The organism is Spirosoma fluminis (genome assembly GCF_054778895.1).
On record NZ_BAAGZD010000006.1, the window covers coordinates 57,010 to 114,680 of the forward strand.

Below are 57,671 nucleotides of genomic sequence, written 5' to 3' on the forward strand. Positions count from 1 at the left end.
AATTTCCGGGTCAATGTCTGGAAAAACAGTCCGGGATCGGGTGCCGAAGACTTGGCTTATCGTATGGCTAATGCGGGCTATAAAGTGATTCTGACGGGCGTTACGCATCTGTATTTAGATCTGGCTTATACTCAGTCCTCGCAGGAGCCCGGTCAGTACTGGGGTGGCTACGTGGATATTGACAAGCCGTTTTACTTCATTCCCTACGATTACCTGCGGAACCTGAAAGATGATGCTACTGGAAAACGGATTAGTCCGTCGATGATTAAAAGCCGGGAAGCCATAACGGAAAAAGGCAAGGCAAATCTGGTGGGTATTGAAGCACCCCTCTGGGCGGAAACGAACCGAACACCGGAGCAGTTTGAGTACAAGTTGTTGCCAAAACTGTTAGCCGTTGCGGAACGGGCGTGGGCGAACGACCCTGCCTGGGCAACCGAGAAAAACGACACAAAGAGCGAGCAACTCTATAACCAAGCGTGGTCAACGTTTATCAATACTGTTGGCAAGCGCGAGTTGCCCCGCTTGGCTGTTTATGCGGGCGGATTCCTGTACCGTGTACCCGCGCCGGGCGTAAAAGTTATGGGCGGAAACGTAGCGGCCAATGTGCAGTTCCCCGGCATGACCATTCGGTACACGACTGATGGAACGGAGCCAACGGTGAAAAGCGCGGTTTATAGCAAACCCATTGCTGCGAATGGTACTCTTAAATTTAAAGCATTTACTGCCTCAGGCCGATCTGGTCAAACGGTGATAATCAGTGAGTAAGCAGATACGTAGCTTCTTGTCCCATCCGCTCTTTTCAAAAAAAGCGGATGGGACTTTTTATTTGCTGCTGCGGTATATTTTCAATGCTGACAGCTTCGTATTTATTGCCAGAAAAGCCGACACAGCAGTCCGCTGTAGCTGGGCGGTTCGTCAGCAATATCCTGTCTATCAATTCGGTAAGGTAGGCGCGGTTTACGGCCTCTCCACAAACTGAACACACAGACACTGCTACTTTTTTAAGACGGTACGTATCTGTTGGTCAATCGTATTGTACGTACGTCGCGCTTCGGTCATTGGTACGCCAGTAGCCATTTCGGGACGTTTATGCCCGGTAGCGGTAAGCCAGGCGTTTTTCATTACGTTCTGCCGCTGGTTAACCAGGCTCAGAATTTCGGCGCCCTGTGGTTTGTCGGCTAATGCTTCCTGAATCGACTCGGCAGTGTCGACCTTTTCGCCCAGATACAACAAAACCGGCTTGGCCATCAACCAATGACCCAGGTCACCCGGATGGACCCCGTCTTTTGCAAGTTTAAATGCTGGGTCGGTTTTGCGTTTATCGTCCAGGTAGCGGGTCATGGGGAAATGAATATCCGCCACTTCCCAGTTAAGCGAGTCTCGCTGAGCTAATAACCATTGGGCATAGGCATCCAACGTCCGGTTGTAGCCCTGGGTGCCCAGCTTCGGGTCGTCGTGCACGGGTTGCGTCAGGAAAACGATCTGCTTCGCGTTGGTTTTCTCCAGTTCGGCGTGCAGCCATTTCATTCCATTCTGGTAGGCGTTGAAGCGTTCATCATCCAGCGGCATATAAATGCCATCGTTCATGCCGTAGCAGGCAAACACTACGTCCGGATTGGTCTGCGCTAGTACCCGGTTGAGTCGTTCGTGCAGATCGGGTCGGGGAAATCGACCATCGGCGTGATTGGGTTCGCTCAACCCCGAAACCGTCTCGCTGGGCAGACCAACATTGATGAATTCGTACCGCTGCTTTGGATGGTGAGTAATCAGATAAGCCTCAATGTCGGACACATACGTACCGGCATAAGTTATGCTGTTGCCCAGAAACAGGACCCGTTTGGTCCGTTTGGGGAACGGGTTGGCCTGCACCCCGACCATAGCACAAAGCAGTACCAAAACAACGAGGGTTGTCTTTTTCATCACGATGGGATGGTTGTTGGTCGACGTGGTTAGCCCTGTTTCGGCTTATCGAAAAACTGCCGCATAAAGAGTAGCTGGTACGTAATGGCACTGTTCCAGTACGCCCAGTTGTGGCCACCCGGACGGGTAATGTAATCGTGGGCAATGTTACGTTCCAGCAGCTTGTCGTGGAGGTTGTTGTTAACCCGAAAGAAAAAATCCTCAGTGCCGCAGTCAATCAGCAACGACAACGCTCCCGGCGTGAGCAGGTGAAGCAGGTTGATCACCGTGTTCTGCTCCCAACGGTCAGGGTTTTGCGCGTAAGTGCCCAGGCGTTTAGCGATATCCCAGTTGTTGGGAAATGGCCGGATATCGACTCCACCGCTCATGCTGCCCGCTGCGCCAAACACGTCCTGATGCCGGAAGGCGAGGTACAATGCTCCATGCCCCCCCATGCTCAAGCCCGTAATGGCGCGCCCCTGCCGATTTTTGATGGTCTTGTAATGGCTATCCACCCACGACACCAGCTCATTGGCTACGTATGTCTCGTAACGGAACGAGGGATCGGCGGGGCTGTCGTAATACCAGCTGCCGAAGTTTCCGTCCGGGCAAACCACAATGACGTTGTTGGCATCAACGGTCTTGTTGAGGGCGGGGGCTTTCCTGACCCAGTCGGCATAGTTGCCGCTGTAACCGTGCAACAGGTAAACCACCGGAAACTCGCTGCCAGTGGTATAGGAGTCGGGCGTAACGACCACCGCTTTGATGGTCTTTTTCATCGACGCGCTGTACGTATCGACGGTATCCACTTTGGCCGCCTGAGCGCGGCCGATTACAAACAATATGCTAAAAAAAAGTAAGGCGCGTTTAAGCATCATTTCATCACAGGTTTGCTCGTCGGTAAAGTAAACGGATGGCTCTGTGTTTTTAAAACGACTGGCCCACAAAATTAAGACTATAGAGAAGCCGTTGGCGGGATTGGCTTCTTCATCGCCCACCGGATAGACTCAGGAGTGTTGAAAGCGCTTCCCCCAGAATTAACCCCTGCTTCTGATGAGTTTTGTCCCGGTTCGGTTGAATAGATTTCCGGCTGTGTCACAGGCTCAGACTGGTTCGATCGGCCTGTTTAACCGAAGGCTATGGGCTACCCATTTGAACAGCGTTTAAAATTAATTAAAGCGTTTTGGTTCTGAATGGGTTTTATACTAAAGACAAACTATATGGCTAACCAGGATAAGAAAAACAAAAATACCAAGAAAGCGGCTACTAAGCCCGCCAAGACTGCCGGTCAGCCTGTTCTGCCCAAATACGCCCGCAATGACTCGATGATGACTCCTCCGGATCTGTCCCCTCAGGCAAAGAAAAGCCGGAAGTAAAGAGCGGCTTGTCCATGTAAAAGCTAATTGATTAACCTATCTGTATGCCTACTAACACTCTGGTTATTGTCACGGGTTATCGGTCGATTTCCCCCAAGCCTACTCGAAAGGCTTACCTGAACCATACCGAGGAGGTGGCCCAAGAACGATTTTTACTCGACCACCCTGGCATTCGGGATATCAGAGTAGTGAGTGTTCTTTTTGAAGATGAATTAACGATCCGGGATAACGGGGACATCTCGGCCTATTAAGAGTTGTGGCCCGGGCATTTCCCTATTGATAGAGAGTCCTCAGGCGTCTGATCGGGCCGTAACTCTTTTCAGGATACCTTTCCATGATTAAGTAAGTGGTATGACTTGTTTGTTGGAAAGCCAACTCTTCGACAAAAATCCCGATTGGTGCGACTCGTCCGTTGGGAAAATTACAGGAGGTGTAGCTTTAGGCATTAGGTAGTTAATCAGAATTACTACTAACAAAGTACCAAGCACATAGCCTATCATTTTAAGTCACTTCTTCATACAAAACGAGCTGGTCAAGTATGCACTAAAAGAGCGAAGCATAAACCTCAGCAACTGTCTGACGCTAGGGTACACACTTTATGAATTCTTTTGCTGAGCCAGTGGATACCTTGGACCTTTAATCAGCTAGGCCCGTAATTACGTGAACACCTTTTTCGATGACCACGTTAAGGTTCTTGCCAAGCCACTGCCGCAGGTCAATACCGGCGGTTTCATTTACTGTCGGTATTATTCCCTTGCCCAACACAGGACCCTGTAAAATGCGGACCGGCACACGGCAGATGAAGCCCCCCGGAGTCTGGGTGAAGAGGTACTCAAAGATAATTGTCATCGTCGGTAGGGCTTATAAGGTGGCTTGGTATTGACGAAGCTGATTGTTTCGCTTATTTCCTTCTAACTTTTATTGAGTGGTGCTGGCGGCTGCATTCGAACCCGACTCACGTCAAACCTGAATTTGTCAATGACCATTGGTTTATTATGAACCAACCCATGAAAGTGGGCTTCAGCCTGCCAATTTAGGCCTGTGCTAACGGTCCGTTTTCATCGCAGCTTCACTAGGCAGCTGAACGTTCATTCCAACAGCTGCATCCTCTAGATGTGGCCTTATAACGATGGTCCGTACATAGGATTAGCGACTTCTGTAGGGCTGGTATCGGGGTCATGGTTATGCTCTTCGCTGATCACGTAGACCTCAATAAGCTGTGTATGGCCCGGCAATACCCGTGGTTGCTGTTTATGCATCGGATGATTAACAATCATATATGTTTTAGCGATGCTCCCGGCTCGGTCTTCAATAAGTAGTATCGTTTTTCCCTTTGTAAAACCAACCAGTGAACTCGTTTTCGTATCCGCTGACAGGTACTGGAAAGTCGTACATTCCGCCGTATCGTAAGCGTAAAATCGTATGGTATATATCTCGATCATGATCTTGTAATGATGATTGGACAGGCGTTATGCACCACCTTTGATAAGCTAGCAAGAACTACTTTCAAGAGGAGCCTTTCCGGCGCTTCCTGGGTAGCGAAGCCTGAATGATCGCCCAGGCGGCTAGCTTAAGCTGCTGGTGCAGGGCCTTGTCACGAGGTATGAAGGTTGTACTGCGCAAGGAGTCAGCCGTTGGCTTAACTTCCCAATACAAGAAATCTGAGGTATCCGGAATAGATGTATAAGGTGGATTAAGCATGGCAAAGAATGGTTTAACGAGTAATTTGATGACTACACAGCCTGCCTAATCATTGAGCGGGCGGGCCGGATATTCTCCTTGTTTCAAAGGGTGATGACAAACCATTCCCTTCAATAGGGGATGGGGCGTTCAGCTTGACTGGACTGCTCATGTTTAGGTATGTCAGTAGCGCTGTCTACTCTGGGACATACCATCTTCATGTTACTGCTTTTAAAAGGTGCCGATCGGTTATTAGCTAAACACTCACCAGCGTGAAACGCTTTATTTATTTTCTGCCTACAGCCGTTGGCCGGATAATAAAACAAGGCACTCAAGGTGTAAGCCATACGAGGTAACCGTCGAAGACCGACTTTTCCAGCATGCCCACACCCTGATTGACGGCCATACAGCGCGTGGCCGATGCTTGGCTTCCAAGGGGAAACCGGACTGCTGGAGCGACAGTAAATGACCACTAGATTTTCAGACATAGTCAGAGTAGGTTACCGATGTTCTCTCACCGCTCCAGCGGCCTGGCTCAAAGGTGCTCTTACTATCAGCTATGTCTTTTTTCTTGTACTCGCATTAAGCCATGTTCATGCAATTTAGATTCTTTAGTCGGCGGCTTTGTTTGGTAAGCGGAGTAAGGGAAGAAAAGGTAGCCAGCGCGCCAAGGCAGATGAATATCAAAGAGCGAAAAGCACCTGGTGCAATCTCTCATTTGCATATTGAGGCAATACCGTGCAGTTGACTTTGTTAAATTGGCTGGGCCAGACTAGCTGTTCGGCTCGGCGAAGTAAACTTCAATGATGCGGGGAGTTATCGACACGACCCGAATACCGCCGTAGCGGTTTTGTTTGGTCAGTTTGAAGAGGTAGATGTCTCCTTTCTGGTAGTTTTCGATATCCGTAGCGGTATCGACAGTATCCTCCCAGTAGATTTCAAAAAGATTGGGCCGTCCTTTCACCCATGTTTCGATGGTTGCGGCTGAAAATTTGCTTTTGTTGAACCGGACCGGTTCCAGCTTATCCGTGTTACCCACTACGTGAGAGAGTTCCTCCCACATGTTATAGACCGATGCTAGTTTATTAGCATGGTATAGATTAAACGTAGTCTTGTAGGTGTTTGCCGCTGCCGTATTGTTCAGAAAATTAAAGCTGTAGGGCGTCCCGGTAGCAATTGAAAACATCGTTGGAATTAGTTTAGGACTGGTGCCTGCCGGATAGGTTGGCCACGTAATCCGCCAGGCTCGGCAGCGGGTGTCGGCAAACCACTCATTAGCTGGAATATAAGTCTGCTCAATAATGGTCGGGGCGGGTAAAGATGGTCCGTTGATGATCGTGCCTCCCAGCACTGACTGTCTGGCATTGGCCGCGCTCGGATTAGTTGTCGTCGTGGGTTCCTGACGCATGATCGACTCGGGTTCGCAGCTGCAAAAGGTAATCAGAAGAAGAGAAAATGCGGTTAACTGTTTCATTGGTTTTATGTCTGTACTGATTAAAAAATTGTTTTGTTTGATGCCACAAAGGTGGCGGATGGAGCAGGGGTGAATCCATACAAACAAGTTTGTATTTCTAATAGAGGGCCGTCTTTGCACAGGCCAATTGATTAGCAGCAGGAGGAATGCAGATTGCCTTTGAATTTTCTTCTGCTACTGGGTATGGGTAAGTCCCTGTCAATCCGGTTCCGGCTGTATGTTGGGGTAGTTCTCTATTTTTATCCTGATGGGCTTGCTCCACAAAATCACTGCTTCCTGAACTCGGCGGGAAATGAGCCGTACGGGCAAAATAGTTGAGCCGTAGAAGAAACGGCTTCCTGTTTTGCCGGCTGATCTTTGTGTCATGAAAAACAGCACAAAAATTCAGTTGGGCCAAAACGGCCCACTCGTTTCGAAACTTGGTTTAGGCTGTATGCGCATGTCTTCGATCTGGGGCGGTTCTACACCCGACGAAACAGAAAGCATTGCTACAATCCACGAAGCTCTGGATCGGGGTATCAATTTTTTGAACACCGGAGACTTTTACGGAGCTGGCCATAATGAACTGCTGATCGGTAGAGCCATTAAAGGCAGGCGCGACGATGCCTTCATCAGCGTAAAGTTCGGCGCCATCTTTCACAATGGTCAGCCGATAGGAATGGATCTGCGCCCGATCGCCATCAAGAATTTTATTAACTACTCGCTGACGCGTCTGGGTATCGACACCATTGATCTCTACCAACCTTGCCGGATGGACAATAGCGTGCCGGTGGAAGATATCATCGGAACGGTCGCTGACCTGATTCAAGAGGGTAAAGTGCGTTACGTTGGCGTATCGGAAATTACGGCTGACCAGCTTCGCCAGGCCAACGACATTCACCCCATAAGCGCGTTAGAAATTGGCTATTCCCTGGCCGACCGTCAGATAGAAAGCGAACTGCTGCCAACAGCGAAGGAATTAGGCATTGCCATAGTGGCCTTCGCCAATACGGCCGAAGGTTTACTGACCGGTGAACTGAAAGCCCCACTCCCCCAGAACGATTACCGAAACCACTTTTTTCGTTTTCAGGGCGACAACTTACTGCATAACCTGGAAAAAGTCGACGTATTAAAGCAACTGGCCAGCCGCAAAGGCTGTACACCAACCCAGATGGCGATCGCCTGGGTGAAGGAGCAAGGCGATCAGATTATGCCGTTAGTTAGCATGAGTCGTCGGGCGCGTTTGCCAGAAAACTTAGCCGCGATGGATATTGTCTTTACAGAAGATGAAATGAATACGTTGAATGCTACGTTTGCAATTGGTGCTATACGTGGCGGCACTTACTTACAACGTTAAATGACCAGTCCAGCCGAAATTCTTCCGGGCGTGATTTTCTATTCCTACCTCTCCGCTGAGCGGAAGGAGAAAGTCTGTTTCTGGAACCACCACACCTTAATATTGCAGGCTTCGGGACAGTTCACCCTGGAAACCGCCGAACAGAAAATTTCGATGGCCGGGGGTGGAATGCTGCTGATTGGTAAAAACCAGCTGGGTACGCTCACGAAAACACCGCTGCCCGGCGGAAATTATGAAACCATCGTGATATCCCTGCAGGAAGACCTGCTGCGTAAGATCGTCTTGGAAGAGAAGCTCGAAGCAGACCAGAAATACATCGGGTCGCCCAATAGGCTGATTCCTTCCAACGAATTCCTGCAGGGATATTTTCAATCTATAGTTCCCTACGCCCGCAGCTCAGGAGCGACGATGACAGACGAAATGGGAATCCTGAAAGTGAAAGAAGGCGTTAAATTGTTACTGCTTGCCCTGCCGGAACTTCGCAACTTCTTATTCGACTTTTCGGAACCGCACAAGATCGACCTAGAAAGGTTTATGCTTATGAACTTTCACTTCAACGTTCCTATTGAGAAATTCGCGCAACTGACCGGCCGCAGCCTGGCAGGTTTCAAACGCGATTTTAGGAAAACATTCGGTGCTCCGCCCCGTCATTGGCTGCAGGACAAGCGGCTGACGCAAGCAAAGCACCTTATCGAAACCAAGCACCAAAAACCTTCGGCCATTTACCTCGACCTGGGGTTCGAAAGCCTGTCGCACTTCTCCTATTCATTCAAGAAAAAGTTTGGCGTGGCACCTACTGCCCTGGCGTACGCTCATTCGGCAAAGTGATCTGTCTGTTCTATGAAACAGCCTCTAAAGCGACGAGAGCTGATCGAACTGCGTAACTGCCAGATTGAGTCGAATTAGGTCGCAACTTTTATTCACTCCAGCGACCCCGTCACCAACCAACGTCTCAGCTTGGGACGGGATTGAGTAGGTAGACTTTGCAGAAGCTGATTATTTCTCGACCTCAAAGGCGAGCAAGACGTTGCCGGGTAGTTCGCCAAAGCTGCCGTAGCCCGAATTGACGAATAACATTCCGTCGGCTACTACGGGCGACGGTCCATCAATCGATCCGCCTTTTCCTGGGATGCCATTAACGGGTTTATATTCTTTCACCGTATCGTAATCCCAAAGGATAGTACCATCCGTTGTTGAATAGGCCCGGATATGGCCATCCAGCGCACCGGCAAACACAATGCCCGGAATAACGGTTGGGGCCGCTGAATTGGCTTCAATGCAGCTTTTCTTGTCGCCACACGAAGGTGCCGCCGATTTCCAGACAACTTTACCCGTTCCGACCTCTAGAGCAAACATACCCGGCGAAGGCTGCACGAGCGAATCAAGCCTGGGGTTAATACCGAATTTATTGTCGGCATTCGCAGCATAGACCAGCTTGCCGTCAGTGGCCATACCCCAGTGAATACCACCCAGCGCTCCCCCTTTACCAATTCGGGTTTGCCAGATAACATTTCCATGCTCAGGTGACAAGCCATAGACAATACCCGACTTCTGGCCTACCACCAGCAGATCATTGCCCGACGGCTGTTTGACCAGGATTGGAGCCATACCAAAATCGAAGTCCGGGCCTACCTTTTCGGGACAGTTGGGGCTATAGGGACAGGCCAGATTCCACGTATCGCCCTGAGTGGCCTGAAAGGACCAGACCAGCTTACCCGTTTTGAGGTCAAGCGCCTGAATAGCGTCGCTGGTGGTTGTGGCCGGTGCGGTGTAGTTCTCGCCTGTTCCGTAATATAGCAGTCCGCGTTTGGCATCGACCGTTGGGCTGCTCCACACAATAGCGCCCGATGGCCCATAGAATGGCTGCCCGGTTTTCTTTTTACCCGTGACCTTCGCTTCTTCCTGGATAACCCGGTGCCGCCATTCGATTTTACCGGAATGAGCATCCAGCGCGACGATTTCGCCCGACGACGAGCAGCAGGGATAGGAGGGGTCTAACACCGATGCAACTTCAATGGAGGTCAGTGGTACGTAAACCATATTGTTGTGCACCGCTACGGAACCCGTAACGCCGGACTGCGGGTGTTGCCCGGCTTTGCTTTCCCAGCGTAGTTTGCCCGTTCTGATGTCGAGGGCGTAGACGTTCGTGTTATTGTCGGCGAAGAACGCTTGCAGGATGTTCCCCTGCCTGACCACCGAAATTGCCCCGCGAATGGCCGCTTTCGCGCTAAACTGCCAGCCTATTTTGCCGGTGGTTTTATTCAGGCAGTACACATCGCCAAACTGGCTGCCCACAATCAGCCAGTCACCCACGATAGCCGGTTTGCTACGTACCTGATTGGCTTCGGGAAAAGCAAAGACCCACTTAAGTTTTAGCTTACCTACCGTACCTGCCGAAATGCCGGCCTGCTGCACTGTGCGATAGCCGGTTCCTTCCAGATTACCGCCCCAGCCGGAATGACGAACGAGGTCGCTTTTTCCGGCTGGCAGGCTAAATGAGCTATAGGCTTCTTTGGGCAATGTTGTTTCGGTTAGCTGCTTACCCGTCAGCCACCGGACGACGGCTTTCCGCTCCTCATCGGTCATGTCTTTGGCCTGTACCCGCATTTTGCCCGTTTCTAACGCGGATAAAATGGCTCGGGGAGGCATCTGGGCCAGCACCAGGTAGGCGGGCGCTCCGACACCTGCATCCGCTTTGTGGCAATTGTTGCAGGTCGACATATACAGTTTCTGTCCGTCTACTCGTTGGGCCAGGCTCAGCGGAGACGCCAGCAGCGACAACCAGGCGGCTACGTAGACGCGCTTTAACCATACATACGGGGAGGATGAACTGGGCAATGTCATTAGTTATATGTAGTTAAGTTAAGGAATAGGGTATTCAGCCGAGCAGCCGTGTCAGCCTGCATCGGTTGAATAAAGGTAGACTGCCCAGGGTAGAGGCCTCAAGACTTTATGACGAACAATGGATTGGCCGGAGTGAAATAAGGAATATCAAGGACAAGCGGAGGAATGAGCGGATTTAGCAGACTTGCTTTAAACTCGTTGCCTTAAGCTGATAGATAACACGTTAACCTGCCATCAGGCCACTGAGTTAACGGATTACGCAGGCTCGGGAACCTCTGGCAAGCGTATTCGTAAGGCGTTTTCTATGTTAAGTAAATATTACCAGACCTGACCCCTGCATTATGGATTTGTTAAGATTGGTCAAGCTAAAATTATCTTTCCATGACCTCTTTTAGCTTTGTACAACTAAAACAAAAAGGTTGCTGGTGTTTCCTGATCTCTCTGTCCCCAAAAAGCTTTTCTTCTGCCTGCTTATCAAGTTTTGCGTTGTAAATCCTGTACTTGCGCAGACATCCCTGACTTCTCCAACGCCCGAAGGATCGTGGCTGATCGGAACCGTAGTCTTACCGGGTGGATCAGACAGATGGGGTGGCTTTGCCGAAGTACAGGCACGGAGTAACTCGCTGTTTCGTGAGTATTTTTACAGAGAGCTAAAGGGTGGCATAAGCTACGACGTGGGTCGCAACTTCACCTTTACGCTGGCGGGTGGTCATTACGCTACGTATGATTACCAGGATTTACCGGCCGGACCGTTGAACACGGAGCGACGGCTATGGCAGCAACTGGTCATCAATCAGTATCTGTCCCGAATTAAATTCGAACACCGCTACCGCATTGAGCAGCGGTGGTTTACCTACCGCGATGGCTCGCATCCGTACCGGAACCGTATCCGTTACCGCCTGAACACGTTTCTGCCGATCAACAACCGGACCATTACCGAGAAGACCTTCTTCCTGTCGGCCTACGACGAACTGTTTCTCAATCCGAAAGGCCCTACGTTCGAGCGAAACCGGCTGTACGCTGGCGTTGGTTATCAACTCGACAAAAACTGGATATTGCAGGCTGGCTGGGTGAACCAGACCAACTACAATCCCGCTACATTCGAACGAGGGGTGTTTACTCCACAGTCGGCATCTGGTAAAAACAACGTAGTGCTGCAATTGACGTATCGAATTGGCCATCGGAACAACGCAGCTGCACCCGCCGAAAAATTACCGTCGCAGCCCGACTAAGCGAAGCCCTAAAACTGAGTTTTTAAGGCCAGGGTAGGGTAGACCTGAACGCGGTTTTCGGTCGTCAGGGTGTGGTAGTATACATTGATTCTTGACCCTACGGACAGCGTTTTCGAAACGTTGAGCCATACCTGCGGATCGCCGAAGAACGCAATTTTTTTGCCGCGCTGCCCAACTGTAAAATCTGTACCCTGATTCCGGTTTTCGCTCCATCCAACCAGACTTCCTGCTACCAGAAGCTTGTACTGAAAAAAGCCTTTTCCAAAGTAAAACGTAAATTGTGCGTCATGACTTGGCTTTGCGAAGGCATTGTACCGATACACAACGCTGGTACTAAACCAGGCCCCCTTCCACTGAAAGGGATAGGCTACGCCAGCGCCAAATGAATTGGAGAGGTAGTATCCGTACGAGGGTGGGGCAACGCCCAGGCCACCACTGTAGGTCAGCGACAGATAAACAGGCGGCCGCCAATAGCGTAGATTTTTAGAAACCTGCAAAAAGAGCTGGCCGATATTGCTATTTTCGCCACTGAAGTCGGTTTGCATTTTCAGCAAGAATGAGCCTGTAGAGTCGTTACTCCTGAAATATTCGTAGGTGAGTGAGGCAAAGTTCCGTTTGTTCAGACTCGGATCGATGAAATGCCTGAAATCGTAATGAAGCTGGAGTTGCTGGGCCTGAACAGACAAAGCGCCAACGAGTGAGCAAAGCAGTAATGCCGTTTTCATAAGATAAATTGCCGAAGCGACGAACGTTTCAGCAAAGCTTCATCTAGTAGTATTTAATGGGCGGAATTAGAGCAGAAACGTTGCGGAAATCACGTTTCCAGCTTGTAAGCTTATTCGGCTTGGCGCATAGATAGATGACATTTGCGATATGGACGAGTTAGACCGACGGGCGTTCGCCACTTTGTTTACCGCCGTAGTTGAGAAATGCTTCGGTCATCCGCTGGATAGTGCCCTCTCGGAAGCCGAAAGCAGACACCTCAGCAATGCGATTGACGAAAACACAGGGTTGATTATTGGTTGGCGAAGTATTAAGAACTACGCCATCTATCTGCTTAATCCGGATTCCGGACGACAGGAAAATCCTTCAATAGCTACCCTCGATACGTTGGCCCGTTACGTAGTCGGGGCTCCGGTTACGACAGAAGCAGAGCGGAAAAGGAATGAAGACCATTACCCGTACTGGTTCCGGTATCGCGAGCAGGCAACTCCGTCAGCCAGGCCGGAATTAGTTGGAACAAAAAGGCGGGATAAGGTGCCAATCGGTTGGCTCATTGGCCTGGTTGGGGTGGCCGTAGCTTGTCTTTTTATTGTATTCAAGAAACCAGAATTAGAACAATTTACCGACGATTTTCACGCAATCGACGAGTCCTCACTTCAAGAAAATGGCTGGTTTGTACACGCCAAAAACGAGGCTTTCTGGCGTAGGAGAGGGGAATCGCCAGAGCGGTTGACGCTGTTTACGCTCAAAGGAGATAACTGGCATAAAACGGGTGAAGCGCCCCAAATTCAGAACCTGTTGGTTCGGAGCATTCAAAACGACTGTTTCCGAACAGAAGTACACGTTACTGAGTTTGTGCCCAGCGCCAACTGGCAACAAGCGGGTATCGTGTTACTGGAGGACACAACCTTTACCGGAAAAAGTATTCGAATATCGCTTTCCTACAACGATTTCTTTGGGGGTTATGTCAAACCGGGCGAAATTCTGGTTCAGGCGGTCGCTTCGTATGGCAAGGGATATGCTAATCTGGAGGAAATCACTCATCAGCCTTTATTTTCGTTACATAATCCTGGCGACCGACGTCTGGCAGTGACTAACCTGAAACACTTCGCGTTACGGGTTGAAAAGCAGGGGCAAAAGTTTCGGTTTCTGTACTCAGCCAGCCCCGTTGAGGACTACTCATTCAAAGAAGTAGCCCGGTATGAATTTGGCATTACACCAAAATTCGTCGGCATTTTTGCCCTGAAAGGCTTCGTTGATACAACCGGCGTGTTGCCAGTGGCCGTAAAATTCTTCCGATTGGACGGTGTTAAATGCGAATAGGCGTTGCTTTAATGCTGACTGATCAGTCATTGTAATTGCTGACGCCTATCCCCATAACGACAAATACTTCAACCCCTTACAGAAAATAAGCGGGTGACCCCTTACTGAAACTGCCGGTTGATCTCGCTGAGCAGGTAGGTTTTCGGGTCGCTGAAGTATTCCCAGAACATTACACCCGCCAGGCCGTGTTTCTGTACGTAGCGACACTTGGCTTTCACGGATTCTTCGTCATCGTAGGAGACAAACCGCTTCAGGTCGGCATTGTAGAGATAGGGCGCTTTGGCACGTTTGTCCCAGTAGCGTTTGTACGAAGGATTCGTCAGCAGACTGTCTTTAATAAAACTGTATCCCCCGCCCCGTTCCACTTTCGCAATGGTGCGTGGCTGAGCTTTGGGGTCGTTGTTCTGTAATTGCCACGCCCGGCCGTAGAACGCGATGCCGAGTATAAGCTTTTCGGCAGGTACCCCGGCCTTCTTGTACAGCTTTACGGCACGATCACCTGATGACTCGTGATCGGCTTTACCTGATGGATAGAGGTTGGTATGATGACCGGCCAGCGGACCTCCCGTGTAATGGTCGTACGACATGACGTTGATGTAGTCGAGGTACTGCTGCGCCTGCCCCATGTCGGTATGGGTGAAGATTTCGTTGAAACCGGGCATAGCCGTTGTCACCAGGTAATCTTTGCCAGTCTGCTGTTTGAGTCCATTCAGCTGTTCGCGCATCGCTTTAAACATCAGCGTAAAATTCTCTTTGTCTTCGGGACGAAACACGTTGTCTTCGCCTTTCATGCCCGGGTACTCCCAGTCAATGTCGATGCCGTCTAACTGATACTGCCGGACAATATCGACCGCTGACGCCACAAAGGCTGTCCTTGACGTATCGCTCAAAACGGCGTCGGAGAAGTTTTCGCTCCAGGCCCAGCCGCCGATTGATATCAGAACTTTCAGATCCGGATTACGTAGTTTAAGATTGTTGAGCCGCCGGAAGTTGATGGAATCCGTGGCGAGGTTGTGCAGCCACGCCCGATTCTTTTTGATGTCGACGAAGGCGTAGTTGATATGTGTCAGTTTTTCGGCGGCAATCTGGTCGACGTCGACCAGGCCGCGATAACCGCCGACGTAAGCAAGCACAACAGGTTTAGGCTTTGGTTTGAAGCCAAAGCTAAGCAGGGCCGCAGCCGACAGAATGACAAGTAGACGTAACGATCGAAACATAGGATGGAGGTAAATTGATAGGTTTAGGTAGTATTTAGAGTAAGTACAGTAAAATTTATCAGGCGCACATCAGCCGCTTAAAAATGCATCACCAGCGTTTAAAAACGGCTGTTCATCTGCTTAAAAATTTCGTCGATCTCCTGCCGCGAAGCCATCCGGTTCCGTTCTGACGTACCGTAACCGATCTCTAACGCTCCGGCATCAAGCCCTTTCATCATGGCATCGGCAAAATCGCCTACCGGTACGCCAAAGGTATGCAAACCCGTGCCGCCCAGATCGGTGTTAACCGCGGGCGGTACCAACTCGATCACCTCAATGGAGGTCCCGGCTAATTGGTGCCGCAGCGATATAGTGAACGAATGCAGGGCTGCTTTGGTCGCACTGTAGATGGGGGCAAAGGCGCCGGGCACAAACGCCAGGCCAGACGTTACGTTAATGATTGCGGCTTTGGGTTGCTCAAGAAAATGCGGAATGAACAGGGTCGACAAATGCAGCGGAGCTTCCAGATTAATGGCAATTTCCTGCTGACTCTGGCTCCAGTCCGCCTGGTTTTCGGCGAGCTTCATTCTGCGCTGAATGCCGGCATTGTTGATCAGTACGTTAACCTGTGGACACTCACTACGTACCCAATCGAGCAACGCTGCCCGCTCGGAGGCTTGCCCTACGTCGCACTGATGAATTTTGAGTTGAGGGTACTGCTGCTGGGCTTCCTGCAATTTGTCGATCCGGCGTCCGCAGATTACTACGTCACTACCGGCCTGAAGAAATCGTTCGGCCAGTGCCCAGCCAATACCGGAGGCTCCGCCCGTAATCAAAACGCTGCTTGCTGTACTATCCATAAACGTAGCTACTATCCTTTAGTAGACTCTCAACCGTTTTACTTTGTTCGCTAAACCGGCAATATTGTTTTTATCGTTTGTTTTTGAACTGCGTTCGTCGGGCAGCTACCCGTTATTATACGTTCTCAGCATACTTTGTCAGGGCTTTTTAGCCCGAAAATTACCCGGCGTTTCTCCGCTAGAAACGCTGTCGCAAACCACCCGGTTATTGTCGCAATTATACGCCTACAGAGCCCTGAGGAGCTAGTATCTTTGCTAGGTAAACTTTAAACAACAACGCTCATGGCAACCAAAATTTTTGTTAATCTGCCCGTAAAGGACCTTAACCGTTCTGTTGACTTCTTCACCCAGCTTGGCTACTCGTTTAACGCGCAGTTTACCGACGAAAACGCTACGTGCATGGTTATCAGCGAAGACATATACGTGATGCTTCTGGTCGAGAAATTTTTCAAAACCTTTATCAAGAAGGAAATTGCCGATGCAACGAAAGTGACGGAGTCCATTATTTGCCTGTCAGCCGAAAACCGTGAGCAGGTCGACGAACTGGTTGATAAGGCCCTGGCCGCTGGCGCAACCCAGTCAAACGAAACGCAGGATCAGGGTTTTATGTACTACCGCAGTTTTCAGGATTTAGACGGCCACCTTTGGGAGATCATGTTTATGGACCCAAGTGCCGTTCAGCAACCTCAGGAAGAAGCGGAGGCTGCTGCCTGAATGCAGCCTGAAACGAGATGGTCAAAACGCCCGGCGTTCCGAGAGTATACGGAACGCCGGGCGTTTTTAATGCAAATAGAAACGCGTTACCTGTCGCTAAAGAACGAGCTAGCTACTGTTACTACGTTGTGCGTGGTTCCTAAAACAGACGGTAGTGAAGTAGATAAGGACTGATCTCCCTGTCTAAATTAGCTCAATCTTTGTCATTCCCAAAGCACGACCGGGCCGTTTTTTATGGCGTATCAATACCAACAGTGTGAGCATAAACTTGTAGATCAACTACGTCGCCTTTGAGTGAATCTGTTGCTCACCTCTTTAGTTTGATTGCTTGTCCTGAATTGAATCAGACGATTAACTGAAAATTGTTCAGTAGGGAAAGAGCCTCGTTACTTTTGGTATCTGTTACGCCTGAGCTTCTGAGCCTTCAAGGACCGATTTAAATTGACCAATTACTGTAGCCATGAAAATTCCTTTTTGGGCAGGTCTAGCTGCGCTGATCACCGGCGCAGGGATCGCATTAGGGTTGAATACTATCCTGCCGGCAGCCGCTGTCAGGCCCAATGTAGTGTTTATCCTGACTGACGACCAGGGCTGGGGTGACCTGAGTCTACACGGCAATCGGTTTGTCGAAACGCCCAACATAGACCGCCTGGCCCGCAATGGCGCCCAGTTCGACCGCTTTTTCGTCAGTCCGCTTTGCGCGCCTACCCGCGCCAGCCTGCTTACGGGTCGCTACCACCTCCGCACGGGCACGGTTTCGGTAACGCAGGGCTGGGAGCGCATGCGTAGCGCTGAACTCACCCTGGCCGAAGTGTTTCGCCAGAACGGCTATGCCACTGGCTGTTTTGGCAAATGGCACAACGGCGAACACGCGCCGGAAGACCCGAATGGACAAGGATTCGACGAGTTTCTGGGCTTTTGTGCAGGCCATTGGAATAACTACTTCGATACCGACTTGCAGCAGAACGACCGCATGGTACCCACGAAAGGATTTATCACCGACGTATTGACGGATGCCGCTTTGCACTTCATCAGTAAGCATAAAGCCCGGCCTTTCTTCTGTTACGTACCGTTCAACGCCCCCCATAGCCCCCACCAGGTGCCCGACCGGTATTTTGACAAGTATAAGGCCAAGGGGCTGGACAATGAGCAGGCCAGCATCTACGGCATGGTTGAAAACATAGACGATAACGTGGGGCGGTTGTTGGTAAGACTGGACCAACTGGGGTTAGCCCAAAACACGATTGTTGTGTTTGCGACCGACAACGGTCCCAACGGCCACCGGTTCAATGGCCAAATGAAGGGCATCAAAGGGTCTGTCGACGAAGGGGGTGTGCGCGTACCGTTATTCATGCGCTGGCCGGCAAGGATACGGCCTCAAACCCGAATTCGACCCAATACGGCCCATATCGATTTACTGCCGACGCTGGTCGACTTGTGTGGGCTGCGCTTTAGACCCACCAACCCGATCGATGGCCGAAGCCTGGCAGACCTGGTGTTGGGCAAGGTCGATACGCTGCCTGACCGCCTGCTGTTCACTCACGTGGCCGGGATGAGCGCGGGCCGACTGCCTGCCCAGCCAGGGGCAGTTCGTACGGCTCAGTACCGACTGGTGCGCCAAAAGGAACAGACTCAATTGTACGATATGCTGGGCGATCCGTCGCAATCAACTGATTTGGCGGCTATCCAGCCCCAGCGGGTGCAGATGCTGCAAGCGGCCTACGACCGCTGGTTCGGGGAAGTTTCCCAAACGATAAACTCTTCCCGGCCAGTGCCGGTGGCAGGCCGACGGGTGTTGTTGCAGGCACCGGAGGCTCATTTTTCGGGGAACATACGCTACAAACAGGGCAATGGTTGGGCCAATGACTGGCTGGTAAACTGGCGGTCACCCGCCGATTCAATTTGGTGGGACGTGGAAGTAGAGCGACCAGGGGTCTATCAACTGAGCCTGCAGTACACCGCTGGAGCTGCCGCTCTTGGAGCGCTATTAACTCTTACGGCCGGAAATCAGACGCTGCAACAAACCATCCAAACCAGTTTCGACCCACCCCTGAAGCCCAGCCCCGACCGGATTCCCCGGAAAGAAGTGTACGAAAAGCCCTGGGCCTGGCTGGCGTTGGGAAAACTTACCTTGTCCAGGGGGAATCACCGGATTCTGCTACAGGCGGGATCGGTCCCGAATGGGCAGGTAGCAGAATTGAAAGCACTATCGCTGGTCGGCTCAGAGTGATCCGCTTTCGGTTCGTTCATTTTCAGCTGTCTGCTATTCGTCGCTGAGGTTCAGGATTTCGTCGATCAGCCAGCGGTTGTTACGTCGTACAAGCCGGAACTCGTACGTAATAAAGAGCGTACAGGTTACCGTTGCCTGATTTTTTGCGATCGCTACGTCGTTAATGGTAAGCCGGTTCAGCGAGTCCATCTGCTCGTCGACATCCTGATTCAGCATTACCAGATCATAGTCGAATCCGGTAGGTGGGCCTTCGTTCTGACGCGCTAACCGGAATCCTGCGTCGCGTTCCTTGAAATACGTCCGCCAGTCGTTGAGGTAGCGCTCGGTTAGCCCGTTGCTCTTTTTCAGGTAAGCGAGATACTGCTCGCTATTTTTGAAATTCACGGAATAGCCCCTGACCTCATCCTGATTGACCAGATCAATTCGGCTCACCGCCCCAAGGTTCTTTTTGTACCACTGTAGAAACGCAACTACCGATTGGGCCGCCTGAGCCGAGTCACTTGCCGGTGTTAGTGCAGCGACTTGGTTTTCGCTGACATCGGCGGCTACTCTGCGTTCGCAGCGGGCGCTCGTCAAAACGATAGCGAGCAGCACGAACGTGTGCAGAAGATTTCTCATGACTAATTGCTACACCTCGAACGGTAATTCGTACTCTTTGGCGATGATCTTCGAACTGCGCGTTTTTACCTCTACTTTCACTTTAAGCGGTGAATCCAGCACCAGGTAATTTTTTACGAACTGATCGTCGTGTATCATCCAGGAATAATCTTCCAGCAGGTACTCACGAACGCCTTTTTTCGAGGCCTGATACGCCCAACGCTCGGTGATCAGGGGTTCGTAGTTGATGGTGTTGCCCATGTACAGCACCTGAATGCCAGGGAGCGATTGGTTGCCTAATTCAGTGCAGCCCAGGACTGTGATACGTAATGAAGAGCCATCTTCGAGATCTTTAACGGCCCATTCGTCGATCATCGTTTTTTCGTTTGCCATGGTGAACAGAAAAGATAAAGCGCTGGCAAACAGATTATTTTTTACCAGCGCTTCGTTAATGGATTAATAAAAGAGGAAGGATAGAAAAGCTTAAGCCACTGATTTAATAACATTAACCGTTGCTTCCGCTTTAGGATCGGGACCGTACTGGTTTGGGCCTTTGGTACCTTCGCTGATGGCCAAGATGAAGTTATAGATCGGGATCAGCGCATACCACCATTCTTTGTCGAGATCGTGCATGCGCCGTACGCAAACGGCAATGGCTGGTACCAGAATGGCTAAGGTGTATATTGTATTTGCGTAGGCGGCAGCCGTTTGAGAAAAGAGACCAATAGTGAAGCCGATGGCGAATGACACTCCCACGTTTACCAGTACGAAATACCAGTATTCGCTCCGGCGGGCGCGGCCTTTGAAGTCGGCGTATTTTTTCAGAACGGTCAGGTAGTGGGTAATCGGGTTAGGGGAGGTGGCCGGAGCCGATGCGGAATTTGGGAACGTGTTCATTGGTATTGTTTGGTTGTTTAAGGCCAGCTGCGTTTGTGAGCAGTGGCTGGGTTCTTTAATGAGTCAAAGTTGCAGTTGAGAAGGAGGGAGGTCAAAAAATAAAGTAGCGAATGGTGGTCAAAGCCGGATGAAAGGCCATGAATAGCGATACGAATCGTACAGGATCAGTCCGGCCGATTGACGGTGATCCAGTACGACGTAGTTAAACGGAAATAAGCCGGGAAAGCGGTAGCGGGAGCAGAGTAGTAATCCGACCTGCCGAATACTCAAAAGTCCGGAAGGAAGTTCTTAAAAAAAAGTACGTTTGGCGTCTCTAAAGCACCTGTATAACATTGGTGGACAGTTCAGTAGGCCAGTAATTGGCTAGCTTAATTTACCGTACTACGTATTGTTAGAATGGAATCGAAACGTGTACTTGGCGTGGCCTTAGTTGGCCTCTTTGCGTTTGTCGGCACGATCTTCATGGGTGTTGCTTACTACACCTGGCAGTCGACGCAGCAGATCATGAAAACCGGCGTTAAAACGCGGGGCGTGGTCGTTGACACCCGTTACAACAAGACCAGCTCCGGACGTACTACGTCGACCCAGGCTCCGGTCGTGCAGTTTACGACGGCTGCGGGAAAGTCCGTTACGTACTATTCGCAGACCTATACCTCGCCCCCAAGTTTTGAGATCGGAGAGACCGTAACGTTATGGTACCTGCCCAATGACCCGCAGACGGTCACGCTGGAGGGATTAGACGGGTTGATATTGCCGATGGTCTTTGGCTTTTTAGGCGGTATATTTTCGCTTATCGGGTATCCGTTGCTGATCAGCTCGGTCGTGAAAGGATTCAAAAGTTAACGGGCTTTGTAGGCTAATCGGCTCAATTGGTCGAGCACCGATAGACCATCGCCACCCCAAGCAGCATTGATTACCTGGTTACGAACGGCTTCCTGCTGGGCAAACAAAATGAATAAATAGGCCATGTCGGCGCGACCAATCTGGGTCGACAACGTAATAGGAAGGTCGTGGGGGAACAATTGAATCGGTTTGCGGCCTTCGGGCTGGTTGCGCAGCACCCCGGCTCGCACAATCGTGTAGGGTAAGCCGCTTTGCATGACGACCTTTTCGGCTTCGAGTCGCCAATGAATTACGTTGGTTTTTATCAGGTTGAGCAGGCTGATGAACCACGTCCGGTACTGAAGTCCAATCGTGCTCATGTACACAAAACGTCCCCGGAAACTTACCTTTCGGGCCGCATCCAGTGCCGCTACAAGCCCTCCATAATCAACCGCACATAGTTTAGCTTCACTGGCGAAACCGGGCGGAACGGCAGCCGTGAACAGAATGGTTTCGACACCCTGAAACGCCCGGTAGAAAGCCTCGTTGGGTGTGGTCAGGTCGCCGATAACGAGTTCAGCGCGGGGCTGGCCAAACAACTTCCGGGCTTTTTCCGGATTGCGGGCAATGATACGGATGGGTTGATTGGCGAACAGGAGCTTTTGCGCGGCTTCGTAGCCCGTTCCTGCCGTTGCACCGAGGAGTAAGGTTATACCAGTCATGAGCAATTCGTTGTCTGAACAAACTTACCTTCCTGGAGAACGGAAACGTAAGGTTACGCTAAGGTGAGCGGTTTCGATGCCCGATGAGAACGACGTTAGTAACCGTAGCTATAAGGACTGTGTTGCCGTCAGGATGATAAGATATGGACAACGCAATGCGATGAAAGACACGTATTCGATCCCATATTTAACTCTGGTTCAACTCCGCTAAGGATTGGCGCATGTAGATTGATTGGTGCCGAAGAGCGCTTTAAATTCGTTCTCCATTCGAGCGTCCGGCGCTACGTACTGCACCTTCGGTTTGATGTGATTCCATCAGCCGTAGGCCATCAGCTCAACCCTGGCAAACGCGAGTTGATTGGGGGAGTCAAATGTCTCTCTGAACTCCCTATTCAGTTGCTCCGGCAGGCCGCTTTGCTTTTTCTGCTCGTTGTGAAGTTGCTACCACGCGTATACAGAGCTGGATTGTAAGTGCTTTGGTAATCGCATAAGTCCGTTGCCCAGGTGAAGGTAGCCGAAGCTGCCTGATGCCTACCTGGATCTGGTACCGAATCGGCTTGTTTAACGCCGGAGCATTCCCACAAAACCAGCACAAGGAAAAGGCTGACTCTAATAAATACCCTGGACAACGTACTACGTACTGACCGCAACCGGTGGACAAGCGAAACCGTAATACCCAGAAACGAGACGTACCCGCTTCGATTTTTGAGTCGTTTGTTAGCGGTTAACGTATCGGGTTGACCATTCTTGACGGGCCCGGTTAACCAACCGGACAACGGTAGCCAACAAAGCAGTAAAATAAACGGGAGTGGTGCCAGAACGAGCATGGGTGTAAGAAAAGATCAGTAGGAGTTGCTTGGCGCAAACTTGATCTTACTGGCTCCTGCACCCAAAAATTTTGCGCCCAACGACGCAGCGCAAGCAACGAACCGGTTGAATCAGGAGTTCGATTGTTTGCGTGCCAACAGCGAAGAAATGACCGTTAATCCGTAGCGCTACAGCAGCCAGAACTCGGCAAGGTACACCAGCGCGCCCGCTATGTAGCCTATGAACGCGAGCCAGCTGATTCGGCGCAGATACCAGCCAAACTCCAGGCGCTCCATGCCCATTACGGCTACTCCAGCCGCAGAGCCAATGACCAGAATGCTGCCCCCCGTTCCGGCGCAGTACGCCAGAAACTCCCACAGCTTGGCGTCGGTAGGGTAGATTTGCAGATCGTACATCCCCATTGCCGCGGCTACAATCGGTACGTTATCGACTACCGCCGAGGCTAAGCCAATCAACAGAACGATGAGGTCCAGATTGCCGATGGAATCATTCAGCGACTGAGCCAGGCCACGTAACAGGCCCGTAGCTTCAAGCGCACCAACGGCCAGCAGTATCCCCAGAAAAAACAGGATGCTGGGCGTATCGATTTTGCTGAGCGCGTAAGCCGCTGAATAACGCTGCCGATCGGTTTCGTCTTTGTCCTTGTGAATCAACTCGGATACTACCCAGATAAAGCCCAGGGCCATCATCATACCCATGTAGGGCGGCAAATGCGTTACAGTCTTGAAAATAGGCACCCACAGCAGGCCACCTAGTCCGACGGCCAGCATCAGTTGTCGGTCGCGCCGGGCTTTGGGCGTTACGTAGGGGCGGCTGATGCCTTGCTTCGCCGTGGCAACCGAGGCTTCCGTTTGGGCTTTGTACATGAAGGTCAGAATCGCTAACGGGACCAGCAGCGACACTACGCTCGGAATAAACAGGGTTGTGATGATGTTGATCGTAGTTACCTGTCCTCCAATCCAAAGCATGGTCGTGGTTACGTCGCCGATGGGGGACCAGGCACCACCTGCATTGGCGGCAATGATCACCATGCCCGCCATCACTTTCCGCTGGTCAGGATCGCGCACCAGCTTGCGCAGCACGGACACCATCACGATGGAAGCCGTGAGGTTGTCCAGAATCGCTGACAAAAAGAAGGCTAAAAAACTGATAATCCAGAGCAGAACGCGCGTGTTGCGACTAGCAATTCGATCGGTAAATATAGTGAAGCCATCATGCGCATCGATCAATTCCACAATGGTCATTGCCCCGATCAGAAAGAACAGGATTTCGGAAATTTCCGCCAGGTGTTCCCCTAACTGTTGGCCGACTTCCTCAACATTCTGGTCCGTCAGGGCATACACTGTCCAGCAGATGGCCCCTGTTAACAAGGCCGTGGCCGCCTTATTGATGCCAATTGAATGTTCAACCGTGATGAGCAGGTAGCCCGCAATAAAGAAGAGAATTAAGGTCAGCGTCATGGCCTACAGAACTGGATCAGCCCTAATTTTGTCATACAAATGATGGCAAAGAACCGGTTTATTATCCAGATTTCCTCGCTTGGACCCGACGGCATGGCGCTGTTTCCGTTCATTCTGGTCCGTCAGCCGAACCCCTCGCCTACCTTGGTAAACCACGAACGGATTCACCTGCGGCAACAGGCTGAGCTGGGTATTCTGCCCTTTTATGTATGGTACGTCCTGGAGTATGTGGTTCGGCGGCTCCGGCACCGCGACCACTACACGGCCTACCGGAACATTGGTTTCGAGCGCGAAGCCTTCGCGAATGATAGCGATCTTACGTATCTGCAAAACCGGCGATTGTGGTCGTTCTGGCGGTATGTATAAGCCTGATTTTTAGTCTTCGGGCTCAGCTTTGTAGCCGACTACCCCGGCCATCACCAGCAGGGACGACAGCACAACAATCAACATCGGGATGCCCGCCCGAAACCCCAGCAGCCTCAGGTCTTCCGGAATATTCAGGTAGAGCAGAATTGTGGTCAGGCCGCGGGGCGCGATCCACAACAGCGGTCTCGACGGGCCGCGATACGTTGTTTGCAGGGTAACCCAGCGCCAGCCAATAATGATGGCGATAAAGATGCCGCTTACAATCAGGGCATCGACATCAATGAGTTCCTGAGGCACGGCCGCATACCCGAAAAGCAGGAAAAAGAACGTCCGGACAACGAAAGCCCCTTCGGCGGTCAGGTTCTTGAGCTGCTCCAGTTCTTTCTCGAACAGATCATTTTTAAGAATTTCGCTCAGTCGCCCCCGGATAAACAGTTCGGTATTGTTCAGAAATAAGCCGAAAATCAGGATCAGCAGCAGGGACGACAGGTGGTAAATCTCGGCCAGTGCGTAGACCAGAAACAGTACGGATATAATGGGCAGGAATTTAATCCGGTGATTGATTCGCCCGATTAGATACAGCAGCAGAAAGCAGCAGCCCAGCGAAATGAACGCCATCGCCACCGTATCGCGCGTAAATGACAGAACCGCCCCAAAGACCGAATCACGGCTTAGCAGCAGGAAATTGTAGGCCATTACGCCTAGAATGCTGGCAAACGCTGACTCGTAAACGACAAATTCGTACTGCCTGAACGACAGGTTTGATACGCTCGGAATGGCCACCGCACTGCTGATGATGGAAAACGGCAGCGCGGCAATTAAGCAATGGTAAAACGAATCATTCAGAAGTAAATACAGAACACCCGCCATTAACAAGGTGCCACCAATAATCGATAGCAGCGAGGCCAGCAACGTTCGACGCAGTACCCCGAGTTTCTCCGCGTGAAGTTCCAGATCCAGCCCCCCTTCCAGCACGATCAGAATAAGGCCCAGCGTTCCGAGCGTCGGCAATATGGCGTTGATATACGGGAGCTGGACATCAAAATAGTTCGTTGCCTGGCGCGTCAGCATACCCAGTACCAGCAGCAGCAGGACCGACGGTGTTTTGAAACGGCTACTGAATAAGTCGAACGCGTACGAAATCAGTACTGATAAGCTCAGTACAATGATTAAAATCGAGGAATCCATGCGGCAAGTTAAACATTATCGTCAGCACCCGACAGAAACGCAGAACGTAATCAACGTAGTGAATGGCGTAAACTTACTGTGTTGTACGTCGCACCCGATGCGTCCGGAACCGGAGTTACAACTAACGTCCCTACCTATTCGTCAGACTTAGCGGGCATCAGGCAAGAAGGCGTTTTACGCGACCTGGTTTACCGTTGAACACCTCATGGCATCGCTCATCCGCTTCAATGTCTGCTTTTTCTGACGAAGCGCTTATCTTGCCACTTTCGCTAATGCCTAGTTATGACTGCAACTTTGTTGACCAATACCAAAATTTCATGAGACATTCCACGCTCACTCTCTTTATGGCGTTGATCGTCGGTGCCGTACAGGCCCAGACGCTGTATATGCCACGTAACATCAAAAAGGCGTACCAGAAAGGAACCCGCTCGATGGATGGCCGGCCGGGGAAAAATTACTGGCAGAATACAGCCCGCTATGCCATCACCGTCACGGCGGCCCCGCCCAGCCGAACCGTTCAGGGTACCGAAGAAATTACGTATATCAACAACAGCCCTGATACTTTACAGGGGCTGGTATTCAAGCTGTTCCTGAACAGCCATAAACCGGGCGCTATCCGACAGAATATGTTCTCGGATAAATACCTAACCTCGGGCGTCCATATCGACAAGTATGCCGAAAATGGCGCTCAGAAAACCTGGCAGGACGCGGGCAATGCTACGGCAAAAGGCGTTCGGCTGACTAAACCCCTGCTTCCCCGCGATTCGGTTAAACTATCGTTCGACTGGCATTACGACGTATCGGTGGAGACAAACCGGGAAGGGGCGCTCGATTCAACGACTTTCTTCCTGGCATACTTCTATCCGCGGGTGGCCGTTTACGACGATTACTATGGCTGGGACCAGACGACCTTCACCGAAGCCCAGGAATTCTACAGCGACTTCAACGACTATACGGTGAACGTAAACGTACCGAAGAACTACATTGTCTGGAGCACCGGCGATTTGCAAAACGCGGATGAGGTGCTGCAGCCAACCTACGCCCAACGTCTGCGCGAGTCAATGCGCTCAGACTCCATACTGCACGTAGCAACCCTTCAGGAGGTAACGGCTGGTAACGTAACGCGGCAGCAGAACATGAACACCTGGCGCTGGAAGGCCAGCAACATTGCCGATATTGCCCTGTGCCTCAGTAATCACTACGTATGGGACGCGTCGAGTGTGGTGGTCGACAAAAAGACCGGTCGACGGGCGAGTGTTCAGGCTGCTTTCCTGGACGACGCCCAGGATTTTCACCAGATGGTCCGCTTCGGCCGGCACGCGCTGGACTGGTTCTCGACTAACTGGCCGGGTGTTCCGTACCCCTATTCGAAAACAACTCTGGTGCAGGGTTTCGCTGATATGGAGTATCCGATGATGGTTAACGACTCCCCAACCAATGACCTTAACTTCTCACGCTTTGTGGCCGAGCATGAGATTGCGCACACCTGGTTTCCGTTCTACATGGGCATCAACGAAACGCGGTACGGGTTCATGGACGAAGGCTGGGTGACGGCGCTTGAGTACCTGATTAGCCAAAACAACTTAGGTACCGAAACGGCCACGCGAAATTTCCAGCAGTTTCGGGTTGCCTACTGGAGTTCCGATCCGTCGGCCGAAGAGGATCTACCGATCATAACGCCGGCTAACGTATTGAGTGGAGCAGCCCTGGGTAACAATGAATATGGCAAAGCCGCTATCGGGTATCTAGCCCTAAAGGAGCTACTGGGCGACGCCCTGTTCAAAAAGGCCCTGCACGAGTTCATGAATCGCTGGAACGGCAAACACCCAACGCCCTGGGATATGTTTTACAGCTTTAACAATGCGTCGGGCAAAAACCTGAACTGGTTCTGGAATAACTGGTTTTTCAGCAACAATTACATTGATCTGGCCATTCAGCAGGTAACGACTTCGGCAACGCAGAGCACCATTATCATTCAGAACATCGGCGGTTACGTAGCGCCTGTCGATGTAGTTGTACAGTATGCCGATGGCGCGAAAGAAACCTTCCATCAGACACCCGCTATCTGGCAAAGCAATCAGAGTCAGGCGGTGGTGAAGGTGCCTACCAAAAAGAAGGTGCAGTCTGTTCGTTTGGAAGGCGGCATCTTCATGGATGCTGACACCGCGAACAACACTTGGAAAGCGAAGTAAAGAGACATTTCGTTTCAAAACATAAGCTCCCAGATGTGGTAGCCATGTCTGGGAGTTTATGTTTTGGATTGGTTTAACGAGCGTCAGCAAATAGTATAGGCGACCCGCATTAGCTCAGCACTATATTGGGGTCGTCTTCGTAGGCCGATCCGATGATACAGAGGTGGTTGAGGGTTTCGGCAAACAGGCTGTACACTAATTTCAATCGCTCCACATCCTTAATTACCCCAACGACCTGAAAGGTCAATAGATCAACGTTTTCGGGAAATGGCGTTGATAGCCAGCCGTTATCATCTTTTACCTCCAGGCCGATCTCGGGTTGGGCTTCGATTAACGCCCGTATTTTGGGGTTGGCAAACAACAGCCGAAGTTTGTCCTCATCGTTTCCCTGGATGATAAACTGTTCGTCAAATTCGGGATACCCCAACTCTACATCCTGCATACCCAGCCACTTGCCGATTCCGCTGAAGAAACCGTTCCGGTATATTTTGAACCAAAAGCCGTCCTTGTTGACATAGGGTGCCCGCATCCGCGTGTACGTAGTGGTCACTTTCCCGGTCGACACGGTATATGTATCCAGCGTAACCGTCCATTCGCCAACTGTTGCCTGTACTTTACTTCCTTTCCAGAAACCGCCATCCACAAAATCTGCGTGTATCTCGTCGGCGAGTTGGTTCCACACCTCATCCTTGTAGGGACCAAATAGTTTTTTCAGTATGCTCATAGCCGTAGGCGTTGCGAGGGAACCAGGGTTTAGGAGTCAAAGCTCAAGTATACGCAGCGCTCGTTGATTTCCGAAAAAGCTTATGGATTGAGTTGTCAAACTACGTCATTCACTGGATGAAAATTAACTTGTTAGAAACGTCCGTTAGAGGAAACGTAACGTTTTCGTAGCCTTACTGTAAGGTCAGGTTGTCTGTCTCGATCGTGATATATTTGTGTTAAGCGCGCATGGAAGACCAGTTGTGTCTCACGACTTAAAGATCACTGACAAGCTTGGTTTATACAGGGCGTTTGGCTCATTTATTTTAATTTTAATTACAGAATGCGCTCTCTTATTCAGGCCATTACGTATCTTTATCTGGCAGGTGCTTTGCAGGGGTTTTGCCTGGCTCTGCTGATTGGCTTCAAGAAAACCAACAATCGCGTATCGAATCGTCTGTTGGGCACTCTGGTATTTCTGTTCAGCTACAACACGCTGTATTATTTCTTATCCTACCATCAGCTTCTGCAATACTATCCGCATTTGTATAAAACGTCATCAGGTGTTTTCCTGCTGTTTGGGCCGCTGGTTTATCTATACGTCTGGTACTCGCTGCACGGCCAAACGCGGTTTCAGTGGAAGCATCTGGCTCACTTCATACCTTGGGTTGGCTTACTCTTCATTGTGTTGCCTGTCATCGTTCAGTCAGGAGCCGCTAAGCAGCAGATGGTCATTCAGGAGAGTCAACAGCATGGCCTGTTGCCCGCTAATCCGTATTTCCTGATTTCGGACGTTATCATGACGGGTTTGTTGATGTATTATGGGTATCGGATGTGGCAGTACGCCCAAAGCAGTACTCCTGATCAGGCGCGGATGTTACGTCGTATTCTCTTGTTTTTTGCGGTGTTTGCCATCAGCACGGTCATATATCGCGTCGAAGTAACTCTCGGCATGGGGTATTATAACCTGTTCGGGCATGTCACCCGTATACTGTTCACGGTGGCGGTCTATGCGCTGGCGTATACGGCCTTTCAATATCCCGATACGTTAATTCCGAAAGCGAAGCCAGCGAAATACCAGAAATCTCCGTTAACCGATTCGGCCAGCCAATCCTTAGCCGACAGGATCAATCAGTATACCCACGATCAGAAGCCTTATCTGCTGCCCGACGTTAGCCTCGACCAGTTCGCTACGGCACTGAATTTACCTCCTCAGTACGTTTCTCAGGTGATCAATGAACAGGTTGGGCAATCGTTCCCCGACTTTATCAATAGCCGTCGGATCGAAGAAGCGAAGCGGCTGTTGCTGGGCGATGAAAAGATTACGGCCATCGCTATTGACTGTGGTTTTAATAACCGCGTCACCTTCAACTCAGCCTTCAAGAAGTTTACGGGACAAACCCCGTCCGAATACCGGCTGCAACACGCAGAAACGGCGAAAAACGTGTAAAGTATTGCCAGTTTTTACATGAATACGCCGGTTACGGGCTTGCTTTGGGCAGACAAATGCTCTTGAACCGTATGTATATAGTTGACAAAGGTCGTTGGCAACGGCTGTCCTTATCCCTTCTCTTTTTTGTGCGGGTTTGTTGAATGTCGGCTTTGCCCAAAAGAAGCCACTCGACTGGTCGGCCTATGAGTTTTGGCAGAGCTTTACCGAGCGAAAAATAAGCGCGGATGGGAACTGGTTTTTGTATGGCGTCGGTCCACATGAAGGTGATGCAGAATTAGTCGTCCAATCATTTGATGGACGTAATAAGCAGATTTTTCCGCGAGCGTACCGGGCTACGTTCACGCCGGATGGTCGACACATTTTATTCCGTGTCAAAGCTCCCTTCCCGGCAAAGCCATTACCAGCTAGCGGTTCACAACCCGATACGGTTGGGGTACTGGCTTTGGCCACTTACAAGCTAATACTGCTGCCAGGGGTGAAAGACATTAAACATCCAGAAGCATCTGGTCGATGGATTGGCTACACCCAAAACCAGCCAACTCTGTTAGCGGCTGCCCAGCCATCCGTAACAACCCTAGCTCCACAGTCTACCACGAAAGGGTTGCCTCTCGTGCTGCTCGACACCCAAACCGGCCAGTCCCGAACCTACGAGGGTGTCAACGATTTTGTGTTTAGTAAACAGGGCGAAGCGCTCGTATTGAACGTAGTGTCAAAGCAAACGCCGACAAGCTCGGACATTGTCCTGATCAATCTGACAAAGAATACCAGGGACACCATTGCTCAAAATCTGACGCAGGTACAATCAATAACATTCGACTCAAAGGCAACCCAACTGGCGTTTATTGCTGCGACAAAAGATTCCGAAAAGGCGGTTGAACTTTGGCTTGCTAAGCTTGGGGGTGGCCGGGCTGAAGTTATAATTGATACGCATGCAACCGGTCTAAAATCCGGCTATATCCTCAGCGAGAGCGCAACGCTACGTTTCAGCAAAAGCGGGAATCGACTGTATGTCGGGGTAAAGCCACAACAAGCCATCCGTAAGCCCTTAGAGGGTCCACAGCCCAAGCTAACGCTTTGGCATTATCAGGAAGATTATTTGCAGCCGCAGCAGGCCAAGCAACTCGATCAGGAGTCGAAACGAACGTTCATGGCCGTTATGCACCTGGCAAACCGGCGGCTAGTTCAGTTAGCTGATGCAGATTTGGAAGATGTTCTGCTCGATAATGACGGCGATTCGGACTACGTTCTTGGCGTTACCACCAAGGGCGGACGCTTACAGGCACAGTGGCAGGAAAATCCCAGTCAAACCGCTTACCGCGTATCAACGAAAGACGGCTCCCGGACGCTGATTCAGGAGAAGGTAACGACCACGTTCGCCATTTCGCCCCAAGGTCAATACGCGCTGTGGTATGATCCGCAGGCGCGGCATTATTTCACTTGTCAATTAGCAACAGGGCACGTTAAAAATATCTCCAGCGCCGTATCGGAGCCGTTGTTCGATACGAGCTATGAAGCTCCCGGTGATCCGTCCCCTTTCGGCGTAGCGATCTGGGAAGAGGGTGACCGGTCTGTGCTGGTTCATTCCGAATTCGACATCTGGCAGCTTGACCCAAAAGGGCAGACAGTACCCGTTAACCTAACCCACGGCAGGGGGCGTAGCACGCATACCGTACTCCGATACGCCGACATCAACAGTGAAGAGAACTTTATTCGCTCAGGTGAAGAGCTGATATTACCCGCCTTCAATCGGAGAACCAAGTATGCGGGCTTTTACCGGTTACGATTCGGCAAGTTGGAGCCGCCTGCCGAGCTAACCATGGGTCCACATTCATACTCTTTTCCTGGCATGTCGAAAGCAAAAAACGCTAATCGCTACGTGGTTTCTCGGGGCGATGTCAACGAGTATAATCTCTACGCAACGACCGACATCCGAACGTTCCGCAAAGTCTCCGATCTTAATCCGAAGCAGCAGGAATACAACTGGCTAACCGGCTCGCTGGTGCAATGGACATTACCGAACGGCACGCCTTCCGAAGGCATTCTCCTGAAACCGGAAAATTTTGACCCGACGAAAAAATACCCGCTCCTTGTCTGGTTTTACGAAAAAGACTCCAATGGACTGTTCATGTACCGCACACCGTCACCCAGCGGGTCTATTCTGGACATGCCCATGTTCGTGAGCAACGGCTACCTGATTTTCATTCCTGACATTCATTATACAGACGGCGAACCAGGTGAGAGTGCTTATCGATCGGTTATGTCAGGGCTTGATCAGTTAGCGAAATTTTCGTGGGTCGACACGACACGGATGGGTATTCAGTCGCACAGTTGGGGAGGCTATCAGGTTAGTTATATCATCACGCGAACGAACCGCTTTAAAGCGGCTTCGGCGGGCGCTACAGTTAGCGACATGGTCAGCGCCTACGGTAGCTTACGACGCCGGTTGGGCAGCAGCCGCCAGTGGATATACGAGCGTTCGCAGAGTCGGTTAGGGGCTACATTATGGCAGAACCCCGATCTGTACATTAGGAACTCCCCAATTTTCCGGACCGACAACATTCAAACACCCCTGTTGCTCCTCCACAATGAAGGCGACGGACAGGTGCCGGTCGAACAAAGTATCGAACTTTTCATGGCTCTCCGCCGGCTCCAGAAACCAGTCTGGCTGCTGCAATACGAAGGTGAAGATCATATGATGCGGAATCTGACGAATCGAAAGGATTTGTCCCGCCGTTTTCAGGAGTACTTCGATCATTACCTGAAAGGTACTCCAATGCCCCGCTGGCTTCAAACCGGCATACCCGCAGCGTCAAAAGGCTTTGATTTAGGGTATTAGTTTTTGCTAAGGATTGAGAGGGCATTTGAGCTTAAAGGATGGGCGCTGTTAGTTCACTCAGAAGCAATGGCCCTCGCGGGAAAACGTATACCTTTGGCCGCATGGAAACACCAACCAATCTACCGCTACCCGACGATGAGCCATCCGACTCGCAACGCCGGTTGGATGCCGCCAATGATTTTCTCGAAACCTGTGACCGAATCAACACTGGTTACGAAAGTGGATTTTACTGGGAAGATACGCAGCGGGCGCTACGTATAGCCGCTGGCCTGGAAAAGTGGCCTGCTTAGTGACGTAGTGTCGGTTTTGAGAAACGGACACTACGTCGCTAGCTTATGGCAATTTCCTGGCTTGCGCTTCGAGGACTAGGCGTAGGTCGGCGGTTTCCTGCGTTACGTGGGCAAACGTACCTTTTCCCAGCTGCGTTAGTTTTTTCAGACTCTGGGCGGTTTGTGCATTCCGGCCGAACGTAAAGACCGTCAGAGAGATGTCCTGCTGCGCGTTTTCGCCAATCAGCTCCAGCACTTCATTGCTCACCGGAAACTCACCATCAGTGGCCAGCACAATGCGGTTGTTGCCCGCCCGGATGTAGTTCTTATTCGCGACTTTATATGCTAGCCGAATGCCTTCGTTGCCGTCGGTATCGCCCGTCGACTGGAGTTGATCGATTACCTGGGCAATCTCGTCGGCATTCGAGCCAGAAGTTGGCCTTAAGGCAACCTTAGCTTTCCCTGAATAGACAACCACAGAAATCTGGTCTTCCGGACGTAGCAGCTTCAACAGCGATTTAATGGATCGCTTGAGCAGCGGCAGCTTAAACGGCGAATCCATCGAGGCCGATACGTCCAGCAGCAGGACCATGTTGTTGGTCGCAAACCCGTTCAAGGTCGGGCTTACGTCCCGCAGATTTGCGCGATCTACGTATACGGTGTCGGTTCGCGTCCGCTCTACATACACCGTATCGTGCTGAACCGACTTGCCATTGGTTGGCGGTATCGCTGGCTTACGATCGGGTAGGGGGGTAGGCGTCTCGGACGTACCATTCACTACGGCGGGAGTTGTGGTTTCGGTCAGTGGTTGCTCTGGTCGCTCGGCTTTAATCGCAGTCGATGGCGTTGATTGGCGGAAAATGAAAAGGTCAGGTTGCGTAATTGCTTTCAGCAGGCCTACCTTAGCCAGTTCGCTGAAGTTGTTGTACTGGTAAACCAACTGGTTGTTGTAGAAGTAATAAAACTCTTCGTACGGATGCCGCTGTTGCGTAGCCCCAACAAAAGCCGGTTTTACCTTCTGCGCCATATCGGCAAAGCGCAACGAATTTTCGGCCAGGTCTTCGTAGGGCGTATACGGGCATAAGCCATTGTTACGTCCGTAGCGTTGCAGCCCTTTCAGGTTTTGATATTCATTCGCAATCAATGCTCGGGCATCAACCTGTACCTTGTCGACTGCGGGTAACTGAGTGGCTTCATTTTTCAGATACGCCTTGATACCGAACAGGATCTCTTTGTTTTCGTCCAATGTTTTCAGTAACGCCTTGCCCGCCACAGACCACGAACTGCCGGGGTCAGCCCCGGGGTAGCTTTCATAAATACGCCGGACATCGGTGTACAGTCGTTCCTTTTTCTGGTCGAACGTATCGAATAGATACAGGTAGCGGTCCAGGATTGCATCCGAGCGTTTCAGATGATCGTCAAGGTATTGTTTCTCGCTTGTATACCGGATTAGCTCAATGCTCAGGCCATCCATCTCGTTCAGCATCGCGATCAACACCCCGGCCTGGCCATTGATCGAAGCCCGATACGGTTGCGGAATGTGCTGGCTGGCACTCAGAAGCAGTTGGTATTCCGACTTAGGCACTTTAAAATCTTCGTGCGAATACGTTAGGTTCGCTCGTCGTCGGCCGCTGGCCGGATCGCGGTAATGTTCCGCCGACCACTGGTAATTCCGCAGGGTCAATTGCACAAGGTGCATCTGCCGCAGCGACTCGTTAATGAACTCTACGTAGTCATTTAGGGCCTGGAACGTAGCGACAGGAGCCGGTGCATCAGCGGGTTTAATGGTAAACGCGGCCGGACGAACGTCTTTAAACGGCTCGGTCTGGGTTGATTTCTGAGCCGCAGGGACAGGCGGCTCCAACGTGAACACCGGGCAGAACCTGGGGTAATTCAACAGCCGTTTAGCCGGGACGCTGTAACCAACGAACGACTGATACGTAGCCAGCAGGTCGCCGTTGTAATAATTAATTAAGGACAAATACACCTCGTTACCATGCCGCGACGACTGTTGAGCCGCAAACGTATGATCGTCGACCGCCCGGCGCTTAACGTCCTGGAGTGACTGCAAAGCCGATTTGAACGATCCGATCATATCCGACGCCGGGTACTCAACCGCTGTTCTGGCTTTGCCTAACCCGGCCAGTACTTTTTCATCCGCCAGCATACTCTGCTGGACAAGCTCAACCGGCCATTGGGTTTTGACATCTTCGTCCAGGTAAAACGTTAACGTATCCAGCAGTTGTTTCTGGCCCGTCAGCACCTGCTCCATCTCCTTTTCGCTGTACAGATAGCCGTTGGTTGGCAGGTAAGGCTGGTAGCGCCGGTAGACCCGCTGAACCTGTTTATAAAATCCTTCTTTTTCGTTGCGGAACTGCCCAAAGAGCGCCTGCATCTCCCGCATCAACGCATCGGACTGCTTGAGGTTATCGCGCTGGTAATCATTAAGGCGAACGTAGGTTTCCAGTGCCTTACCCGTCTGATCGATTTTATGGAGCAATTGCCAGAGCGACTGCGTACTGGCCGTCAGACGTTGTTTTTCGGTCGGTGTCAGGCCGCTGACGGTCAGAGCCTTCTGGTAATAGTATTCCTCCAGCGGTCCCGACGAAGGCAGCCGAAGCCGGTAGTCGCTCCGCTTTTTGTATTGTTTGACCTCATTCTGGTACGTCTGAAGCATCCTGAATCGGCTGAGCAACTCGTCAACCGATTGATTCATGAACGCTACGTAGTGATTCAGCGACTCCTGAGGGGATTCCTGAAGCGAGTTAGTCGCTACGAACACGGAAGAAGCCAAGAGTAAGCAACAAAAAAAAGTCTGCATAGACCAAGTAACGAAATAGTAATCAACTCATCTAAAAGCGATTTAGCCAGCGGTTTACGGCGTAATCAGCTTATTAAACACTTCGGGCTGCTGTCTTGTCTCTTGGCAAAACAGCAGCCCGAAAGTCGCTTGTCCGAATGGGTTAACCAACGAAACTTACGTAAGCCGTAGCTTATAGTCGATCAGTGGTTTGTTTCGGATGATTAACCGTTAGAAGTAAGCTTCTTAGCGTTGCGATACAAAATCGCCGTAGGTAGCACACTCGCGGTGCATTTCAGCCTCGAACTTCGTTTGCCCGTAGTCGGTCGACAGTTTCGTAAAGTAATGCCCGTACTCATCCCGTCTTAGCTTTTCGACCAGAGCTTTCCAACCGGCTTTATCCAGATCAATGAAGCCCCGTTTCACTTCTTCAACCGCCAATCGGGTTGTCAGCTCGCTCTGTTCACACTGAGCGGCCATAAAACACGCTTTAGCGGCCAGTTCCGGTTGGCGAGCCGCTTTTATAGCCTTTTCAAAAAATGCTTTGGCCGGAGTTGTTGAGTAATACGGATTACGCATCAATTGCTGGCCCGCCCGTTCCAGTTCGCTTGGTTTATTATTCGCCTTATACAGCGTCGACAGCAATTCGACCGAACTCCACGAGCGCTTAACGAGTACCCACGAGTTGCCAAACCAGCTTAGGTTGTAGGCTCCGCAGCCCAACTCATAATATGCTTTAGCCGCTTCGTCGCCGGACAGGTGCGTTACCTGCTCATTTAACTGCGCCATTCGCTGGGCGAACTGAACGGGATTATAGGCATTCGTCCCAGTCGTCTGGCGTTTACTGGTCGGAACCTCGAACGGGTTCTGCGTGAAGTAACTCACGAACGGCTCCTCTTTCCACGTTTTAGGATTCACCTTACCGAAGGCCGCAGCAGCATCCGCGTAGCGATGTTCAGCCAGCAGTCGGCGGCCCAGTAAGGTATACAGATAGTCCGGCGTAAAGCCCGTCAGTTTTAGCAACCGTTTGTCGAAATCAGTAGCCGTAGGCGCTTCCGCGAACGTAACAACCTGTTGTACCGTTGTCGCCGACGACGAATCTTCGATCACGAGCTGATCCGTGTTGAGGTCTACGTACCCTCCGCTTGTGTTCAGCTGCGAAGCCGTCAGCATAGTCAGCAAAAAGGCCTTGGCTGCGGCCGTTTCGCTGGTTGACTTCGCTTTAGCGCGGCTACAGCCTTCCAGCCACCCACCTGTTTTTTCATTACTCGCTTCCGCCAGGTATTTTTGGGCAAACTGCTGACAGACCGTCACGAACGCGTTGCCGAACCGGAAATTTTCGGAGTTGCCAAATTCTTCCAGATAACCGATCAGCTTCGATTCTGTATCGGGCGTAATATGCTCAGTCTGTGCGGCTAGCAAAAGCATGCGTTGTAAGGCGATCTGTTTCTTTAAGGCAGGATTAGTCGTCGGGGCCTGAGCCGCTTTATCCAGCGTTTTGGCTGATTCATCGAAGTCTTTACTTAAATAGGCAATGTAGGCAGCCGCCGTGTACCAGAAGGCCGGATCGTTTAACTGCTCATTGGTGGCCGCTTCCAGAGCAAATTCGCGTAACTGATCGCCGTAGGTTTGCGAGGTTTTCTTTCGATCTTCAAATTTCAACGAATCCCGGTCGCTGGCTTCATCATAGCCGTATATGGGGTTCGACTCCGACAGGAAGAAGTATTCGTTCCGGTTGATTTCCCGCGCCATAATGAGCTCGATAAGCGGATTTTTGGGCGTTAACTTCACCACTTCTTTCAGTAACGGCAAGGCATCCTGCTTGGGTTGAACCGCGCAGAGTGCATAAATAGCCGCCTTCTCCTGATCGTTCCGGGCGTGTTGAAGCGCTCCTTCCTGAAAGTGGATACCATAAATGCGTAAGCTGGCTTCGGCCTGTGGTCGTCGTGATGGGCAGCGGTCAAACACCTGCGCAAATTCATAAATCGCCCGCGCGGTATCACCGGTTGAGAACGTAGCGCCTGCATGGCGACACAATGCCCAATCGCTGATAAACGTCTTTTTCGGCAGGGACACCACCAGTTGGTCGTATAGCGTTCGGCACTGGGCGTAATTGCCAATCTGATCAGCCAGTTTTACCGCCTGAAACGCGTACCGTTCCTTTAAAAACGGATCGCTAGCTGACTCGTAACCAGCCTGGGCCTCACCAAGCAGTTGCGTTAATCGGGCTGTGTCCGCCGGTATCGGCGTCCATTGATCTCCTCTAGGGCTTGCCTGATCAGCGTTATGCGCCAGTTTCAGGTAATCCAGCGCCGGTGCATGGGCTTGTTTCAGGGCTGCGTTAAAGGCGTTGTCAGCGGTATCGTCAGCTTTATACAACGCTTTAGCGACCGCAGTCATCGGCACTTTTTTGCCAGCATAAGCCGCCCAGGCCCGCACATTCTCGTCAATCAGGAGCGTATCGTCGCCTTCCCGGTTTAGCTCATTCGTGTAGTCGTACAACTGCGGAGTAAAGAAATACAGCCGGTCTTGAGGCTGTGCGTTGCTGCTCTCCGGCTGAAAAAAACTCAGGAATTCGTTTTCGTCGAATAAGCCGGGACCACAGGCAAAAGCCAGGAGAATGCCGACGGATAAAACCGCCTTACGGAGTCGGCCGGAAAAGAGTCTGGAGGTAGTCATGGGGATAAGCTGAAAGAACAGTACTATCGAGGTGGTATAAAGCAAACGTAAGGGTTGGATTCCGGATTCGGGATAACAGCTGCTGCTTCGCTTCACGTAATTGTTGTTGGGTACAGGCTTCCGCACGAAACAGATCGCCGGCCCGTACCGAGAAGCCAAAGGCTGTTGTATCACGACTGGCAACGTAGCGGTTTGTATCAGGCTGTTGTTTGAGAAAGGTTTTCTTTGCCAGTTGATCCTGCCGAACGCCATTCAGAATCGTCAGAAAACGGCCATTTCGATACACAATTGTCCAGGTAAACAAGGGCAGTACAACATCCAGCGGTAAAGGATATTTTTCCAGAAACCCTGTATACCGACTGGCGACATCCAGATCAAGAATCGAATTACGGGTGTTCGGGTCTTTCCAGTCGACCATGTTGTAAAACATCAGCATGCCCCGATCGACCGGCGGTATGCCTGTCTGGTCGGTGTATTTAACCTGGTGCAGCCGAATTGTTGCCGACAAGGGAACGCGTACCTGCTGCTTCACCACACGTAATAAGGCGAAATACCGGTCACGGCTTTTCGGCGACCAATCGCAATCGAGCTGCACTTCACGGACGACGATCTTATTCTGACGGGCAATCTGCTGGATTTTCCTGACTATGTTTCGGCCAAGTGCGGGTACATCCTGGTCGGGTACGTTCAGCAGGGTTCGATTGGTGATGAATACGACTGGGACCACCGTTAATCCCGTGGGCCGCTCACCAAAGCGTACCACGGACTTTGGCAGCGGTTGGCGATTACCGGCGTCCCAGTCGACATCGAAGAAGCGAAGGTATAGCTGATGAACGCCAAGCTGAAATAGAACTTTTTTTTCGGTCAAATTTGATTCGTAAACGGCTTTCCAGTGATAAAAAGCCCGGTTCAACTGCTTCGGTGCTTTGGGTTCCGAGCACGTCATACACCCATAACTCACGGCAAACAGTACGAGCCAGACGAACGGGTCAGCCGTTCGTTTATAGGTTATATTGCCGGTCTGACTAGAATTCTTGACCACACTACGTATATCTGAACTGATTTATACCTTAATAATTTGCCAGCCGACCGCATCGCATGAACGTTTCGGCTGGGCCGCTAATGATTTAGCCGGTTTCCTCTCAGAAGTCGGTACTACTGGCTTTAAGTTCAGCACAGGAAAAGGCCAATAGCTACGTTGACTATAGCCATTGGCCTTTTCCTGTGCTGCAAAGCAAATTAAGCAGGCTGACGGATTAAAAAAGAAACGTATCAGTAGTTGTAATTAGCGTTTGGATCGGGGTAAATCAATCGCCAGCCGTTTCCTTTGCCAGATGCCTGAAAGCCACGCTCCCAATGGGTAACGCGGCTTTTAGGCATTCGTTAATAAATTTGGGTAGAAACCGATTTTAACAACAAATCGGCTTTACGGATGCAGGACTAATGAAGTTACTGCCCCATATTAACCGGTATTTCTTCGCGCCGTTCGAGTTGCTTCAGTACGTCCTGCCGATCCGGTAACGCGGGACGAAGCTTTTTTTCCGACATGCGGTTCCACTGATCGCCACGGTGCTTGTTGCCCGGCTGGCTGGCATTGCCGTAACTTAACGATACCTGCGCCCGCACTTTATCACCAAATTCGGTGATGGCAACGTAGGTGTCACCGGCTACGGCTCGATTCTTACCCTTCTGTTGTCGATCGGCCATAAATTGAATGGTTCGATAGATTCCGTACTGCTCGGAACCGCCATTTGCCGGAACATCCTGACCAGCCGAACCAAACCGGTTTGCCTCACCCCATTCAACATCCAGTCGGCCGTATTGCTGACGAACCTGGCCGGCGGCTTTGATGAGCAGTTCAACCGCCTGCTGAGGATTTTTCAGCCCGTCGGGTGTACTGACCGGCCGCTGTGGGTCCCAGCCGACCGCTGCCATACCAGGATTAAACTGGTCGAACCAGGCCGCGAACAATACAGCTCCTTTGCTGCTCGCATTGGTGGTTCGGTCCCAGGCTTTAAGTACCGAGGCCGCTTCTTTGGCAACCGGATCCGCCTGTTGATCCACAGCCGTCAGCAAATCGTCGAGAAAGCGGTCGGCGGCTTCCATACCCGTGTTTAGTTTGTAGCCGACTAACTCGTCAAACGTAACCGATTTGTCGTCTTTCAGCAGATTGATGGATCGCTGGGGCCGCAGACGTAGCGGAAACCCCACCGGCGACATATAGCCTGGAAACGACTTGGGGTTCAGCACGGCTGGAAACGTACAACTCCAGGGAGCATCGTTGGCGTTCTGCACGAATCCGGCGGGCGGATTAAACACCCTGGGCAAATCAGCGTACGGGTGTGTCTCGGTCCAGATAAACTTCGAGGCTGCCCCATCGACGGTACCCTGCCAGAAACGCCAGTCGCCTTCACTTCGTTTTGGTACGTTTCCTCCGAACAAATACAGGATGTTCCCCGCCTTATCGGCATAGATAACGTTGAACATGGGCAGCTGCATGCGCTTCAGGGCCGTTTCAAACTCTGCCCAGTTGTGGGCCTGCGCCATGGCGTGGTGCTGAGCCGCCATGGAGGGATTCTCTAAACCCGCGAAGCGTAACGCGTACGTTTTCCCGTCCTGACTGGTCATGACCGGCCCGTGCTTGCTGTAGCGATAGGTTAGGGGCTGCTCGCTGAGCTGACCGTCGGGCTGTCTGACCTTCAGATTGACACGTTTTTGCGCAAAGGTCTGCTTAACTCCGTCCAGTACGTACCCATCCCCCTGTAAGGTGAGCAGGTAACGGTCTGAGGCATCGATGGTATTGACGGTATGCGTCCAGCCGAGATTATTCGTAAACGCAATGTTAAGCACCGGCTGGCCCACCAGCGAAGCTCCATACGCCATAAAATCTGGTCCGTTGAGATGCGCTTCAAAAAAGAGGAAGAAGCCCTCCCACGGTAAATGCGGATTCGCCATCAGCAGGGCTTTGTTCGAAGCCGACTTCGACGGCGCAATGGCGTACGCATTCGAGCCAGGTGGCATTAACCGAGCGGCCCCGGCTTCATTCCCCCCGATGAATTCCAGACAAATTACCCGGCTTATGTGGGCCAGTACGTCCGGCCCCGTGATGGGCAGCACCCGTTTATAGTCTGCTCCGATAGCCTCCGGGTGCGCCTTCGCGTAGGCGTTCAACCCCTGAACAAAACTATCCAGACACCGCCGGTAGCCGGTTTCCTGCAGCTGATAGTGCTTCTGCGCTCGTTCGGGGGTCTCAAAGAGCGTCACAATTTTGTCGGAGTCGAGGTATTCGGCTCCCCAGTACTCAGCCGCCCGGCCCCGTGCCTGCCCGTAAAGCTGAAGGAGCAGGTTGGCGTGGTTGTGCATTTGGGCGTAGCCGAAGCCGTAATACATCGCTTCGAGCGTTTGTCCGTAAATGTGTGGGACCCCATCGTTATCCCACAGAATTTCGACTTTGGCTGATTGGGTAGCCGCCGAAGGAGAGTGTTGAGCCAGCGCCGGGACCAGACTCAGTAGTAACAGACAAGCAATAAGCAGTTTCATAAGGTAGAGAATAGCAAATCGTACGTAGTGATTAATAGAAACTGGACGTATGCAAAACAGAATTATTTCGTCTCCAGGTACTGAATTGGACTGGAAGCAGCCGCTTTGAGGGCTTGACGCAACACGGTCAGACTCGTAATAACTACCGTCAGTCCCGCTGTAGCGGCCAGCAACCACACGTTCAGGTGAATACGGTGGGCGTATGACTGCAACCAACTCGTCAGCAGCCACCAGCCCAGCGGAGCGGCTACAAGGAATCCCAGCGTCAGTAGCTTACCGAATTCGCGGCCAAATAGCCAGAGCAATTGTCGGGTTCGGGCACCCAGCACCCGCCGAACGCCAATCTCCTTGGCTTTGCTCTCAGCCATGAACGTTACGAGTCCGTACAAGCCCAGACAACTCATGCCAATGGCGATACCGGCAAACACCTGCACCAAAGTTGCTCCTAGCCGCTCGGTTTCCGCAAACGTCAATAACAAATCGCTCAGCCAATCTGCGCGGTACACCTGATCGGGCAGAACTTCATCCCACACCTGCTGGATCGCCTTTAGGGTCGTGGTCGATTGATTCGGTGCGAGTGTCAGTATGGCCATCCGGCTGTGGGGCAGATCGTGAATGAGCGTAACGGGCAGCATCGGGCTGTGTAAATTCCCACTGCGAAAGTCCTGTACCACCCCTACGATTGTGCGATCAGCATCTTTCACCCGCATTCGTTTTCCCACAATTGCTTGCACCGTGGTGCCTAATTGCGTTACCAGCGTTTGATTGACCAGCACTTCTCCGCCAGTCGTGTCCGTTACGTGAAAATTTCGCCCAGCCAACAGCGTAAGGCCAAACACGGACAAATACTGATCATCGACGGCCCGGACGCGGGTTTCAAACGGTTCGGGTTCGGTAGCCGTATGGTAGCTGAACGGGCTTGGGCGGTTGTAGGGCGAAGCGGGTGGATCGCTCCCGAAACTCACCTGTTCAACGCCCGGCAGGCTGAGCCAACGGGCTCTCAATTGGCTGAGTGGAACGGCTCCTTGCTGGGGAAGCCAGACGGACAGCCTGTTGTCGTGCTGGAATCCCCACGGAACGGTCTGCATGTACCGAAGCTGCGCCGTTATCCCCAGTGCTCCCATCAGGAACAACTGAGCAACTACGTATTGACCGACAACTAGCCCCTGCCTTACCGGAAAGGCTTTACCAGGCCGGGTAATTAGTCGGCCCGCCAAAGCCCAGGAGGGCGTAATGCCGGATAAGACCAGCGCCGGATACAGCCCCGCCAGCATAATAACGCTCACGACCAGACTCACAAACCAGAGCATCGCCCTGGGTTGAACTAAATTCCAAAGTGAAATATCCGGACTAAGCATCTCGACCTGACTTGCCAGCGTCTGGTTAATGAGTGGCAACGTCAGTTGGGTTAGCAGCAATGCCAGCAACACCGCGATCAATGTAATCTGCGCCGTTTCTAGCAGCAGTTGCCCGACTACCTGTCGACGGGTACCACCAACCGCTTTTCGAACCCCTATCTCGTGGGAACGCTTTACCATCCGGGCAGTAGCCAGATTTACATAATTGATGCAACCGGCGATAACCAGCAGCACCCCTATGCCGATCAATACGTATAGAATTGAGCGTGGAGCCGTTCCGCTCCGTTCGTGGTTAAGGTCTTCAAGAGGAAGTGCGTGATACGTAAAATGAGCGACTTCGCTGGCTGGCAGATATTTCCGGCCAATAGCGGGCAACACGCGTTGCAACTGCTGAGCAGCTGCGCCCTTCCGTAAACGAACAAAACACATCGCTTGCAGTCCCTGCCAATCCTGCAACGCAATTGGCCCCTCCAGTACCGGTATTGTGGCGTATGACACCAGCGCATCGTAGCGAAGCTGGGTGTTGGCCGGGGGATTTTTCATAGTGCCCGTTACTGTAAGATTCGTCCGGTTATCCAACTGCAGTGTCCGCCCCAGCGGTCGTTCTGTACCGAAATACTTCTGGGCGTATCGTTCAGTAAGGACAATTGTATTCGGGGCACTCAGCGCTGTTTTCCGATCACCGCTTACCCATTCAATACCGAATAAGTCAAAATAAGAAGGTTCGGTAAAGCAGATATTGCGGGCTTCGCCAAACTTCTTCGCCCAGCCTCCTTTGCCGTCGGGTACGCTAATGGTACGTCCGAAAAAGGTCTCTAACCGGACGGCACATTCTACAAACGGATAGTTACGCCGGAGTACCTCGGCCAGCGGACGGGGCGCGGCATCCGTTGGCATCACCTGTTCACGGTTCACGTCGGTAACAATCCAGTATGACCGGTCCATATGCGGGTGATACCGATCAAAGCTGAATAGGTAGTTGACAACCAGAAAAATGATCAGACCACTAGCCAGACTGACCGCCAGGCCACCAATGCTAATCAGATTCAGGGAGCGGTTTCGCCACAGGTGACGCCAGCTCAACCTCAGGTAGTGCGCAAGCATGGGAGAAGAGTCAATTACGTAAGCGGATCGATCAGGAAAACGATACAAGTCGCTTAAGCCCAGTGAGGACGAACCCGGCGGGGTCGACGCCGAAACAGCCAACGCGCACTAATTGCCCCGAATACACTCGCCAGGCCAACAAGCCATACGGTTCCAAACGCCTGTAACGGCACTGCAAACACCTGACACACCCACATCAGGCAAATTATCAACGTCACAAAGGCAAGGATACTGGCTTGCTGCCATTGCTGATATTGGCCGGGTCTTGACCGGCGTTTGGCATATCGTCTGGGGGCTAACCGGTTAAGCAAGGCAGGCAGAGGAACGAGATGGAGAACTTGCTGGTAGGTTTGTTTCAAGTGGTCAAGCGCTTGGGGGCTGGCTTCCTGCAATACCCGCTGCAAGGCAACTTCATACGACTCGCCACCGGCCATCAGGTATTCGATATCAAGGGCTAAATGGTCTATCAGTTCGGCATGTAAGGCCTGCTGCAGGCGATTACGGCGCAGGGCCTGATCCAGTTGATGGAGCTGTGTTTTGGATAGCTTTTTCATGGATAACGGACTAATTAGGAATAGAATTAAATACCAGACGGTTATTAGATGAGAGTCGCAGCAAACTTATACAGGTGATGAACTGCTTCAGTGGGTTTACCGGCTCAGCAGCCGAATCACTGCCGGGTGGCGTCAGCATATAGTATGTACGGAGTCGGCCGTCAGTTTCCTCGATTTGCGTTGTCAATACCCCCTCGTGCGCAAGCTTGTGAAGCACGGGATAGAGCGCACCGAATGTAAGACTTATCTGGTCTTTACCAGATGCTTTTACGCCCTGAGTAATCTCGTAGCCATACATCCGTCCGCGTTGCGCCAGTAACTTGAGCACCATTAATCTGAGTACATCCTGAACGACATCAGCTGAATCCATCACGGTTAACTAGTTAAGTGAATACGTAGCAAAAATATATAAGAAAATTATATATACAAGAAACACTAATTTTTTTGTCTCGGGATCGGGGCTGCATGTTACACCACTGGGCTTCTACTGCAGATCATCGGAGCGAGTCATCGCTCAGGTTACTTTCAATACGTCCTCTAAGCGAATGATTTCATAAATTGATAAAGTAAGACGACCATTTGAGTGACAGCACTGACAGCACACCTCATAATGTCTAAGTCCCCGGTGGGCGAATCAAATAGAACGCTCGGCCAACTGGCAGATTGATTTAGAGTGACCCGGCACATTACAAAACATAAGTGTTGTTCAGGAAAGGGCATTAAAAATGACGTTGCGCGTCTTATTTAGACTAAATCTTAGTAATTTGCAGCCCATTAAGCGATTATAGGTATCTGGCCGTTTAATAACCTACGTATTCTTTGTATTGACCCTATGAAAAAACTAGTAAGTGCCATTCTGATCAGTCTTGCTTTCTCTGCTCAGGCGCAGAAAAACGTCCTGCTCGACCAGTCATTCTGGCAAAATAAGCCGGACGTAAACCAGGTTAAGGCCGAGGTTGAAAAAGGCAGCAACCCGTCGCAGCTTAATCCGGCAGGGTTTGATCCCGTCGTGATGGCCATCAATGCCGGGGTGCCCAACGAAACGGTACAATACCTGCTGGCGCAGCCGGGTAACGAAGTGTCCAAGCTGACGCACGATGGTCGTATCTATATTCACTGGGCGGCCAACCGGGGCAACGTCGAACTGATGGAACATCTGCTTAGCAAAGGATCGAAGGCTAACCTGGAAGATAATCACGGCATGACTCCGCTGAATTTTGCCGCGGCTAGTGGTCAGTCCAACACGCAGGTGTATGACCTTTGCCTGAAAAACGGGGCCAACCTCAAAAAAGACCTCAACCACGACGGAGCCAACGCCCTGCTGATTGCCATCGCTAATGACAAAGACCTGAAACTGACCGACTATTTTGTGTCGAAAGGGCTGGACCTGAAAAGTACGGATGCGACCGGCAACAACGCTTTCAGCTACGCGGCCCGGGGCGGTAGCATAGCGACCATGAAAGCCTTGCTCGAAAAAGGCGTACCGGCGCAGGATAACGCATTTATTATGGCCAGCCAGGGTTCACGGCGGGGGCCTAACTCGCCGGAGGTGTTCCAGTACCTGGAAAGTCTGAAACTAAAACCGACCGTTACCAACAAAACCGGCGAAAATGCCCTGCACGCCATTGTTCGTCGGCCCCGCCAGAACGAACTGATTCAGTATTTCCTGAGCAAAGGTGTTGACGTGAATCAGGCCAACGAAGAAGGAAACACAGTATTTATGAACGCGGCTGCCTCTAACCGGGACATGTCGGTGCTGGAACTGTTGCTGCCGAAGGTGAAAGACATTAATCAGGCTAACCAGAAAGGCGTAACGGCTCTGGCGATGGCCGTAAAAGGCAACTCTCCCGAAGCGGTAAGCTTTCTGATCAACAAAGGGGCCGATGTTAAAACAACCGACAAAAACGGCGATAACCTGGCGGCTTACCTGATCCAGTCAAACCCGGCCGCGGGTAGCGCGCGTGGCGAAGGCGGTTCCAGTACGGATGAGTTTACGGCGAAACTGCAACTGCTCCAGGACAAAGGGCTGGACCTGAAAGCCCCGCAGAAAAACGGCAATACGCTTTACCACCTGGCCGTTGCCAAAAACGACCTGTCGCTGCTGAAAAAGCTGGAACCACTCCAGCTTGACGTGAACGCCCGCAACAAGGAAGGCATTACCGCTCTGCACAAAGCCGCCATGGTTGCTAAAGACGATGCCATGCTGAAGTACCTGCTGTCGATTGGCGCGAAGAAAGAAATTCCCACCAGCTTTAAAGAAACTGCCTACGATCTGGCCAGCGAAAACGAATCGCTGTCAAAAGGCAATGTATCGCTTACTTTTCTGAAATAAGGTATGTCTCGTTTGCATAAAATTGGCCTGCTGGCACTGGCCCTGTTCGCGGGACGTTCATCGGCTTCGCTGGCGCAACAGTCGGGTACGTCGCAGTACAAATGCATGATTCAGATGACCAACTACATGGGCGAAGGGGCCTACGTTGTGGTGTCGCTCATCAACGGAAAAGGCGCTTACGAAAAAACCCTGTACGTGCTCGGTTCCGATAAAAAATGGTATCCCGACCTGAAAGAATGGCACAAGGCGCTGGGCAAAAAAACGCCCAACATCAGCGCTATTACCGGAGCCTCGGTGGCCGGTGGCGACCGGAGTGTGACGGTGCTGGACATCGACAACTCGAAACTCAATAAAGATTACAAACTGCGGTTCGAGAGCGCGGTGGAAGACAAGAAGTACCACGTAAAAGATCTGGAGATTCCGCTGACCACCGAGGCTCTTTCGGCCAAAACCGAAGGCACTGGCTACATCCGTTACGTGCGCTTCAGCCCCAACACCGCCAACTAAGTTACCCTAGCGGAGCTACCCGAATTAACCGGAGTCCCATCGCATGACTATTTCTGTTTGGAGATACAGCCATTTAGCCCTGGCTGTATCTTCTTTTCTTTTATTGGCTCTGGCATCCATCACGGGCATTATCCTGGCGTTCGAGCCCGTCTCGCAGAAGATGCAGCCCTACCGGGTGGCTAACTTTTCGGAGCTTACGCTGGCTCAGACGCTGCCCGTTCTCAAACAGAGCGGTCAGGAAATCAATGAACTGAGTGTGGATGCCAATGGGTTTGTGCAGGTCAAAGGCAGCGATGCCGACGGCAAAAACCTGACCGCCTACATTGACCCGCAAACGGGCAAGATTCTAGGTAAACCTACCGGGCAGAGCGAGTTTTTCCAGTGGGTAACGGCCCTGCACCGTTCGTTGTTTCTGAAAGAGACTGGCCGGTTTTTCATTGGGCTGACGGCCTTTCTGCTGTTGCTCATTACTGTTTCGGGCACCATGCTGATTATTCAGCGGCAGCGGGGGGTGAAGCGGTTCTTTACCCGAATCGTGCGCGACAACTTTGCCCAGTATTACCACGTAGTGCTGGGTCGGCTCTCGCTCATTCCCATTGTCATTATTGCCCTGTCGGGTACGTACCTGTCGCTGGAACGGTTCGAGCTGGTCAAGTCCGGGAAAAGTACGGCCACCATCGACTTCGACGCCATTCGGTCAACGCCGGAACGGAAGCTGGCCGATTTTGCCGTGTTCAAAAACACCCGTCTGTCGGAGGTGCAGAGCGTCGAGTTTCCTTTCTCGGAGGATGTGGAGGATTATTATACGCTTACACTCAAAGACCGCGAACTGACGGTCAACCAGCTCACGGGCGATATTCTGAGCGAAAACCGCTACCCAACCGCCGTGCTGCTGACCAGCCTGAGCCTGAACCTGCACACCGGCCGAACCAGTGCGGTCTGGGCCGTTATTCTGGCCATTGCCTCCGCCAACATTCTTTTCTTTATCTATTCCGGGTTTGCGATCACCCTCAAACGGCGAGTCAACCGGGTCAAAAACAAGTTCGGGCCCGACGAGAGCCGGTTCATTATTCTGGTCGGATCAGAGAATGGCAGTACGTTCCGCTTTGCTCAGCTCATTTATCAGCAATTGCTGAAGCAGGGCGAAAAAGCGTACCTGACTGAGTTCAACAAGTACACCGTTTTTCCCAAAGCCGAGCACCTGATTGCGCTCACGGCCACTTACGGGCTGGGCGACGCACCAACGAACGCCACCCGGTTTAGGGCTTTGGTTGAACAACAGCCGCAGTCGCAACCGGTTCGGTATTCGGTGGTTGGTTTCGGCTCCTATGCGTATCCCGACTTCTGCAAATTTGCGTTCGAGGTGAATCAGCTGCTTTCCAGGCAGTCGTGGGCTGTGCCATTGGTCGATATTTATACCGTCAATGACCGGTCGCCGGAGGAGTTTGCTTTGTGGGCCGAAGCCTGGTCGCAGCAAACTAACGTACCGATGGCGGTTTCGTCGGATCTGCTGAAAACGCCTGCCCTCAGGCTGAATACGCTGACTGTAGCGGACAACACCCGTGCTCCGCAGTCCGACGGTACGTTTCTGATTCGCCTGCAGGCTGACCGCCGAAACCGCGTTACGTCGGGCGATCTGCTGGCGATCTACCCTGCCAACGATCATCGTGAACGACTTTATTCAATTGGTAGGCTCGGCAATGAGCTTCAGTTGAGCGTACGATTACATCCGAACGGCTTGGGATCGAGCTTTTTGCACGAGTTAACGCCTGGCCAGACCATTCAGGCCCGCATTGTCAGCAACGAGCATTTTCATTTCCCCAAAAAAGCGTCGGTGGTGGTTATGATTGCCAACGGTACCGGTATCGCTCCGTTTTTGGGTATGATCGACCAGAACAAACAGCAGATACCCTGTCACCTGTACTGCGGCTTCCGCGCAAGTTCGTCCTTTACGCTCTACCAGGATTTTCTGGAAGCGAGCCAAATCATGAAGCAGTTGAGCAGTCTACACCTGGCTTATTCACGGGAGGGAAACAAACAATATGTCAGTGACCTGCTCAGCCGCGATACAGACTTCATCGCCAGCGTACTGTCTCAAAAAGGCGTCGTGATGATCTGCGGATCGCTGTCCATGCAGAAGGACGTTTTGGCCCTGATTGATACAATTTGTCAGACCCGATTTGGCCAGAGCGTTAGCCATTACCAATCGCATGGCCAGATCCTGATGGACTGTTATTGATCAGTACATCCGTACGGCAGTGAACGGACAGCAGAGTAACGGGTTTTCACAATCTCCGCTGTTCCAGGCCTAAACCTGGCGAAGCGAAAATCTGGCCCTCGTCGGTAATCAGGATATAGCTGTAGGCCGGATACTTTCGGATCAGTTTCAAACCGGCCTCCTTGCCCAGTACCATAATCGACGTACTGAATCCATTTGCGGTTTCGGCGCTGGGGCCAAAGACCGTTACGCTGCTGACGCCCGTGGCTGGGTAGCCCGTTTTAGGGTTAATAATGTGAGCATACCGCATGCCGTTGAAAACCACAAACTTCTCGTAGCTCCCCGACGTGACTACGGCTGGTTTTTTTAGCGGCACAATGGCAAAAATCGTGTCTCTGTGGAGCGGATTCGTGATGCCAATCGTCCAGTCGCTGCCGTCGGGCTGTTTTCCCCACGTACTCATGTCGCCCGATCCGTTCACAATCCCGGCTTTTATACCTCGCGCCAGCATCATAGCGCGACAGCGGTCGGCTGCATAACCTTCGCCCAGCGCTCCGAAGCCGATCTTCATGCCTTTCTTACGCAGGAAAATCGTTAAGTGTTCGCGGTCGAGGACAATGTTCTGATAGCCCACGTTCCGAACCGAATTTTTGATAGCCGCAGGACTGGGCATCCGGGTCATTGATCCGTCGAATTTCCAGATGCGGTCCATGGCGGCAAAGCTGATATCAAAAGCGCCGTTGGTGATGCGAGAGAAGCGTAGTGCCCGCTCGGTCAGGGCCAACACTTCAGGATCAACGCGCACCGGGGCAATCCCGGCGTTTTGATTGACCCGCGAAATCTGCGTATCCGTTTTCCAGTCCGAAATCAGGTTCTCAATACGTGTCACTTCGGCAATGATAGTATCAATGTTTTGTTCGGCCGTCAGGGAGTCGTTCGCGACGATGGTTATATCGAACCGACTGCCCATCAGCTTAACCGTACGTTTACGTAGCACTTGAGCAGAACTGCTAAACCCGGTTAGAAGCAGCAGTAAAAAAAACACGTTATTCATGCCACAAAAATCGGGAATCTACGCCTGATTGCCAGCTGTTTTGTGCGTAAGGACTGGCCTTATTAAGTTGAATAGAGCATTAGGCTGTTAACCAGAAATCTTATCTTTCATTTCCTCAATGGCTGCTGAGGGGAAATCTCTGCTAGACTATTGCAGGTCTAGCGGACCTTTGCCTGAATCGGTCATGATTTCTGGATGAAAATAATTAATCGTATTCCAGCCATCAACCGTCTGTGATCCGATGGTTTTACATTTTTATTCGCAAATCAATTGAGTAAGGCAGCACCGTATTTATTGCCTTACTCAATTGGGCTGTTAAAATCATTAGTTTAGCATTTCTATACTGGTTTAGTACCTGAAACATAAGTTCATGAATCCTAATTCGCCGTTTGCCGATCAGTTTCCGAAGGCGTTTTTTTTAGAAGAAAAGCCTAGTCCGGTCTTCACTCAGTTGCTAATTGCAAATCGTTGGATAAGTCCGGATGAGGAAGTCCGTTCGGTTCTCAAACCGGGTGAAGGCAATATGAACGTAGTAGTCCGGGTAGCGACAGACCGTCAGACGTTCATTGTCAAACAGGCCCGACCATGGGTGCAGAAATACCCGCAGGTACCCGCCCCTATGGAGCGCATCGAAGTGGAAGCCCGGTTCTATGAGCAGATTGCCGGTGATGCTACGTTAGGCAAGTTTTCGCCAAAATTAATCGGGTTCGATGCCGACAATTACCTACTGGCGCTGGAGGATTTGGGGTCAGGAACCGACTTTACGTTTGCCTATCAGCCTAGGCTGACCATCAGTTCCAACGACCTAGCATCGTTAATGGAGTTTCTTTCGGCCCTCCACGCTATTCGTATGAGCGACGAAGCAACGACTTTCCCAGAGAACCGGGCCATGCGCTCGCTGAACCACGAGCACATATTCAGTTTTCCGTTCAGACAGGATACGGGGTTCGATTTGGATAGCGTTGAGCCAGGCTTGCAGGCCCTTTCGTTACCGTATAAAACCAATTCAGCCTTAACCGATAAGGTTACTCAACTGGGACAGATTTACTTACAGCCAGGCGCTACGTTGATACATGGCGATTATTATCCGGGTAGCTGGCTCAAAACTACATCGGGCACGCGCGTCATAGATCCTGAATTTGGCTTCTTGGGTCGGCCTGAGTTTGATTTAGGGGTAATGCTGGCCCACCTGAAACTAGCCCGGCAGGAGGAGTCACTGGCAAAACAGGCTCTCAATCAGTACCGGCCAACGGGTGATTTAGAACCTGCCTTGCTGCAAGGGTTCATGGGCGTTGAAATCCTGCGCCGACTCATTGGCTTAGCCCAACTTCCACTTTCCCTCGATTTGGCACAGAAAAAAACGTTACTCGATGAAGCCGCTGACATGGTGTTGAGTGCTTAGGAATGCACCCAACTAACGGGCGTTCTTCAGTGATTCGAGGAGAATTTCCTCGAAACCGGGTAAGGTTTTGTAGGCATACGTAGCACGCCATTTGGTGTCTTTGTAATCGTAGGACACTTCCAGAAAGGGTTTTTCCTTTCCATTGGCGAGAGCCCCCACCGTAGCATCGTTCGGCTTGCGATTGATACGTACCGGAATGTCTTTATAGTATTTGAAGTACTCCGGATGCGTCAGGTAGCCGAGGGGAGTCGCGTCGTAGGGAATGAATCCCTCTACCCCAAACAATTTTTTGGCTCGTTCCTGCCACGGCCGTAGTTGTGCATACACCCACTTGTCGCCTTCGTTGGTAGAGTTAGCCATGAAGTCGATGTCCGTTTTCCCCAGCAGGGTATAGGCGCTGCATTCAAATCCTGATAAAACGATACGTATTCCCGCGTCGAACAGCACGCGGAAAGCTTCGGGGTCGCGTTCGAAGTTGTAATCACCGACGGTTATTTTTTCAAGCCCGGGACGGAATGGGAGTCCGGGGGTTCGGCCGGCACACACAACCACTTCCTCAATCTGAGCAGCCAACTCCGGGTGATTTTTTACAACCGTCGCTACGTTGGTTACCGGGCCAATCGCCAGCATAGTCAGTTTTTCTTTCCGTAGCGCATCCGCGATAGCTCTGGTCGCTTCGTTTTCCACGCCGGTATCCTGGCCCGAATCAGAGCCTTTGTAGACAGGAATGTCTTTACCGGTCTTGTTATACCAACCCAGCAACTTTTTGGCCGTATCATAGCCGTAATCGACGTAGGTGACCGTACTAATGCCCATCAGTTCAACTTTATCAGCCTGACGCAGCGCCATCATCAACGTAACACCATCGTCAACCTCGCGGGGTGCCCGTTCGGGAAGGCCAATCATGAGGTCAGTATCGAACCAGACACGTCGGGGCTTGGTAGGTGGCTGAGCCAGCGTGGTCGTGACGAGTAAACAGAAAAAGAGAATCTTCATATAAATAATGAAATTGATTGTGGTTAATGTGAATACCCTTAAGGTCGCCTTTACCCCTAAATCCCCCGAAGGGGACTTTGTCTAATCACGGGTCAAGTCCCCTTTAAGGGATTTAGGGGTGTTTGGGCTAAAAAACATAACGGGCGCCAAACTGAAACTGGCGCGGTGGAGCCGCCGACCGAACCGTAATGCCTGATCCGCGAGGACCAAGCTGAAACTGATTCGAAGAACCCCGCACTACGTTAAAGCCCGAAATATTCTGCGTATTCAGCAAGTTGTAAATGTCCGCCGATAATTCGAGCCGGGGCCGACCAAATAAGGGTACGGTATATTTGATGGACAAATCGACGGTTTTAGCCCAGGGAAGCCGGTCGTTGTTGCGGGTCTCGCCGGGTTGAATATCGGAAGGCAGACTATAACTCTCGCTGTCGCCGTTCAAATCCGTAACGCCCCCGTATTGTTTTGCATCGGCCACGCGGGTAATGGGCAGGCCACTTTGCAGCAGTACGGTAGGCGTGATGACCAGGTTTCGGAACGGATAATAGTAGAAAATACCCGAAAAAACGTGCCGTCGGTCATTGTCATCGACAACGTATTCGGCTACGAAATTATTCGAATCCTGCGCTCTTGTATTAACGCCCGTGGTGTTGCTCTTGATGATCGACAGATTATAGCCCAGGCGATACGCGAATTTGTCGGAGCCCTTTAGTTTTTGAAACACGAAGTTGGCAGCCCAGTAACGGGCATACCCATCCGTACGGGTTTCGAAGATATTACGAGAAATCCCCCGTAAGGTATCCGTCCCGTTCACAACCGCATAAGCCCCCCGCCTGTCCTGCCGAATCGGAATCGGGCGCGTCAAATCAGCCTGCGCCACGGTTCGCACTTTTACATCGGCCGGATTGGTATTAGCAAGAGAATACGGAGATGCTGCGTTGAGATTATAGATGTAATAAAGGTCGTTGGTAGCAACATGAACTAAATCAACGGAAAATAGGGTGTTAGGCGTTGGTTTATGTTGGAAGCCAAGCGAAAACTGATGGGAATAGGGGCTTTGAAACCCATCGGGATTCATAATCCGAAAATTGTTGCTGAACTGCTGGTCGCGTCGAGACTGAAGTTGCGCGGACGTTGGTCCGTTCAGGTACGTAACGGGCGTTGTGGCGCGGGCATTCAGGTTTCCGGGGAACGTAACCTTGTCCAGGTCGGCCGATTGCTGTAAAATCCCCAGCCGTTTCAATTCAGTTAATTGCTTCTTGAAATCAGCTCCACTGTTACTGAACTGGAGATTATCGCTATAGACCGTATACTTGATCTTATCGTAGAACACACCATACCCACCCCGAACAACTGTCCGGTCATTAAACTGGTAATTAAAGGCAACGCGCGGAGCAATGTTGTTGTAATCTCCTTTTGTGCCGCCCCCTTTGGTCAGGTTGTCGTAATCGTAACGCAGGCCAAACGTCAGGTTCAGGTTTGGCTTAGCGGCCCAGAGGTCTTCGGCATATATGCTTACTACGTTCTGGCGCTTACCGAATGTAGTAGGACGCAGTTCAACATCGTAGGTACGGACCTGCACATCGCGCGGGATGTCGGTTACGTCTAAAGTCGATCCTAAATTTTTTACTTTCAGCGCATCGAGCTGCGCCTGCGTCAATTGTACATCATAGGTTCCATAGGCATTGGCTCCGCCCAACAGTGCGTAGTCAGACGTAATGAATTCGGCCCCGGCCTTCAGGGTATGATTACCTCTTCGAAGTGTAAACTTCTGCTGAATCTGGTCGGTATTTTCGATGTCATCAAAAATGGCTCCGCTCTGCCCAATGGTAGCGATCGGAACGCCGTCTGGGCCCCGTACTGTTGCCGAGGGGTTAGTCGGATTAACGGGCTCGCGGTAGTTCCAGCGGTAACGCGAATGCTGGTAGTTGGTTTCGCCGGTTATGTCCGGTCCGCCGTTGCGGTTTCCAAGTACATACGCGTTTTTCAGGGCAATCAGATACGTCCGGTTTTTTTGCGCCGAAGCAGCTGAAGGAAATAAAATTCCACCTTCCAGACCCCCGCCCTGCCGGTCGATATCAAATGAGCCAATGTTAGCCCGTAAAGAGGTTTTAAACCGGTTGCTCCACACCTGATCGAGTTTGCCCGAAACATAAGAGAAATGGTTACGTCCCGTCACGATTTCGTTGATGCCCAATGCCGGAACAACCAGGCGGTTATCTTTTTTGTCGAATGTCTGCTCTACATCTACATAGAAGAATGTTTTGTCTTTTTTGAGCGCACCGCCTAAGGCAAAGCCAAGTTGGTGACGCTGAAAACCGTCTTTCACCGAATTGCCCGATAAATCAGCCGTTGCATAGCTCGACGGACTGTCGATAACCGAACCGGGCCGAGTCAGGTAATAGGCTTCGCCAGTAAGCTGGTTCGAGCCCGAACGCGTCGTTACGTTGACAACGCCATTGCTGGTATTCCCAAATTCGACCGAATAGTTATTGGTATAGACGGTAATCCCCTCGGCAAAACCCACTGGCGTATTAAACTTCATGTTCCCTAAAAACCGCTCATTGTTATCCATACCATCAATGAGATAGTTGGTATAAATGCCGTTCAGGCCGTTAATCGCTACGTTGGGTGCTTCCGCATAGCCCAGCGTTGCCAGTGTAAGGTTTGGCAGCCGGTAGAGCGCCCGGGTTATATCGCGGCCTTCGAGGGGCAATGCCTGAAGTTCCCGCTTCGATACCAGGGCAGATACTTCAGCATTCTGATTGTTCAGACGAGCCAAACGCCGGTCGTTGATTACTACTTCTTCGAGTGTACTTTCCCGTCGGAGGGGTAGTTCAAGCGTTACGGTCGTTAGTGCCCCCGATTTGATAGCAATATCCGATACTTCTTCATCGGTATACGTAACGCCGGGGCGTGTGAAGACCCGGTATCGACCTGTTGTTGCCAGATTGCCAAATGTTGCTTTTCCCTGCTCGTTGGTTTGAACAGAATCTAGGGTTCCGCCAGTTTTATTCTGAAGATACACCATCGTTCCGCCCACAGGTCGGCGAAGCAACAGGTCGGTTACGGTTACTTCGAGCTGGTTTTGCCCCTCCTTATTTTGCCCATACACGTGCGGTATGAGAAATACACAATTTAGAAAAACGACAAGTAAGGGGTATTTCATAAAGAAATCAGGTTGATAGTAAACTGGGAAAAAGCGCATAGCTGCACTGAAAAAGAGCAATTTATAGGAAACGGCAAACAGTGTTTTGCGTAGACATACTTCGGGACTTAAAACCCTCTAAATCTTCCAAAGAGGACTTTGTCCGCAAGTGAGCCAGGGGATTTGGACAGCGTCTAGGCGAATGGAGGGGAACGGCCGGAAAGACGGCGGAGGACGATAGAATCAGATTCGGCAATAAGGAAGGCCAGTGAAAATGTAGTACTGGGGAGTAGGGCCTCCCGAATGATCATTAGCAGGCGACTTACCGCCTGACCCGACCACTGCACAGACGTAGCGTCGATACGTTGGTTAAGATCAGAACGGGTGGGTAACTGGGTAATCAGACTGGAGTGTACTATGAGATAGCTGCGTAGTGCGTCGGCTAGCTGTTCGGTTTGCCAGGGCAGTTGTTTCAGGGCTTGTACATCGAATTGGTTCCGCGTTATACCAAACAGGTACACCCCACCCCGCCGGTCGAAACCGATAGGCAGTTGGTTAGTCGACAAACTGATGGCGGCCCTACGTAAATCGGAAATGGCTAAATCGGGGCAGTCATTGCCAATACAAATTACCTGCTCATATCCTTGTGCAAAGGCGGCTGCTAATGCAGCACTGATTTGTTCGCCAAACGCGCCCTGATGGGTAATAAGCTGGTGCGATTGCAGCAAGGGTAATCCACTAGCGTGAACTTTTGCCTGAGTCA

At 51.4% G+C, this 57,671-nt stretch carries 47 protein-coding genes (2 of these 47 only partly in view); 19 read left to right on the forward strand and 28 right to left on the reverse strand.

The features are described from left to right. Positions 1–765, forward strand: partial view of a family 20 glycosylhydrolase gene (locus tag ACYVBJ_RS10905; protein ID WP_460982330.1) — the 3' portion only. The gene continues 1,800 nt to the left of window position 1, outside the view; the window shows 765 of its 2,565 coding nt (coding positions 1,801–2,565); the start codon falls outside the window, past its left edge; it ends in the stop codon at positions 763–765. 228 nt (positions 766–993) lie between these two features. Here ACYVBJ_RS10905 and ACYVBJ_RS10910 read toward each other — a convergent pair whose 3' ends face one another. Together ACYVBJ_RS10910 and ACYVBJ_RS10915 are read right to left on the reverse strand one after the other, a co-directional pair. Then, positions 994–1,920 (reverse strand): SGNH/GDSL hydrolase family protein, encoded by a 927-nt coding sequence (locus tag ACYVBJ_RS10910; RefSeq protein ID WP_460982331.1) that lies wholly within the window; start codon positions 1,918–1,920, stop codon positions 994–996. A gap of 29 nt (positions 1,921–1,949) precedes the next feature. Further along, positions 1,950–2,777, reverse strand: coding sequence for an alpha/beta hydrolase (locus tag ACYVBJ_RS10915; RefSeq protein ID WP_460982455.1), 828 nt, complete (start codon positions 2,775–2,777; stop codon positions 1,950–1,952). Between the two features lie 342 nt (positions 2,778–3,119). Here ACYVBJ_RS10915 and ACYVBJ_RS10920 point away from each other — a divergent pair, with 342 nt between their 5' ends. Together ACYVBJ_RS10920 and ACYVBJ_RS10925 are read left to right on the forward strand one after the other, a co-directional pair. Beyond that, a complete protein-coding gene (locus ACYVBJ_RS10920) occupies positions 3,120–3,275 on the forward strand; it encodes a hypothetical protein (RefSeq protein ID WP_460982332.1) in 156 nt (51 codons plus the stop codon). 44 nt (positions 3,276–3,319) lie between these two features. Further along, complete coding sequence (locus tag ACYVBJ_RS10925) at positions 3,320–3,526, forward strand: hypothetical protein (protein ID WP_460982333.1); 207 nt, start codon at positions 3,320–3,322, stop codon at positions 3,524–3,526. Positions 3,527–3,911: 385 nt separating this feature from the next. Here the strand turns inward: ACYVBJ_RS10925 and ACYVBJ_RS10930 are convergent, their stop codons facing one another. From ACYVBJ_RS10930 to ACYVBJ_RS10945, 4 genes are all read right to left on the reverse strand, one after another. Next, entirely contained in the window at positions 3,912–4,124 is a 213-nt protein-coding gene (locus tag ACYVBJ_RS10930) for a hypothetical protein (protein ID WP_460982334.1), read from the reverse strand. Between the two features lie 272 nt (positions 4,125–4,396). Next, positions 4,397–4,717, reverse strand: coding sequence for a hypothetical protein (locus ACYVBJ_RS10935; RefSeq protein WP_460982335.1), 321 nt, complete (start codon positions 4,715–4,717; stop codon positions 4,397–4,399). Between the two features lie 64 nt (positions 4,718–4,781). Continuing rightward, a complete protein-coding gene (locus ACYVBJ_RS10940; RefSeq protein ID WP_460982336.1) occupies positions 4,782–4,976 on the reverse strand; it encodes a hypothetical protein in 195 nt (64 codons plus the stop codon). 751 nt (positions 4,977–5,727) lie between these two features. Next, positions 5,728–6,429 carry a hypothetical protein gene (locus ACYVBJ_RS10945; RefSeq protein ID WP_460982337.1) on the reverse strand — a complete coding sequence of 234 codons (702 nt, stop codon included), beginning with the start codon at positions 6,427–6,429 and terminating at the stop codon, positions 5,728–5,730. Positions 6,430–6,793: 364 nt separating this feature from the next. On the opposite strand from ACYVBJ_RS10945, the gene ACYVBJ_RS10950 reads away from it, so the two are divergent. Both ACYVBJ_RS10950 and ACYVBJ_RS10955 read left to right on the forward strand, forming a co-directional pair. Further along, on the forward strand, positions 6,794–7,765 hold the full coding sequence (locus ACYVBJ_RS10950; RefSeq protein WP_460982338.1) for an aldo/keto reductase: 972 nt from the start codon (positions 6,794–6,796) through the stop codon (positions 7,763–7,765). After that, positions 7,766–8,593, forward strand: a complete 828-nt coding sequence (locus tag ACYVBJ_RS10955; RefSeq protein ID WP_460982339.1) for a helix-turn-helix domain-containing protein — start codon at positions 7,766–7,768, stop codon at positions 8,591–8,593. 168 nt (positions 8,594–8,761) lie between these two features. Here ACYVBJ_RS10955 and ACYVBJ_RS10960 read toward each other — a convergent pair whose 3' ends face one another. Next, positions 8,762–10,609, reverse strand: a complete 1,848-nt coding sequence (locus ACYVBJ_RS10960) for an outer membrane protein assembly factor BamB family protein (protein ID WP_460982340.1) — start codon at positions 10,607–10,609, stop codon at positions 8,762–8,764. Between the two features lie 425 nt (positions 10,610–11,034). On the opposite strand from ACYVBJ_RS10960, the gene ACYVBJ_RS10965 reads away from it, so the two are divergent. Then, entirely contained in the window at positions 11,035–11,841 is an 807-nt protein-coding gene (locus ACYVBJ_RS10965) for a DUF2490 domain-containing protein (protein WP_460982341.1), read from the forward strand. An 8-nt stretch (positions 11,842–11,849) separates the two neighbouring features. Here ACYVBJ_RS10965 and ACYVBJ_RS10970 read toward each other — a convergent pair whose 3' ends face one another. Then, complete coding sequence (locus ACYVBJ_RS10970; RefSeq protein WP_460982342.1) at positions 11,850–12,566, reverse strand: DUF5020 family protein; 717 nt, start codon at positions 12,564–12,566, stop codon at positions 11,850–11,852. A gap of 148 nt (positions 12,567–12,714) precedes the next feature. On the opposite strand from ACYVBJ_RS10970, the gene ACYVBJ_RS10975 reads away from it, so the two are divergent. Beyond that, positions 12,715–13,887 (forward strand): hypothetical protein, encoded by a 1,173-nt coding sequence (locus ACYVBJ_RS10975; RefSeq protein WP_460982343.1) that lies wholly within the window; start codon positions 12,715–12,717, stop codon positions 13,885–13,887. A 101-nt stretch (positions 13,888–13,988) separates the two neighbouring features. Here ACYVBJ_RS10975 and ACYVBJ_RS10980 read toward each other — a convergent pair whose 3' ends face one another. Together ACYVBJ_RS10980 and ACYVBJ_RS10985 are read right to left on the reverse strand one after the other, a co-directional pair. After that, positions 13,989–15,104 (reverse strand): glycoside hydrolase family 18 protein, encoded by a 1,116-nt coding sequence (locus ACYVBJ_RS10980; RefSeq protein ID WP_460982344.1) that lies wholly within the window; start codon positions 15,102–15,104, stop codon positions 13,989–13,991. 98 nt (positions 15,105–15,202) lie between these two features. Continuing rightward, positions 15,203–15,943 carry an SDR family oxidoreductase gene (locus ACYVBJ_RS10985; RefSeq protein ID WP_460982345.1) on the reverse strand — a complete coding sequence of 247 codons (741 nt, stop codon included), beginning with the start codon at positions 15,941–15,943 and terminating at the stop codon, positions 15,203–15,205. Between the two features lie 282 nt (positions 15,944–16,225). Here ACYVBJ_RS10985 and ACYVBJ_RS10990 point away from each other — a divergent pair, with 282 nt between their 5' ends. Further along, a complete protein-coding gene (locus tag ACYVBJ_RS10990; protein WP_460982346.1) occupies positions 16,226–16,657 on the forward strand; it encodes a VOC family protein in 432 nt (143 codons plus the stop codon). 460 nt (positions 16,658–17,117) lie between these two features. Next, positions 17,118–18,887, forward strand: a complete 1,770-nt coding sequence (locus ACYVBJ_RS10995) for an arylsulfatase (protein WP_460982347.1) — start codon at positions 17,118–17,120, stop codon at positions 18,885–18,887. A gap of 33 nt (positions 18,888–18,920) precedes the next feature. Here the strand turns inward: ACYVBJ_RS10995 and ACYVBJ_RS11000 are convergent, their stop codons facing one another. The 3 genes from ACYVBJ_RS11000 to ACYVBJ_RS11010 form a co-directional block, all read right to left on the reverse strand. Then, entirely contained in the window at positions 18,921–19,505 is a 585-nt protein-coding gene (locus tag ACYVBJ_RS11000; RefSeq protein WP_460982348.1) for a hypothetical protein, read from the reverse strand. 9 nt (positions 19,506–19,514) lie between these two features. Then, positions 19,515–19,877 (reverse strand): hypothetical protein, encoded by a 363-nt coding sequence (locus ACYVBJ_RS11005; protein ID WP_460982349.1) that lies wholly within the window; start codon positions 19,875–19,877, stop codon positions 19,515–19,517. Positions 19,878–19,967: 90 nt separating this feature from the next. Continuing rightward, entirely contained in the window at positions 19,968–20,381 is a 414-nt protein-coding gene (locus tag ACYVBJ_RS11010) for a DUF805 domain-containing protein (protein WP_460982350.1), read from the reverse strand. A gap of 396 nt (positions 20,382–20,777) precedes the next feature. On the opposite strand from ACYVBJ_RS11010, the gene ACYVBJ_RS11015 reads away from it, so the two are divergent. Then, positions 20,778–21,224 carry a DUF3592 domain-containing protein gene (locus ACYVBJ_RS11015; protein ID WP_460982351.1) on the forward strand — a complete coding sequence of 149 codons (447 nt, stop codon included), beginning with the start codon at positions 20,778–20,780 and terminating at the stop codon, positions 21,222–21,224. Here ACYVBJ_RS11015 and ACYVBJ_RS11020 read toward each other — a convergent pair. Together ACYVBJ_RS11020 and nhaD are read right to left on the reverse strand one after the other, a co-directional pair. After that, a complete protein-coding gene (locus ACYVBJ_RS11020) occupies positions 21,221–21,925 on the reverse strand; it encodes an NAD(P)H-binding protein (RefSeq protein WP_460982352.1) in 705 nt (234 codons plus the stop codon). The genes ACYVBJ_RS11015 and ACYVBJ_RS11020 overlap by 4 nt on opposite strands. A gap of 995 nt (positions 21,926–22,920) precedes the next feature. Next, a complete protein-coding gene (gene nhaD, locus ACYVBJ_RS11025; protein ID WP_460982353.1) occupies positions 22,921–24,213 on the reverse strand; it encodes a sodium:proton antiporter NhaD in 1,293 nt (430 codons plus the stop codon). A 39-nt stretch (positions 24,214–24,252) separates the two neighbouring features. On the opposite strand from nhaD, the gene ACYVBJ_RS11030 reads away from it, so the two are divergent. Beyond that, a complete protein-coding gene (locus tag ACYVBJ_RS11030) occupies positions 24,253–24,579 on the forward strand; it encodes a hypothetical protein (protein WP_460982354.1) in 327 nt (108 codons plus the stop codon). Between the two features lie 9 nt (positions 24,580–24,588). On the opposite strand, the gene ACYVBJ_RS11035 is transcribed toward ACYVBJ_RS11030, so the two are convergent. Next, positions 24,589–25,767, reverse strand: a complete 1,179-nt coding sequence (locus ACYVBJ_RS11035; RefSeq protein WP_460982355.1) for a cation:proton antiporter — start codon at positions 25,765–25,767, stop codon at positions 24,589–24,591. Between the two features lie 317 nt (positions 25,768–26,084). On the opposite strand from ACYVBJ_RS11035, the gene ACYVBJ_RS11040 reads away from it, so the two are divergent. Then, a complete protein-coding gene (locus ACYVBJ_RS11040; protein ID WP_460982356.1) occupies positions 26,085–27,959 on the forward strand; it encodes a M1 family metallopeptidase in 1,875 nt (624 codons plus the stop codon). A 109-nt stretch (positions 27,960–28,068) separates the two neighbouring features. Here the strand turns inward: ACYVBJ_RS11040 and ACYVBJ_RS11045 are convergent, their stop codons facing one another. Then, a complete protein-coding gene (locus tag ACYVBJ_RS11045; RefSeq protein WP_460982357.1) occupies positions 28,069–28,683 on the reverse strand; it encodes a DUF3137 domain-containing protein in 615 nt (204 codons plus the stop codon). Positions 28,684–29,004: 321 nt separating this feature from the next. On the opposite strand from ACYVBJ_RS11045, the gene ACYVBJ_RS11050 reads away from it, so the two are divergent. From ACYVBJ_RS11050 to ACYVBJ_RS11060, 3 genes are all read left to right on the forward strand, one after another. Then, positions 29,005–30,111 (forward strand): helix-turn-helix domain-containing protein, encoded by a 1,107-nt coding sequence (locus ACYVBJ_RS11050; protein WP_460982358.1) that lies wholly within the window; start codon positions 29,005–29,007, stop codon positions 30,109–30,111. Between the two features lie 94 nt (positions 30,112–30,205). Further along, on the forward strand, positions 30,206–32,950 hold the full coding sequence (locus tag ACYVBJ_RS11055; protein WP_460982359.1) for an alpha/beta hydrolase family protein: 2,745 nt from the start codon (positions 30,206–30,208) through the stop codon (positions 32,948–32,950). Positions 32,951–33,051: 101 nt separating this feature from the next. Beyond that, the gene (locus ACYVBJ_RS11060; protein ID WP_460982360.1) at positions 33,052–33,240 is read left to right on the forward strand and encodes a hypothetical protein; all 189 of its coding nucleotides are present in this window, start codon (positions 33,052–33,054) and stop codon (positions 33,238–33,240) included. 43 nt (positions 33,241–33,283) lie between these two features. Here ACYVBJ_RS11060 and ACYVBJ_RS11065 read toward each other — a convergent pair whose 3' ends face one another. The 7 genes from ACYVBJ_RS11065 to ACYVBJ_RS11095 form a co-directional block, all read right to left on the reverse strand. After that, the gene (locus ACYVBJ_RS11065; RefSeq protein ID WP_460982361.1) at positions 33,284–36,013 is read right to left on the reverse strand and encodes a vWA domain-containing protein; all 2,730 of its coding nucleotides are present in this window, start codon (positions 36,011–36,013) and stop codon (positions 33,284–33,286) included. 252 nt (positions 36,014–36,265) lie between these two features. Beyond that, complete coding sequence (locus tag ACYVBJ_RS11070) at positions 36,266–38,698, reverse strand: hypothetical protein (RefSeq protein WP_460982362.1); 2,433 nt, start codon at positions 38,696–38,698, stop codon at positions 36,266–36,268. Continuing rightward, the gene (locus tag ACYVBJ_RS11075) at positions 38,661–39,740 is read right to left on the reverse strand and encodes a hypothetical protein (RefSeq protein WP_460982363.1); all 1,080 of its coding nucleotides are present in this window, start codon (positions 39,738–39,740) and stop codon (positions 38,661–38,663) included. Before ACYVBJ_RS11075 ends, ACYVBJ_RS11070 begins: the two co-directional genes overlap by 38 nt. Positions 39,741–40,147: 407 nt before the next feature. After that, positions 40,148–42,238 carry a penicillin acylase family protein gene (locus tag ACYVBJ_RS11080; protein ID WP_460982364.1) on the reverse strand — a complete coding sequence of 697 codons (2,091 nt, stop codon included), beginning with the start codon at positions 42,236–42,238 and terminating at the stop codon, positions 40,148–40,150. Between the two features lie 62 nt (positions 42,239–42,300). Beyond that, a complete protein-coding gene (locus tag ACYVBJ_RS11085) occupies positions 42,301–44,700 on the reverse strand; it encodes an ABC transporter permease (RefSeq protein ID WP_460982365.1) in 2,400 nt (799 codons plus the stop codon). Between the two features lie 53 nt (positions 44,701–44,753). Continuing rightward, positions 44,754–45,254: a hypothetical protein gene (locus ACYVBJ_RS11090; RefSeq protein ID WP_460982366.1), complete on the reverse strand. Its 501-nt coding sequence runs from the start codon at positions 45,252–45,254 to the stop codon at positions 44,754–44,756. A 10-nt stretch (positions 45,255–45,264) separates the two neighbouring features. Continuing rightward, positions 45,265–45,624 carry a PadR family transcriptional regulator gene (locus ACYVBJ_RS11095; RefSeq protein WP_460982367.1) on the reverse strand — a complete coding sequence of 120 codons (360 nt, stop codon included), beginning with the start codon at positions 45,622–45,624 and terminating at the stop codon, positions 45,265–45,267. A gap of 462 nt (positions 45,625–46,086) precedes the next feature. Here ACYVBJ_RS11095 and ACYVBJ_RS11100 point away from each other — a divergent pair, with 462 nt between their 5' ends. Genes ACYVBJ_RS11100 through ACYVBJ_RS11110 form a run of 3 tightly spaced genes read left to right on the forward strand, consistent with a single transcriptional unit; the run spans position 46,087 to position 50,332 of the window. Further along, on the forward strand, positions 46,087–47,586 hold the full coding sequence (locus tag ACYVBJ_RS11100; protein WP_460982368.1) for an ankyrin repeat domain-containing protein: 1,500 nt from the start codon (positions 46,087–46,089) through the stop codon (positions 47,584–47,586). A gap of 3 nt (positions 47,587–47,589) precedes the next feature. Next, positions 47,590–48,093, forward strand: coding sequence for a DUF2271 domain-containing protein (locus tag ACYVBJ_RS11105; RefSeq protein ID WP_460982369.1), 504 nt, complete (start codon positions 47,590–47,592; stop codon positions 48,091–48,093). Positions 48,094–48,136: 43 nt separating this feature from the next. After that, complete coding sequence (locus ACYVBJ_RS11110) at positions 48,137–50,332, forward strand: PepSY domain-containing protein (RefSeq protein WP_460982370.1); 2,196 nt, start codon at positions 48,137–48,139, stop codon at positions 50,330–50,332. A gap of 46 nt (positions 50,333–50,378) precedes the next feature. On the opposite strand, the gene ACYVBJ_RS11115 is transcribed toward ACYVBJ_RS11110, so the two are convergent. Beyond that, on the reverse strand, positions 50,379–51,365 hold the full coding sequence (locus tag ACYVBJ_RS11115) for an FAD:protein FMN transferase (protein WP_460982371.1): 987 nt from the start codon (positions 51,363–51,365) through the stop codon (positions 50,379–50,381). Between the two features lie 370 nt (positions 51,366–51,735). Here ACYVBJ_RS11115 and ACYVBJ_RS11120 point away from each other — a divergent pair, with 370 nt between their 5' ends. Next, positions 51,736–52,767: a phosphotransferase gene (locus ACYVBJ_RS11120; RefSeq protein WP_460982372.1), complete on the forward strand. Its 1,032-nt coding sequence runs from the start codon at positions 51,736–51,738 to the stop codon at positions 52,765–52,767. Positions 52,768–52,779: 12 nt separating this feature from the next. Here ACYVBJ_RS11120 and ACYVBJ_RS11125 read toward each other — a convergent pair whose 3' ends face one another. The 3 genes from ACYVBJ_RS11125 to ACYVBJ_RS11135 all read right to left on the reverse strand — a co-directional run. Further along, positions 52,780–53,763, reverse strand: coding sequence for a nucleoside hydrolase (locus ACYVBJ_RS11125; RefSeq protein WP_460982373.1), 984 nt, complete (start codon positions 53,761–53,763; stop codon positions 52,780–52,782). 127 nt (positions 53,764–53,890) lie between these two features. Beyond that, on the reverse strand, positions 53,891–56,929 hold the full coding sequence (locus ACYVBJ_RS11130) for a TonB-dependent receptor (protein WP_460982374.1): 3,039 nt from the start codon (positions 56,927–56,929) through the stop codon (positions 53,891–53,893). 173 nt (positions 56,930–57,102) lie between these two features. Continuing rightward, positions 57,103–57,671, reverse strand: the 3' portion of a protein-coding gene (locus ACYVBJ_RS11135; RefSeq protein ID WP_460982375.1) for a DUF2064 domain-containing protein. The gene runs 112 nt beyond the window's last position; the window shows 569 of its 681 coding nt (coding positions 113–681); its start codon lies off the right edge, out of view — the gene reads right to left on this strand; it ends in the stop codon at positions 57,103–57,105.

Excerpts from the sequence above, each read along its gene's own strand:
- ACYVBJ_RS10910 (WP_460982331.1), bottom strand. The coding sequence starts at position 1,920 with ATGAAAAAGACAACCCTCGTTGTTTTGGTACTGCTTTGTGCTATGGTC.
- ACYVBJ_RS10915 (WP_460982455.1), bottom strand. The coding sequence starts at position 2,777 with ATGATGCTTAAACGCGCCTTACTTTTTTTTAGCATATTGTTTGTAATC.
- ACYVBJ_RS10920 (WP_460982332.1), top strand. The coding sequence starts at position 3,120 with ATGGCTAACCAGGATAAGAAAAACAAAAATACCAAGAAAGCGGCTACT.
- ACYVBJ_RS10925 (WP_460982333.1), top strand. The coding sequence starts at position 3,320 with ATGCCTACTAACACTCTGGTTATTGTCACGGGTTATCGGTCGATTTCC.
- ACYVBJ_RS10930 (WP_460982334.1), bottom strand. The coding sequence starts at position 4,124 with ATGACAATTATCTTTGAGTACCTCTTCACCCAGACTCCGGGGGGCTTC.
- ACYVBJ_RS10935 (WP_460982335.1), bottom strand. The coding sequence starts at position 4,717 with ATGATCGAGATATATACCATACGATTTTACGCTTACGATACGGCGGAA.
- ACYVBJ_RS10940 (WP_460982336.1), bottom strand. The coding sequence starts at position 4,976 with ATGCTTAATCCACCTTATACATCTATTCCGGATACCTCAGATTTCTTG.
- ACYVBJ_RS10945 (WP_460982337.1), bottom strand. The coding sequence starts at position 6,429 with ATGAAACAGTTAACCGCATTTTCTCTTCTTCTGATTACCTTTTGCAGC.
- ACYVBJ_RS10950 (WP_460982338.1), top strand. The coding sequence starts at position 6,794 with ATGAAAAACAGCACAAAAATTCAGTTGGGCCAAAACGGCCCACTCGTT.
- ACYVBJ_RS10955 (WP_460982339.1), top strand. The coding sequence starts at position 7,766 with ATGACCAGTCCAGCCGAAATTCTTCCGGGCGTGATTTTCTATTCCTAC.
- ACYVBJ_RS10960 (WP_460982340.1), bottom strand. The coding sequence starts at position 10,609 with ATGACATTGCCCAGTTCATCCTCCCCGTATGTATGGTTAAAGCGCGTC.
- ACYVBJ_RS10970 (WP_460982342.1), bottom strand. The coding sequence starts at position 12,566 with ATGAAAACGGCATTACTGCTTTGCTCACTCGTTGGCGCTTTGTCTGTT.
- ACYVBJ_RS10975 (WP_460982343.1), top strand. The coding sequence starts at position 12,715 with ATGGACGAGTTAGACCGACGGGCGTTCGCCACTTTGTTTACCGCCGTA.
- ACYVBJ_RS10980 (WP_460982344.1), bottom strand. The coding sequence starts at position 15,104 with ATGTTTCGATCGTTACGTCTACTTGTCATTCTGTCGGCTGCGGCCCTG.
- ACYVBJ_RS10985 (WP_460982345.1), bottom strand. The coding sequence starts at position 15,943 with ATGGATAGTACAGCAAGCAGCGTTTTGATTACGGGCGGAGCCTCCGGT.
- ACYVBJ_RS10990 (WP_460982346.1), top strand. The coding sequence starts at position 16,226 with ATGGCAACCAAAATTTTTGTTAATCTGCCCGTAAAGGACCTTAACCGT.
- ACYVBJ_RS10995 (WP_460982347.1), top strand. The coding sequence starts at position 17,118 with ATGAAAATTCCTTTTTGGGCAGGTCTAGCTGCGCTGATCACCGGCGCA.
- ACYVBJ_RS11000 (WP_460982348.1), bottom strand. The coding sequence starts at position 19,505 with ATGAGAAATCTTCTGCACACGTTCGTGCTGCTCGCTATCGTTTTGACG.
- ACYVBJ_RS11005 (WP_460982349.1), bottom strand. The coding sequence starts at position 19,877 with ATGGCAAACGAAAAAACGATGATCGACGAATGGGCCGTTAAAGATCTC.
- ACYVBJ_RS11010 (WP_460982350.1), bottom strand. The coding sequence starts at position 20,381 with ATGAACACGTTCCCAAATTCCGCATCGGCTCCGGCCACCTCCCCTAAC.
- ACYVBJ_RS11015 (WP_460982351.1), top strand. The coding sequence starts at position 20,778 with ATGGAATCGAAACGTGTACTTGGCGTGGCCTTAGTTGGCCTCTTTGCG.
- ACYVBJ_RS11020 (WP_460982352.1), bottom strand. The coding sequence starts at position 21,925 with ATGACTGGTATAACCTTACTCCTCGGTGCAACGGCAGGAACGGGCTAC.
- nhaD (WP_460982353.1), bottom strand. The coding sequence starts at position 24,213 with ATGACGCTGACCTTAATTCTCTTCTTTATTGCGGGCTACCTGCTCATC.
- ACYVBJ_RS11030 (WP_460982354.1), top strand. The coding sequence starts at position 24,253 with ATGATGGCAAAGAACCGGTTTATTATCCAGATTTCCTCGCTTGGACCC.
- ACYVBJ_RS11035 (WP_460982355.1), bottom strand. The coding sequence starts at position 25,767 with ATGGATTCCTCGATTTTAATCATTGTACTGAGCTTATCAGTACTGATT.
- ACYVBJ_RS11040 (WP_460982356.1), top strand. The coding sequence starts at position 26,085 with ATGAGACATTCCACGCTCACTCTCTTTATGGCGTTGATCGTCGGTGCC.
- ACYVBJ_RS11045 (WP_460982357.1), bottom strand. The coding sequence starts at position 28,683 with ATGAGCATACTGAAAAAACTATTTGGTCCCTACAAGGATGAGGTGTGG.
- ACYVBJ_RS11050 (WP_460982358.1), top strand. The coding sequence starts at position 29,005 with ATGCGCTCTCTTATTCAGGCCATTACGTATCTTTATCTGGCAGGTGCT.
- ACYVBJ_RS11060 (WP_460982360.1), top strand. The coding sequence starts at position 33,052 with ATGGAAACACCAACCAATCTACCGCTACCCGACGATGAGCCATCCGAC.
- ACYVBJ_RS11070 (WP_460982362.1), bottom strand. The coding sequence starts at position 38,698 with ATGACTACCTCCAGACTCTTTTCCGGCCGACTCCGTAAGGCGGTTTTA.
- ACYVBJ_RS11080 (WP_460982364.1), bottom strand. The coding sequence starts at position 42,238 with ATGAAACTGCTTATTGCTTGTCTGTTACTACTGAGTCTGGTCCCGGCG.
- ACYVBJ_RS11085 (WP_460982365.1), bottom strand. The coding sequence starts at position 44,700 with ATGCTTGCGCACTACCTGAGGTTGAGCTGGCGTCACCTGTGGCGAAAC.
- ACYVBJ_RS11090 (WP_460982366.1), bottom strand. The coding sequence starts at position 45,254 with ATGAAAAAGCTATCCAAAACACAGCTCCATCAACTGGATCAGGCCCTG.
- ACYVBJ_RS11095 (WP_460982367.1), bottom strand. The coding sequence starts at position 45,624 with ATGGATTCAGCTGATGTCGTTCAGGATGTACTCAGATTAATGGTGCTC.
- ACYVBJ_RS11100 (WP_460982368.1), top strand. The coding sequence starts at position 46,087 with ATGAAAAAACTAGTAAGTGCCATTCTGATCAGTCTTGCTTTCTCTGCT.
- ACYVBJ_RS11105 (WP_460982369.1), top strand. The coding sequence starts at position 47,590 with ATGTCTCGTTTGCATAAAATTGGCCTGCTGGCACTGGCCCTGTTCGCG.
- ACYVBJ_RS11110 (WP_460982370.1), top strand. The coding sequence starts at position 48,137 with ATGACTATTTCTGTTTGGAGATACAGCCATTTAGCCCTGGCTGTATCT.
- ACYVBJ_RS11115 (WP_460982371.1), bottom strand. The coding sequence starts at position 51,365 with ATGAATAACGTGTTTTTTTTACTGCTGCTTCTAACCGGGTTTAGCAGT.
- ACYVBJ_RS11120 (WP_460982372.1), top strand. The coding sequence starts at position 51,736 with ATGAATCCTAATTCGCCGTTTGCCGATCAGTTTCCGAAGGCGTTTTTT.
- ACYVBJ_RS11125 (WP_460982373.1), bottom strand. The coding sequence starts at position 53,763 with ATGAAGATTCTCTTTTTCTGTTTACTCGTCACGACCACGCTGGCTCAG.
- ACYVBJ_RS11130 (WP_460982374.1), bottom strand. The coding sequence starts at position 56,929 with ATGAAATACCCCTTACTTGTCGTTTTTCTAAATTGTGTATTTCTCATA.